Origin of the sequence: Streptomyces sp. NBC_01352, assembly GCF_036237295.1 — a bacterium.
Classification (GTDB): domain Bacteria; phylum Actinomycetota; class Actinomycetes; order Streptomycetales; family Streptomycetaceae; genus Streptomyces; species Streptomyces plumbiresistens.
In genome coordinates this window covers 9,880,162-9,937,252 of record NZ_CP108354.1, presented here as the reverse complement: position 1 = coordinate 9,937,252, position 57,091 = coordinate 9,880,162, and the positions used below count along the sequence as shown (strand labels likewise).

Below are 57,091 nucleotides of genomic sequence, written 5' to 3'. Positions count from 1 at the left end.
CCGACACCAGCCGGCAGTTCGCCGCCGACTGCCTCGGCATGGCGAGTAGTGCCGAGCGCGCCGTCGTGGTCGGCGCCGAACTCGCACGGTTCGCCACTGCGCCGCCTTGTGGCACAAGACACGAGGGGGTGCTGTTAGGGGCATCTCCGAGTGTGTCGGTGCGATCAGCCTGCTGCTTGTATGGCGGGACGCTGCCTCCACCCCAAGGCGCACGTGCCGCCGCCCTCGGGCGCGACTTGTAGAAAGTCCTTTAGCAAGGTCTGGATCTTGACGAGGGGCCTGCATATGTTCGTCGTCCCTCGCCGGGCTCCCCGCCCAGCGGCAGACGACGCTAGGAGCCAGATGCGGTACGTGCGATCCAGCCGGGTGAGATAGCCCCGAACACAGCGACGGCGTCCAAGGAGCGGTAACTCCCGGACGCCGAACGCCAAATGGTACTCCTGCCCCGGCAAGGGCGGAGATTTACCCACCTACACCGCACCGGTCCTTTCCTACGAGGCACACCGGCGCGGGTTTCACCACGGAGGAGAGTCTTACATGCCGCCTGCCCTGCGCAAAGGGCCGGTGCCCCCGGCTCGCGCGGCAGCCGTACTTGCTTCGCCCGCCGGCTCCCGGACCGCGCACCGGTTGCCCGGCGCCCTCGCGCCGGAGCAGACACCCAGCGCCCGCCCCGTTTGGGTGGTGACCCTATGAGCCGGGACACCCGCGAATGGGCGTGGGAGTACAGCGCCAGCCGCGGAAACGCGCGTCTGGTCCTGCTGTCGATCGCCGACCGGATCCCCGACGAGCAGTGTGTCGCCTGGGCGTCCCTCACCTCGCTGATGAAGCGTACGAACGCCAGCCGCAACGCAGTGCGCGGCGCCCTGGTCGCGCTGGCCGAGAGCGGCGAACTCGAGGTGCTCGACGACCTCGGCGGCCCGCAGCACAGCACGGTCTATCGGCTCCCGCGCGCCGCTGCATGGCTGGCAAAGGTCGCGGCTGCCCGGGAGGACGATCCCGGCGCGTACGTCGAGCCCCTGACCGAAGCCGATCCGGTACCCGAACTGGACTACGAGCGGCTGCGCAAGCACGGCATCTGGCCGAAGACGGGGTCCGAATCCGACCCGCGTCGTCAGGATCTGACCGGGTCAGAATCTGCATCCCCTCGTCAGAACCTGACCCCTCCCCGGGTCAGAATCCGACCCCTCTCCGGGTCTGAACCTGACCCCCAGAACCGTAGTGAACCGAAGGTGAACCGTAGGTACAGCAGCAGTTGTGCTGCTGACCTCACCTCCGCCGCGGACTGGCAGGTCGACGACGCGAGCCTGTCCTGGGCTCAGCAGCAGGGGCATCTCGCCCGCCTCGGCGAGCACGGCGTCCAGGCCGCTGACGCGAAGTGGCGCCACCACCGCGGCGCCTGGAGCCATCGCTCCGCCGACGCCTGGGCTGCCGACTGGCGAGCCTGGATCGCCCGCGAGCACAGCCCCGTCCCTCAGCGCCCGAACCTCTACGCCCTGCCCGGCGGCACCCCTGCGCCACAGGCCGGCATGACCCGCGCCGACGCGCATTTGGCCGCCTTGCTCGCTGCCGTCGATGAACCGACTGGAACGGAGTAACTACCTTGGACCGCCGCGAAGTTGCTGCCGTGCTCACCTATGTCGGCCGCCTGGACCCGCGCACCATCCGCACCGACGCGGGCGAGGCCCGCGACCAGCTCGCCACGTGGCACGAGCTGCTCGGCGACGTGCCGATGGCCACCGGCCAGGGCTGGGACGTGCGCGAGATCGTCCGCAAGCGCATCGTGAGTTCGCCGTACCCGATCCTGCCGGCCGATGTGGCCCGCGAATGGCAGGCGCACCGCCGCGACCGTCTGGCCCGGCACACCGACCCGACCCCCGTGGCCGACCCGGACAACCCGGAAGCCTGGCGGGCGGAGCTGCTGTCGGCGCGAGATGCCGTGGCTGCCGGAGTGGCCGCACCCTCGACTCATCGCAGGATCACCGCGGGGCGACACCGGCCGGGGCTCAAGGACCAGCTGGCCGCCGTCGGCTCCTACATCCCGCCGGCCGTGCGAGCCGAGCTGGCCCCGTACCGCCCAGCCCGCGCCGCCCGCGAAGCCGCCATCGCCGCCGGAGGACCCGATGTCCTGAGCGTCCCGTGCGACTGGTGTCACGCCGACAAGGGCGAGCCCTGCCGCCGCCGTCGCATCAGCCTCGACGGAAGTGCCCGGGGCAACGCACCGCGCGTCACGGCCCACCCCGGCCGGATCGACCGCGCCCTGGCTGCGCAGGCTCAGCAGGCATCCGCCGCCTGACCGCAGCCCCTTTCTCCACCAAAACGTTCCGACTCCGGTACGGCCCCACGCCGTACCCCGAGCCCGCCTCGCAGCGCCCGCCGCACCCCGTCCCGCCACCGGTGCAGAGCGCCCCGCACCCACCGAGGCGACTTCCGGAGACCGTCATGCGCCACATCACCACCAACGACACCCCGCCCCCGACGATCCGGGGCATCGCCGACCACAGCTGGCAGGAACGGGGCTTGTGCCACGGCCTGCCGGTCAAGGAGATCGACGAGCTGTTCTTCCATGCGGGTCGCGACCGCGCGGCCATCGACGCGGCCAAGGCGATCTGCGGCAACTGCCCGGTGAAGAAGGCGTGCTTCGACTACGCCCTCGATAACGAGATCCGCCAGGGCATCTGGGGTGGGTTCACCGAGGACGAGCGGCGCCCCTGGCACGCCCGGGTCAACAAGCGCCTGGACTACAGCCGCGTCAAGGCCGCGTTCGAAGGCCGTGACGTCCACCTCAGTAACGCCGAGCGCGACGCCGTCACCCGCCACGCCTACGTACGCGGCTGGAGCCCCGAGCGCCTCGCCTACGCACTGCGGCTCGACCTCGACTGGGCGCGCGACCTGATGCGCAATGCCGCACACGCCGTCGCCGACCGCGACCGCTATTGGGGGCAAGTCGACCCGGCCGAGGCAGCCGACGACGAGTACGTCGAGGACGAAGCCGCTGAGGACGCCGCCTCACCGGTGCAGGTGCCCCGCCAGGCGCAGACCCACGCCCTGATCGCCGCTCTCCGAAAGGCCGCATGACTCACCCCATCGCCATGCCTTCCCTCCTCTCCGGCATCGAGCCTGTCCACCTCGTCGCAGCCGTCGGCGTGCTCGCCCTGGTGCTCGGGGTATGGTCGATCCGGCGTAACCGGACCCGGGCGAGCGGCCCGCGCGTCGGCACCCCCGCGGTGTGGGTCGCGGCCCTCGCCGCCCTCAACTGCACCGCCTACAGCGCCGACACCAGCTGGCGGTTCGCCGCCGATTACCTCGACATGGCCGGCGCCGTGGAACGGGCCATGATGTTCAGTGCGGCCGAGCTGGCGCTGTTCGCGACGGCGCTGATGGCCCGGCAGAACCTGAAGACCCAAGGAGCACCCGGCCTGCCGGGTGGCCTGGTCTGGGTGATTACCGGGGTGCAGGTCATCCCGGCGTACGCCGAGTCAGGCACGGTGGGCGGCACCGTGCGGGCCTTCGTCGGCCCGGTCATGGCGGCCGTGCTCTGGCACCTGGCCATGGGCATCGAGCTGCGACTTCACAAGCCGGACGCCGCCTCCCAAGGGCTCCTGGCCACGCTCGGACGTGAAGTGCGGGAGCGTCTCCTCTCGCGCCTCGGCGTCGCCACCCGCAACCGTGATGCCGCACAGATCACCAAGGACCGCGCGACCCGGCGGGCCGTGGCCCTGGCCTCCCGGCTGGCCGGGATACCAGAGAAGGAGCGTGAGAACGGCCGCGGCTGCCGGATCACGCGGCGGCTCCAGTCGGCTCTCGCACGATCCGGTGTCGGCAGCGACCCGCAGCAGCGTCGCGCGCTTCTGGAGCAGCTGGCCGCCCGTCGGCACGCCACGGCGCTCGCCACCGTGGTCCTGCCGTCGCCCTGGGTTCATCCCGCGCGGGACCAGGACGCCGATCGGGGGGACCGGTCCCCTCTCCCTACGTCGATCGCGACTCCGTCGGCAAACGGGACACAGGCGAGTGCATGGGTGAGCGCGGTCCCCGGCGACGCTCCCCGAAGCACCGCGTCGATCGGGGACCGTACAAAGGGGGACCGTCCGGAGCCGGGGACGGGACGTGAGCCCGACGGGGACCGTCCCCACCCGGACTCCGTCGGCAACGGGGACCGAGCCGCCGAGTCCGGCTCAAGCCTGCTGCGCGAGGGCCAGGAGGCGGCAGTTGGGGACCAAGACACCGTGCCTGCCGGGACCGAAGAGCCCGACGACGGCGCGAGCGGCAGCGCTGAAAATGTGCACGACACCGCTGCTCAGGAGGGCACAGGCCCGTCCCCGGCGGCCATCACCATCGGGGACGAGGGCCGGCAGCACCCGTACGCCGAAACGGGGACCGAACCCAACGGGGACCGTCCCCACAGCGTCCCCAACGACAACGGGGACCGCCAACACCCCGACACCGAAACGGGGACCGAACCCAACGGGGACCGCCCCCACACCGCCCCCGTACAGCCGAAGGCGAGGGCGTCCCGGAACCGGCCGCGCGGTGGTCAATCCCAACGGTCCCGGCAGCCGAAGCTGAGCGTGGAGGAGATGGTCGAGCGGGTCCGTCCCCATGTGCCCGCGCTGCTGGAGCGGGACGGCAACGAGTCGCTGACTCGGGTTCAGCTGCGGGAGATCCTCCGCTCCCAGCAGATCCGAGGAGGGCGGAACGAGCGTCTGACGCCGGTTCTGCAGCGGCTCCGCGACGAGGCGGGCACCACCACAGCACGGAGTACGGCCCGATGAAGACCTGCCAGCGTTTCGAACACATCCAGGCCGGCTTCGAGCAGGACATCCGCCGCCTTTCCGTCCGGTGGCCCGGCCTCGTCCGGGCCACCACCCCCCATTGAAGGGACCCGCTATTCCTGCCCGTCACCACCCGCGTATGCACCCACCGTCCACCGCCGAGGCCGCCGCCTGGGCGGAGGTGCTCGTAGGCCACCAGCTCCTGTACGCAGCCGTGCTGACCCCGGGCGGCCAGTGGCTCGTCCAGCACCACGCCGAATCCCTTGTCCACGTCCTCCACGGCCCGAGAGCCATGGTCGATCTGGCCGCCGAAATCCAGCACCGCATCCGCACCACGAGGAACTGCACCCGATGACGAACCCGACGACAACCCCCACTCCCGCGCCAGGTGAGCCGGAAACCAACTCGACCTCGTCGCGAGCAAGTTGGTGCAAGAGCATTGCTCCCGGTGGGAGCAATGCTCTTGCGCCTCCCGCCCCGGGGGTGGCGGGAGCGGATCGGCACCAGGAGGCGCCGATCCGTCAGGATGCGACCGAGGGCGGCTCGCATCCTGAAGAAGGGGAAAGCCACTCCTGCCACACCACCGACTGCACCCACGCCATACCGCCCAAGCCCCACGTCCAGCAGCGTGAGCGCCTGCGCGACGAGAAAAAGCGCATGCACCAGCCGAGCTGCCGCATGAACGACGACGAGTACCAGCTCCTCGTCCGTGCTGCTGCCGCCTGCAACATGAGCGTCGCCAACTACCTCGCCCGCGCCGCGCTCAAAGCCGCCCGCAACCTCGACCTCACCGCCGCAGAGATCGCCGGCGAACGCGACATGCTGAAGGGACTGTTCGCCATGCGAACAGCACTGAACCGGATCGGCAACAACCTCAACCAGGTTGCGGCAGCCCTCAATTCGGACGAGCCCGCGCCGCAGGCCAGGGCAGTCCTCGCTCGTGTCGACCGGGTCTCCTTGGATGTGGACGCACTCGTCCAGCGCTACTTGGACGGCGGGCGTCCGGCTGCATGATCCCCAAAGTCCACGACATGGGCACGGACACCCGCGGCCTGGTGGCCTACCTGTACGGCCCCGGCAAGGCCGAGGAGCACATCGACCCGCACCTCGTTGCGGCGTGGGACCGCCTGGCCCCCGACCCCGGCCGCGACCCCAAGGCGACATACGGCGACCTGCAGCGTCTGCTCGACCAGCCCGTCATGGCCCTGCCCGACAGCGCCAGGCCCGCCGAGCACGTCTGGCACCTGTCCGTACGCGCCGCCCCCGAAGACCCGATCCTCACCGATGAGCAGTGGGCGGACATCGCCCGCCGCATGGTCGCCGCCACCGGCATCGCCCCTGAAGGCGACGATGCCGCCTGCCGATGGGCGGCTGTCCGCCACGCCGACGACCACATCCACATCATCGCCACCGTCGTCCGCCATGACGGCCGCCAAGCCCGCATCCGTCACGATGGCGCCCGCTCCCAGGCGGAAGCCCGGAAGATCGAAGTGGACTACGGGCTACGCCGATTGAACGCCGGCGACGGAACCGCCGCCAAGCGCCCCACCAGCGCCGAACACCACAAGGCGAACCGCCAGGGCAAGGAACGAACGCCACGCGAGGAACTGCGAGAGACGGTGCGCCGCGCCGCCGCCGGCAGCGCCAGCGAGCAGGAGTTCTTCGACCGCCTGGCCGCCGCCGGCCTCCTGGTCAGCCAGCGCGTCGCACCCTCCGGCGATCTGCTCGGCTACAAGGTCGCGCTGCCCGACGACCGCAACGAGGCCCAGGAGCCGATCTACTATTCGGGCTCCACCCTCGCACCCGACCTCTCCCTACCGCGCATCCGCGAGCGGTGGGCCGGCAGCGGCTCCGAACCCGACCCTGAACCCGCCGCGGACCGCTCCTCCGGCTCGGCGCGCGTCAACCCGTCGACCGCGCGGCGCCAGGCGACGACGGCGGTCTGGCAGGCCGTACTCGTCGTCGACCAGAGCGACGACGGGCAGATCGCCGCGCAGATCGCCGCGGCCGGCGAGGTCCTCGACGCGCTCGCCAAGACCTCGGCCGCGCACACCCGGCGCGAACTGCGAGATGCTGCCTGGGCGTTCGAGCGGGCCTCCCGCTCCCACATCCGGACCGAACGGGGCCACGACCGTGGTCTGCGGCAGGCTGCCCGTGACCTCGTCTACGGCGGGCCGGCGCTCGGCCGTGGGGAGGACGGCGCCACCACCGCCACGTTGATCGACATGGTGTTCTTCCTGGTTACAGCCGCCGCCCACTGGCATGGGAAGAAGGAGCACGCCCAGCAGGCCGCTGCTGCCCGCCAGGCCGCCGAGCACCTACGCGCCGCTTACCAGGCCGCCGCGCCGATGTACCTGTCCGTCATGCACCAGCGGGGCCGGCGTCTGCCCCAGCCCCTGCAGCGCAAGCAGGCCGCCTACCTGCGCCAGGCCGTGCCCGAGCTGGCCGAGCAGGTCCTCACCGAGCAGGGCTGGTACGCCCTTGCCGCCACGCTCGCCGATGTCGAGCACGCTGGGCACCACCCGGCCGCGCTCCTGTCCGAGGCCGCCGAGCGACGGGAGTTGGACACCGCCGACTCGATTAGCGACGTGCTCGTGTGGCGGCTGCGGCGCATGGCCGATCTGCCCGCCGACCCTTCCGCCATGCCCGAGCATACGGCCACCGCACCCACCGCAACCCCCGGTGCTGCGCAGCGCCCGACGCACCGCACCGACCGTCCCGCCAAGTCCCTCTGAATTCAACATTCTTAGAGTTGCAGCAGGTCAGGGGCTTGCGGCACTCTCCTCGTGCAGGCGAGACGATAGAGATGGAGACGGCATGTTCCGACGCAACCGTGCGGACCGAGAGTTCCGTGAAGCCCAGCGTGCCGGCCAGGCGGTGCTGGCGATGCACACCGAGCTGCCGCTGCCTGACGCACCCCTCCCGGTCCCTGCCTCGGCTGCGCCGGCGGCCGAGGTGATGCCCGACTTCCTGCCGCCGGACTTTCGGGCGCCGTCCCGCCAGGACGTCTCGGGGTTCATGATGCGCTGGGACCTGCCGCTCGTCATCGACGGCGAGGTCCACGCGTGCCACTGCGGTGCGTACCGGAACTGGATCGTCTTCAACATGCGCGATGACTCGGTGTGGCTGCGCTGCCCGGCTGGCCACGAGACGGAGGAGACCCGACTGGACACCGCCTGGTACAACCGCAACTCCGGTCCGGTCGACCACTTCCACCCCACCCTCGAAGACGGACTGCACCACCTCGGCCACTGAAGCCACGAAACCCCTTCCCTCACCCCTGCGTTCGTCGGCGCCCGGAGGGCCGACCCGGTCAGACCATCCCTCTCGCATCACCAAGGGGTTTCCCCATGCGCCGTTCCACTACGACCGCCCTCAGCCTCGGCACCGCCTTCACCGTCCTTGCCCTGACCGGCTGCTCCAGCCACACCGAGCCCTCCGACGCCTCGGCCGCATCTTCCGCACCCGCGCACCGGGGCGGCAGCTCGGCATCCGCGCCGCTGTCCTCGATCCAGCTGAACCAGCGGCTGCTGAACGAGAGCGACCTGGGCGAGGGCTACACCCGCAAGCCCGAGCCCGCTCGCGGCAACGACGACGTCACCGTCATCGGCTGCCCGGCGCTGGAGAAGCTCGGCAGCGACGCGGCCACCGGCTCCGGCCTCGACTTCAGCCGCAAGGCGAAGGCGTCCTTCACTTATTCCGGCAGCAGCAGCTCCGAGGTCAGCGAGGAGCTGTACAGCGACAGCGCCGCGAAGCTGTCCAAGGGCATCAGGAAGATCTTCGACGCGATGCTCTCCTGCCCCTCCTACCAGGTGACGTCGGGCAGCACCGTCGTCGCCATGGGCACCGAGAAGACGTCCGCGCCAGACCTCGGCGACGAGCAGTGGAGCCAGCTGCTCACCTACTCCGCCAGCGGGCAGCGCAGCGTCGTCAAGCAGACGGCGATCCGCACCGGCAACATCCTGGTCATCGTCTCCGGCTCGCCGGGCCTCGTGGACGCCCACCTGGACAAGGCGCTCGCCAAGGCGCGCACCGCACACTGACCCGCTCCTCCACCTGCCCCGGTGTCCGGGCTTGTCCTCCCGACAGCCCCGGGCACCGGGGTGTCGTCGTATCGGGCGATCAGCCGTCGAGGCGGAGTTCGCCTGGCTCGTAGCGGAGTTGGAAGGTCTGCGCGTGCTCCCCGTCCATCCAGTACAGGGTCATGGTCGACAGCATGCTGCGCTTGATATAGCGGGTGCGCGAGGGCATTCCTTCATCCTGCTCGACGATCCAGGCTTCCACCCGCTCCGGCAGGCCGAACCTCAACGCGTATGCCTCTGGGTGCTCCGCGGAGCGCAGTTCCCAAACCGGATGTGACGCTGCCTGATTAATGCGGCGCAGGCGCACCGAATGTGTGGGGTGCGCTCTCGCAAAGTCCACGAAGCCGTACAGATCATCCGAGGCCAGTCCCAGGACGAACGGCGCGGCAGGAAAGGCCAGGACAAGGCCCAGTTGCGAACGGCTGTGCAGGGCCTGCGCCAGGTAATCGAGCGGGCCGCGAATCGCATCGGGTAGGTCCACATCGCCCGCGTCCATGTCCAACAGCGGGCCACGAAGGTACGTCCGTATCTCGTGTACCTTCGGCCGCTCGGCCGCGGGGGTCACTTCGAGGACTGCGTGAATGGTGTCGGCCGTGGTCTTGACGAGATTCCGCAGGACGGCGAAGTCCGGTGCGGAGAGGTCGATCAGGGATATCTGGTGGGCCAGCGCGTAATCCTGCGCCTCCGGGCTGAAGCCGGACGTGGAGAAGATCGCGTAGTTGTAGCGGTATCGCGTCCGCGGCCGGCCGGTCCCCGGAGCAGTGAGCGTGGTGGTCTCGCCCTCGTTCACGTCGTGGATCACGCCGTGGCCGTTGCGGACGGTGGGCAGGCCAACGGGGGCTGTGGTCAGGTACTTTGCCTCCACGAACAGGCGGACAGGCAGTGAGAACGGCGGGACGTACCGGAACTGTCCGAGCGCGTCGACCTGGTGCCATGCCCCGCGTCCACGGACCAGCAGACCGTTCTTGTCCTTCTTCAGCACCCTCCACGGCTCTTTGTCCTTGTCGTCGTCGGCCGTGAGGACTTCGAAGCCACTGGACCGCAACAACCAGGCAAGCACCTCCTCCAGGAGGTAGCCGCGCAAGGGTCCTTTGCCGATCACATTGCCTGCCACGACGGGAATCCTATGCACTGCCTTGATCTTGGTTCCAGGGTCCCCTCATGCGCGCGGGTACGGGGATACGGCGAAGGCCCGGCGGTTCGCCTCCCGTGAAGAGAGTGGAACCGCCGGGCCTGGAAAAGGGGCATCACCCCGCCGATCCCCCGCCTCGGTCACCTGCTCTGAGCAGCCCGTCAACCGCGGCGTACGACGGTGAGACGGTCCTTTGCGCCTTCAGGGAGCGTGCGGCGCGGTACCGGGCCGGGTGCGGCGAGCGAGAAGGCGAAGGCCGCGACCAGCTCGTGCGGGGCGCTCGCGCTGAAGCTCGCACACCACAGATACGGCGCCCCCAGCACGGGCTCCGCCCACGCCTGCCAGCCCAACAGGTCATCGCGGGGGTCAGCGTCGTGGATGAGCGGCGGCAGCATCTCCAGCGAGACGTTCGTGGAGAAGCCCGGATCGGTGGCGGTCGTACGCGGGCGGTCCATGTCGCGCAGCCAGCCCCGGGTGCCGAGTGCGGTGAGGACCGACTCGGCGTTCTCGAGCCCGGCGTCGGGGGTCTCGCTGGCGTCGAGCGCGAGCAGGAAATCGGTGAGCGCCTCGTGCGGTACGCCGGCGGTGAAGTACGCGTTCCACTCGGTCAGGGCGGAGGCGCAGTGCGGGCGTGCCGATAGCTGCCAGGCCACCGGGAGGCCGCCCAGCTCGAACGGGTAGGCAGCGAGGATCCACTCGGCGCCGCGCAGTCCGTCGGGGCTCGTATAGAGCAGGGTGTTGCGGGAGGTCGGCCACATGCGCCAGCCGAGGTCGGTCAGGGTGTCGCCAATCCGCTCGGCGAGGACGCCGTCGTCACCGGCCAGGTGGCGCGGGGCGACCCAGTACATCGGGTCCGGCGAGGTGGGGCGGAAGGGATCGATGGGGTGGTGCGGGTGCAGGGGCGCCTCCGTCAGTTCGGGGTGAATCACTGACCGTCGTTCGGCCTGGCCGCGCCGCGTCGGCGGCGCGCGGGTGCCTCGACCGAACCCTGCCAGGTCAGAGCGATGGCCACGGCGGACGGCAGGGGGCCGAACTGCTCGGCCTCCGGGGACTCGGCGATGTAGACCATCGGCCAGCCCTGCTCGTCCAGCACCTTCTCCACACCGCCAAGGCGGTGGGCCATGGGGAAGAAGGGGTTGACGGCGAGACGGACGGACGCGTCACGGTCGCAGGCGGACAGCAGGTCGAGCAGATCTCCGACGGTCATCTCGGGCGAGTGCGGGTCCAAGGCGTTCTCCAAGCAGTAGCGGACGGGGCCGCGAGAGCAGGGGCAGGGTGTGCTGCACGTACGAGGGGAAGCGGACGCGCCGGTCACAGGGGCCGGGAGGTTGACAGGATCCGGGCCACGACAGCAGCGACGATCTCCGCCGGGGTCTCCGTACCGAAGGCCATCCGGTAGCCGGGAACGTTCGCGGTGCCGGTGACCGCGATCACCCAGCCCTCGCCCGTCACCCAGTCCTCGTCCGCGCCGCCGGGCCGGCCGTTCGGGAAGTAGCCGAGGTAGAACCGGCCGTCGCGCGAGCTGACGTGCACGTCGGCGCGGTCGTCGACGATGTGGGTGAAATCGGCCTCCGAGAACTGGTCGACCACCTCCATCGCCTGACCGGCACCGAGCTTCCAGGAGCGGAGCCGCAGGGCCGCGACCGGGGCGGCGAATCCAGGTTGCGTCGCATCCAATGCCACAGCATCACCTCTCTGAACTGGCGTTTTAGGAAAGGTCGTTTAGGTTGACATGGTGTCGCGGCGATCACCAGTCCCTGCCGGCTCTTTCCTGTCTGCCACAGGCGAACTGTCCTTGAACGGCAAAGCCCGGCGCCCGCTGCACACTGACCGACATGGTGCTTTGGCCCAGTCGGCGTCAGGAGCGGCGGAGCTCACTCTTGTCGAGGACGAGGAGATCCAGCCCGGCGTCGGAGCAAAGCTTGGCTGTCTGCTCGCGAATCGTCTGGGGGACGGTGTCGACCGCAGCAAGTAGGTGGATGTCGACGCCCAAGCTGGTGCTCAAGGCGATGTCGTGGGTGAGCTGTTCGTTCGTGAACTGGGACGCGGACATCTTGACCTCGCCGGACAGCACGCGCCCACCGTAGAGGCCGAAGACATCGGCTTCGCCGCGCGTCTGGTCGGTGAACCACACGTCGATGCCGGGCAGGAAGTAGGAGTTCGGCTCCTTCTTCGTCAGCGCGGCGATCACGAGCAGGTGGGGAAGAAGGCCCTGGTCGCTGGCACGGTCTACGAAGCTGTCGAGCCGGTAGAAGACGGACAGGCCGTCCGCGGTGGTCTCGTACCGGGATGGCGAGGAGCAGCCCGGGCACACTGGTCGGCGCTGCGTCTGCTCGAACGGATGGAAGGTGCGGACCCCGCACTGAGCGCAATTGGTCTCCACCCCGCGTTCGGCCCAGCCGAGTTCGCACAGGCGTTCAGCCGCTTCGGAGGCCCGCTGCGGCGGCAGCTCCAGCTTCGTGGTGGGGCGGTAGCGGCGCTCGGCGCGGCCGCCCAGGTGGAGGCCAGCTCGACCAGCTGTGCGGCGTCGTCCGTCCCTTCGGCCTTGATCTTCCGCAGTTCCCTGAGGAGTTCCTTGGACCGGGGCGTCGTGAGGGCGATGACGGCTTCGTAGACGCCCGGATCGAGGAGCGCGGCGATGTCGGCCTGAGCCTGCAACGCGACCCTGAGCTTGCCCTTGTCCGACAGAGCGTGGCGGGCGCTCGCCTGCTCCAGCACGGTCTCGGTCGCCTGGGCGAGAGTGGGCACGGTGAGCCCAAAGATGTAGTCGTTCTGTGCACGAGTGCGCAGCTGGATGCTGTCCCCGCGCCATTGCGCGTTCGCCTCGACGAGCGAGGCGACGCAGTCGCGTCGGGGCAGGCCGTCGAGCGGGCTGCCCCACAGCCGGACCAGCGCCCAGCTGCCCTGGGTGTGAAAGTGGACGGGCGAGGTGAACCGGAGTGTGCTCGTGTCCCCAGCGAACACGTGCAGGTCGAACGAGGTCGACAACCCGTACTCACGGTCCCGCAGGAGCCACGAGCGCGGATCAAGGCCAGTTCGGTAGGTGAAGGGGGGCTGCCGCAGCCCCGGGGTGGGGAATTTCTCGCTGATCTTCACCTCCGCATCCGTGCGCTGCAGCTCCAGGATCTCGGCGATCTCGTGCAGGTGCTCCTGGGGGACGTTTCTGCTGAGCAGCATCAAGTCGGGGGGAGAACTCCGCGGGTCGGGCGAGCATGCCGACGAGCTGCTGGGCAAGGCCCAGCCAGTGCTGAACCTCTCCGGTGGGCAGGAGCAGCATGGGCATCCCAGCGTGGCTGACCGGCCGTAGCGCGCGGGAATTCCAGAAGGCGATGCAGTCCTCGATGTCGTCGGGATCGGTGACCCACACCGCCGCGGGCAGTGACCCGATGGCGTTGCTGCGGTACTCGCCGAACTGCGCGATCGTGCTCTGCAGGTGGGTGGCTCCGTATCTGGTTCCGGCCGTACTCGTCGGGCAGGCCCGGGCGGACGGCGAGTGCGGTGGGCCGCAGTTCTTCGGCCTGGTCCTCGCTGAGGAAGCCGGCGGCGGCCACTTGCCACAGCGGGGCGCCGTCCACGGCGACGACCGGCAGGGTGGACGGCTGCACGGGAGGGTTGACGTGCAGTGGGTGGCAGTTGAACCTCGCGGCGCCGACATGGTCGATCTTGGCGATCCGGACGTAGGGCAGGCCGAGGGCGTCAGCCGCGCGCTGGGCGAGGGCGTCGTCGACGTCGACGTTGACTGCGGCTTCGACCTTCGCCGCGGCTACGGTCTCGCGCAGTTCGTCGGGGATCTCGCCGTCGTCCGGCACGGGGAGGATGGGTTCGGTCATCCCGCCCCACCGGGTGCTCGCTTCCTGTACGGCCCGGCGGAAGCCGGTGCGGCTGCCCGTGCGGATGAAATAGGCGGCACGCGCCGGTAGTACGGCGACCTGCATCATCGACTGGCCGAGATAGTCCCTACGATCCATGCGGGCCATCCTCGCAGCACCAGGAAGGCGCTCACGCTGTTTCAGCCCACTCGAACCATCACAGAAATCTCAGACAGAAGACCACATCCTTGACGCGAAGGCCGTGACCGCCTCGGTGAACGCGTGTCACACTCGGGGCTTTTTCGTCTATTTGACGATTAGGTATCGGAGCTGCGAAGCTCAAGCTCATGCGCGCGTTCATCTCGCACAACCACCGCGACAAGCCCGCAGTAAAGCCGCTCGCCGCCCGACTGCGGCTGCTTGGTGTCGACGTATGGTTTGACTCCTGGGAGATCCGCCCCGGAGACACCATCCCTGGCAAGGTCAACCAGGCTCTGAGCGTGGTCGACACCGTGATGGTCTTCTGGTCCGAGAACGCCTCGAAGTCTCGATGGGTGAACACGGAGTGGGAGACAGCCCTGACACGCAGCCTGGACGATGACTCGGTCCGGGTCATTCCGGTACGCCTCGACGAGACCCCACTGCCAGCTCTTCTGCGGCGGATCATGTGGGTCTCCATGACGGACGACGATGTAGATCGCGCCGCGCGGGAGCTCGTAGGTATCGAATCCCAGGCCGACCTAGTCAAGACCATGCAGCAGACCGTCGAGGAATCGGGCCTCGACTACCAGTACTTCCACGGATACGGCGTAGCCGTGGGCTGCCTCAAGTGTGGGGCACCAAGCTCAAAACTGGAGGGGTGGAGCGAGGTGGACCACTCTCGTGATGACTTGTACGCGGGGGTGCGGTGCACACAGTGCGGCTGGAACGAGGGTGGCGAGATCTTCTGGTGACGCCGAGCCGCGAGCCCATGCTCACGCAGGGTGGACCCCTCTCTCATTCCTGGGACCGTGCGACCGTCGCATTCCGCCAGGACGCGCCGAGTTCCGCGAGATGCCCACGAAGTACGCCGCGCTGCTCCTCCAGGTCCTGGGAGGCCGGCGACAGGAGATAGATGTTGTCGCGGTACAGGCGGAACCCGATGCGCTCCCACCCTCGGGCGATCTTGACGTTCACGCGGTCCCACTCGGATCGGTCCGCCAGACGCTGACTGCTGAGGTCGGTGATACCGGGTGAGCAGGCTATGGCCCGGCAGCCGGGCATGAGCCGGTGGATCGCCTCGATGCCGAGTACGGGTTAGCGCCGTCCAGCCCAGAGCGCGTCGCGCGGCGGGCACATTTCCGACCTCCTCATCCTCAGGCTGTCCTTGGCGCCGACGGTACGGACCTTGTCCGCGCTCATCTCCAGGTGGCCGCAGAGGTACAGGAGCATGTCGGGGTTCCCGTTGCGCATCTCCAGGAGGTACACCGGGTTCTTCGAGACCAGCACCGCCTTGGCGAGCCGCTCCACGGCAACACCGCCATGGAGAGCGAACTCGTCGTACTCGCCGCGCCCATGGTCGTCCATGGCTCTGTCCATCAAGCGGCTCCGCACGTTGGGGCTGCTTCCACCTGAACCGGATCTGGGCGATGGATCAGGTGACGCTGGATTCGCAGTGGCGCGGGCACGGCCTGACGGCAAGCAGCAAGAGGACCTCCTAGCGGGGTGTGCCCAGGAAGACCCGGTGCGTTTCGGGGCACGCGTGTAACCCCGGCTCACTGAGCCGGGGTTACACGGCGCCTAGCTTTCCTGTGTCCCGTTGTCCGAGTCGGGCAGCTCGTCGTAGGCGGCGAGTCCCGCCAATTCCACGAGTGACGCCAAGTTGGTGCCTGCTGCCTGGATTTCCTCCGCGCTGTTCAGCTGGAGCTGGCACCACGGACAACTCATATTCACGGCTGTGAAGGCCGTCTTCGGTGAGGCCGGATCGGGCTCAGCCTTCACGATCGCCTGACGCTCACAGGCGGGACAACCATGGGTGCCGGTCACGGTCACGACGACTTGGTCAATGTCAGGGTTTGCATCCTGGAAGAAGACGCTGAAGCCGGACTGCTCAGGCACTCGGAGCTTGTACGGCAGGGGCAGTCCCTTGAGGCGATCATCGAGACCATGTCGAGCTTGCCTGATGCGGAGCTGGACGTCCCGCTCGATGTCGCCCCGCCGCTTGTCCACGGCTACGTTCATCGCGCTCGTCCAGCGAGCCCAGAAATTCTCCTCAGGAAGGTCGATGTCTTTGAGCATGGCCGCGATGTTCTTGGCGAGCGCTGGGAGCAGGGTCTTCGCCTGAGCGGCCTTCTTGGCTCCTTCAAGGAAACTCTCGAAGGAAAGGGCAGGGACGGTACCCGTCCCTGCACTACAGGCTCGATCGATTTAAGAGACCCGGTCGTTTCGCTGACGCCTCACCCTGACTCACAGTCGTGGAAACGGCCGCTTTACCTCGCTGAGGGGGTCGGCGAAGGCGTCGAACTCGCTGATCCTCTTCATGGCAAGCGGAGGCCAGGAGTATGTCTCCCGTACGGGCCACAGCGGCTGAACGTAGGGAGAGAAGTCTCCGTGCCCGATTTCGTATCGCAGCCCCTTGGGACCGGCGGCCAAGAGTTGGAGCACCGCGTAGCCGATCCGGATGGTCACCACGGTGGCCCACCGTTCGAACTCCTGCCCGTCGTCTGTGTGGTCTCGGTTCCTGCTCGGCATGGAGCGGTGCTCGATGGGGCTCGGGCCGTTGAGGTACTGGGGCTGCATCATGTAAGCGCAGAAAACCTTCATCTCGTCGGCAGGTGCCCGATCCCGGTACAGATCCGTGAAGAGTTCGGCGGGCACGAGGGGCGGCTCCTGGGCGTGAAAGACCTGGCACATCAGAGCGGTCTTGACGGTCCAGGTCGCCAATACCTGTTGCGCCTCGGGCGACAGCTCCGTGATCTCGCCCCTGATCATGGGGAGCAGGTACGGTTGGACTCGTCCTTCGAGCGCACTCATCCAGCCGCTGTTGCAGGGCTCGCACACGGCCTTGACCTGCGTCGTCAGCAAGCGGCCAGAGTGACGTCGCGGACCGGCGTGACCCGAGTGGGAGACCATGATCGCGCGCTCAGAGGGCGGGACCTCAGGGAATCCCTGGGCCAGCCAGCGGGGATAGACATGCTCGTTGGTAACGGGCGTACCGCCGCAGAACACACAGGAACGGGCCATGTGGCGACGATATCCACTGTGCGACGCCTCCGTTGTGGGTAACGATGGCAGCATGTTTATCGACGCACGCTACGGTGAGCCGTGCGGCAACTGATAGCACGATGCCACCGAGGAGCACATGAACGAGCCCGTTGGGTCGGACGCTGCCGCTCGGTCCGAAGGTGAGCCAGTATCTGGACCGGGGGCCGCTTCCCAGGATGCGGCCGTCGGGGTCACGACCGCCGCGGCCGGTGAAGCTGAGCGAGGATCGAGTACCTACGCGACCGGCGGTGGCGGCGTTTCGTTCGCGCACCGCGTCGCGGCTGTCTATCTCGCTGGCATGTTGACTGGCGAACGACGGGCGGAGGTCTCTGAGCTACCGGTCCGGACGGTGTCGTTCCAGACCGGTCCGGCGCACCCGGTGGATGATCTTCTGATCGAATGCGGCGATGAGGCAGCCGAGGTCATCCTTGCCGTGGCATGTCGAGCAACGCCGAACTTCGTCCAGAGCCATGGCGACACGGTGAAGCTCGTCGGGTCGCTGCTCGCTGAGGTCGAGAAGTTCGACACCGACACTCACCAGGTCGCCGTCGCGACCGCCGGTCGGTCCGATCAGTGGGACCAGCTTGCAACGCTCTGCGGCATCGCGCGTGCTCATGCCGACCCAGAGTCGTTCCAAGCGTCCATGGACGTCGATGGCCGCTGGTCGAGGCCGGTGCGTAAGCGCCAGGAGCATTTCCTGGAGATGGTTGAGAAGGCCGTCGGAGACGACACAGAGTTGGAAGAGGTCCGGCGGCTGACGTGGCGGCTGCTTGGCCGGCTTCACATCCTCGGTTTCGCGGTTCAGAGCCCGGGCGAAGGTGACCGCGCGGCGGTCGCGACATCGCTGGACGGCGTGGCCTCGGCTGCCGCCGACGGGGTGGCGGTCCGGGACCGGCTCGAGATCGAGGCGACCCGCTACGACGCGACCGGCGCCGTGGTGGACCTCAAGGTGCTCCGCCGGGACATGCAGGTGGTCTTGGACTCGGCTGCGACTCGAAGCCGGCACGCATGGTCGGTGCTTGCTGAGCAACGCAAGTTGGCCGTTGCCGGTGTGCGGGCCACTATCGGTGATGAGTCATCCGGCGGGCCGGTCGAGATCTCGTTCGCCGACCGCCGCGAACAACTCGCTGAAGCCCTGCGCGAGGCCGGTACCTGTGCTTCGGCTCTGCTGGTATCCGGCGAGTCGGGCATCGGTAAGAGCGCATTGACGCTGTCGGCCGTTGCCGAGTTGGAAGCCGCAGACCCCGCAGGGTTCCAAGGGGTGGTGGTCAACTTCCGTAGCCTGCCACAGTCGAGCCTGGAGTTGCGTGCTGCGCTCGGGATGTCGATGGAGGACGTGCTCGCGGAATTGTCGGCACCTGCTCGGGTCTTGGTCATCGACGCGGCTGATGCTGCTCTAGAGCGGTCTGCCAGCCTGTTGAGTGACCTGGTGCTGGCAGCGGCTGCGGCGGGCGTTGGGCTCGTGGCGGTGACATCCGACATGGCATCGGATTTCGTGCGGGAGCAGGTAGAGCTGGGGTTCACGAAGCCCATTTCATCTTTCGCGATGAGACCACTGGGCGACGAGGACATCTCGATCGTCTCAGACCACTTTCCGCTCCTACGCGCGGTCCTGCGAGACCTGCCCGCGAACTCGCTGCTGCGCAGGCCCGTTGTGCTGGACCTTTTGGCTCGGACAGGGTCGGAGCCAGACAGCTCACTGGGTGAGTGGGAGTGCCTTGAGCTGGTGTGGAGCAGGCTTGTTCGGGGAGATGGGCGCCCCGGTGTCGGTTCGGCGGAGGCACGCGAACGGACATTGCTCGCGGTGGCTGCGACGACGATGAAACTGCCCGAGGGCCGTCGACCTGACGCAGGCGTCGATGCTGCAGCGGTCGACATGCTGCGTCGGGATCATCTGCTCGCGCCAGCGAGCCCCTACCGGGGCCAGCCGGAATTTGCACACGACGAAGTCCGACGGTACGCGACCGCCATCCTTCTCGTCCGTGGCCAGAGCGCGACCGAGTTGCTGCAGGCAGCTGGGGCACCCCGGTGGGCGCTGTCGGCTACCACTCTTGCGTGCAAGGGGCTACTGAAAGCACCCGACGCTCGGCCCGTTCTGAAGTTTGCCAAACTGCACTCGCAACTGCGGACTTTCGCGGCAGCACACGGACCCCGGTGGACTGACGTCCCGGTGGAGGCGGTTCTGGACACGCCGTTCGCGTATCAATGTCTGAAGTCAGCGTGCACGGATCAGTCGATCGACCTGGCGCTCGGCGACGTGGTTCGAGTCGTTCAGCAAAGGCACAAGGCTAACGGGCTGGTCGACCGTCTGATCACAAACCCCGTTGTGCGGATTCTCCTCGATGACGAAAAGCCGTGGGACGTCTCGAAGGAGTCGTTCGAGCTGCTTGCGGACTGGCTGCAAGCCCTGTCCCTGGCGGACGTTCCGGCTGGTAACGAACTGCGAATCCGGCTGCGGGACCGTCTCCTTGCCTACTGGAACTCGCTCCCTCTACGCGAAACCAGTGGGGACGAACTGTCCGGGGCGAAGTCACAGCATCGCCGACGCCGACGCCGACGTGCGCTGGATCACCACCTGACCAAGGAAGAGTTCGTCGAAGCGTTGGCGCTGCTCGGACCGGACATCGACGATGCCATCGAAGCATGCCTTCGGGCCATCGCCGGCGACGCACCAGCGTTCCTGGCTCCGGCTGTGGACTCGCCGTTGAGCGCCCGAGCCTTGGCCCAGAAGGACCCGGAACTATTGGCAGCGTTGATAGAGGCCTACTACATCGACGACGAGGCAAGCTGGCACCGAGATGAGGGTGTCCGGAGGCATCAGGGCCGGTGGAGCGGTATCGGACCACCGTTCTTCCAGTACTACTTCGGCGGGTTCTGGCAGCTGTTTCAGACAGCGTCGTTGTCGACCTCTGTGCGGGTGTTGAACAACATCCTGAACAGCGGTGCGCGGGCACGCGTAGCAACGCTGTCGCGACGCAGTTCGCCTGACGCCTTCGCTGGGCCCGCCGACGCTCGGAACGAAGACGCTGATGGCGAGACACAGAACGGAGAGGGTGAAAACCGCGGTGCGATTCTGAACCTTGACGGCACTGCCCGCCTGTACGTCGGCGACAGCCATGTGTGGAGCTGGTACCGGGGCACGTCGGTCGGTCCGTACTCGGCGATGAGTGCGCTCCAGGCAATGGAACGCCTTGCCGACATGTGGTTGAGCCAGAGTGTGTCACCGAGAAGGGTCGTCGAAGTTCTCCTGAATGGCTGCGAGAACCTCGCAACCCCGGGGATGCTGTTCGGTCTGCTCGTGCGCCATATGGAGAACGTCGACACCGACCTAGACCCGTTCCTTACCGAACCGGTCGTATGGAAGTTGGAGTTCGGTCGTACGACGAGGGAGTACTCAGGGCTGCGTGCAGCAACCGAAGGGCTCGCTAACCTCGAACGCCGCCAGTGGACACCGCGTGAGGTAGCCATGCGGTTGATGATGCGCGGTGGGCAGGAGCGTGCCGAGGCTTTGAAGAAGGTCGCCGACAAGCTTGTCGAGAACGGCGACCGTCTCGGCATTAGCCAGGAGGCAACGAAGAACTGGGCCGCCAGCCTGGACTGGGACCGGTACCGAATCAAGCAGCACGGCGATGAGATGTACATCGAGGTCGAACCGCCGCCTGAGCTGCGAGCCACACAAGATGCGCACGAGGCTCACCAGGAGGTCGTGCAGACCAGCTTGCGGCTGCAGAATCGGTACTGGGGCTCGGCCAAGCACGATGCCGAGTACGTGCCGCCCTCGTCGGAGGAGATCGCTGCGGACCTGGCGGCAGGCCGCGCCTTGCTCGAGTCCGATGAGAACCTGATGCCGAACCGGCCTGTGGACGCCGTTGCCCACGTCGTCCGAGCAGCCGTCGAACGAGCCGCCGCCGGCGATACAGACGCGCTGGGCAACGAAGCGCAGTTCGCAACTGAGCTCGTCATCGGTATCGCAGCATCTTTCCAGGACGCCGAGGATCAACGTCACGAGGGCCAGTACTTCGACCTTGGTGCCGACCGAGCCGTGGCTCAAACCGTGCCCGCGTTCCTCACACCCGCACTGGCAGCGCCGCTGGAAGCCGCCGGCGGTTCGAGCGAAGATGTTGGCGCAGCCGGTCTTGCGATGGCAGGCAAGGCGTCCTTGGAGACACGGCTGCACCTGGCGCGTGGATGCGATGTCGTCTGGGCGGCTCCATGCCACTTCGACCCTTGCATCCACCGGACTGCGTTGACCTGGTTGCTCGAGACCGCCCGTGGCGCAGAAATCGGTCCGTGGGACCAGGACGGCCAGCGACGGCCGAACGTTCAGATTGCGGGCGACGTTACCGAACGACTCCAAGAACTACCGGGTACATCCCTCGACATCGCGGTTCTCGACGCAGCCATTCGCGGACTCGGTGCAGCCGCGTCGAGAGACCACTGTTGCACCGACGACGCAACCACGCTCCTCGTCGCGTTCCTAGACGTCGAGCGACGCGCCATGGTCGCGCAGGAGAATGAGGGCTGGACCGCGGACGACCGCGGGACGCACACCCTCGTCGCAGCACGGGCCCTGCTCGAAGGCTTTGCGAAGAACAGTGACGCCGGACCGGTGCTCGAGCACCTCGACGCCCTTCGCGCAGATGCGGGACTGATGTCCAATTTCCTCCACGGTCTTGCCGCAGCAGGTGCAGAGAACGAACGGCTGGCCGAAGCTGCCCGAGGTGTCTGGCCACCTCTGCTGCGCCACGCGGTTGGCTACCTGAGTGACGACCCGAGCCCCTACCGCGACCATCACTGGGGCGACTGGGCTGCTGCTGCCCTGCTACCGGACCCTCTTCCGTGGGCGCAAGGCCTGTACAACGAGGTTGTCGGTGGACCCATCGACTGGGTCCGCGCTGAAGACCTCGTGGAGTTGATCGACGATTGGCTGCCGGTCGCTCGTGGGGAGGCCAAGTCCGTCGACGCGCTCATCGGCGTTCTGCGGAAGCTCCCGAAGGAAGCGCAGGCTACCCGAGGCGTGCGCTGGGTCTCCGACCTATGCATTCAAGATGAACGTGTCACGGTCAATCGCTCGTGGTCTTCTAACAGCTGGCTCAAGGAAATCCGCAGAACGGCGGAGGAACTCGGCACGTTGGACGAGTGGCAGATGCTCGTCGACTCCTTGGTCGTCGCCGGAAACGAGGGACTGGCGCCGTACAGCAGGTGATGGCTAAGGGGTCCTGCCCGATTCTTGGTGAGACTTCCGGACTTGTGACCAAGGCTGCTGAATTAAGCGGCGGTACCTCGTCGTCGTAGGTGTGGCGGGGGTGGGGTAGGCCAAGGCGCGTGCGGGTGAGCGGCTGTCGGACCGAATCGCGACGGGGGCGCTGACGCAGGCGTATAATCGACGCCTTCGACGCAAAGGGAACCCCGGCGACCCGGACGGTGCCGCACTGGGCTGGCGTTCACTCCCCGAAACCGGACCTGCATGTCCTTCGACGTGGAACCCCGCCTGATCCAAGGCCCCCTCAGCGACGCCCCCGGCAAGGCGTGGGACGACGTGAACCCCTTCGCCCTCTAACGCCACCGTTGGGACCACCTATCCGCGGTGGTCCCAACGCGTAAGGGATCAGGAACCGCGAGTTCGTTTTCATGGTGCTGGCCGTGCTGCTGAGTCAGTCGGGCTGAACCACGGTTCGACCGTGACCCTCAGCCAAGTCGGTCCGCGCCAGTTCTAAGCCGCGGTCAGCTGTGTACCCAGGTACCGCTTCTAGCGGCCTTCTTGGTTGCGATGCCGCACTTCCCCGTTGACGATCAAGATCGTGTGGTGCGACCACCTGGCGTAGCAGTCGTCTCAGACGGCCTTGATCCAACCTGCTGGGGCATCGTTGCGTCGCCTACGACGCCGGGGTTCCCCGCAGAACTCACAGATGGTCTCGGACTGCTTCTCGGCTTCAGTGAGAACGCCGCTCATCTCCGCGTGCGCAATAACGGAGGCAGCCGTGACATGGATCCGGACCCCGCCGAGCTTCTCCTTCATGTCCTCGATCCGGTAGCCCGGCTCAAGAGTGAGGAGCCGCTCGTGTAGCCGCAGAAGCAGCGGGTGCCAGCCCAGCCCGACCGCGCGGAGTCGATCCGGCAGCTGCCGACGCGGCGGCCCGCTTCTGACATGGAGTTCTTGCATGTCTCCATTAGTGCTTTCCCTCCGAGCTCACCGCTCGCCGTCGGATGGCCGAGCTGCATGAGGAGGCAGACCGCTGCGGGACGACGGGTACCTGGGAGAACGGTGGCCGTACTCCAGGTAAGGCCTTTCCTCAGGATGCCTGTCCACTCGTGTACGCCGCCAAGCAGTATCGAAGGAGAGGGTGCCATCGCTGGCCTGTACAAGGCGCCACGCATGCCAACTGGTCCGGGGCGACAGCAGCCACCGCAGTACAAGTGTGCTCACCGGCATCCCGCCGTCTGGTAGGCAGAGCGCGGAGCAGCCGGGCTGGTCATGCGTCACCCGCCAGGACGGACGACGCGTGCCCGTTGAGCAACGCCTGTGCTTTCAAGGCACATTGAGGGCGCTGGGCGCTCTCCATGCCCGCGGCCAGCGGCGTATAGAGCGGCGTTTCTGACTGGGCTCGGGGAAGCTGGCCAGGAATTCGCGTAGCACCTCAAGGGCCTGATGCTCGACCGTCCGTTCGTGCTCGGGCCGGTACCGGGCGACGCTGCTCGCCCAGCTGGCCGCCAACCGTGGAGTACCCGGCGCGATCCGCACCATCCCCGACACCCCTCAGGACATCGTCACCTTCCTCGCGGGCCTTCCGACAGCCGCCCTGCCAGGAGTGGGGCCGGCGACCGTACGCACCTTGGCCTCCCATGGCCTGACCACCCTCGACACGATCGCGGGCACCCCGCTGGACACACTCCAACGCATCCTGGGTACGGCCGCCGGGCGGCAGCTGCATCAGCGGGCGGCCGGTATCGACCCCACCCGTGTCGCCCGGGCGCCCCGCCTCGCTCCCTTTGCGCGGAGCACCGTTTTTCGGGCGGGACGAACTCAACTCCGACCAGCAGCGCCGCGTCCTGTCCCACCTGGGTCGAACGCCTTGGCATCCAACTCCGTGGTGAACAACAGGTCTGCCGATCCCTGACCTTGACCGTCCGATACGCCGATCACTCGACGACCACACGCAACTGCGCCTTGCCGGAGCCCACCGCGCACAGCCCACAACTGCGCCCTTGCCGCCTACGCGTTGTACGCCACCCTCGGCCTACAGCGAGCCAGGGTCCGAGGCATCACCCTGCGGGCGGATGGTCTGTTCGACGCGAACTCGGCCACCCGACAGCTCGCCTTCGGTACCAGCGACGACAAGACACGCCGGATCGAGGCCGCAGCCGTCAGAGCTCGGGCCCGCTTCGGGCCCAATGCGATGCGACCTACCAGCACAGCCGGACTGACCTGACCCTTTTGGGACTTCGGCAGCACCGGACATAAACCGAGAGCTATCGCGAGATCCTCACCCAGAGCCGCGTCACTGACTTGCCCACTCGTCGGTCTTCCTGTCGATGTCGATCGCTCCGGCCTCGACCAAGGAGTCCAGGAGATCCAGAGTGCGCTCACGCTCCGAGCTTCCTGGTCGAGTACTGGCATAGACGGAGAAAGCGACGTCGGCTACTTCAAAGGCGATCGCGGAGTCGCGTGTGCTGATGTCTCCCACAGTCCGCTTCCCGGCGCCCAGCCAGGTCTCGCACAGGGACAGAGTTGCAGCAACTGGCAACTCCGCACCCGCCTGGTCGAGTGCGTGAAAGACCTCCTGCGGGAAATCTGCGAACGCCAATGTCGGCACCAGAGCCGCCAGGAGCCGCTCGCGCCTGACCAACGATCCGCCTATATGGCGCACGAACCCGATCGCTGCTTTGCGTACAGTCTGATCTTCATCGTCGAGCAGGCGTACGAGCAGCCCCTCATCTGCGCTCTCCTCGACATCTGGGGCATGGGATACCTGAGGCAGATCCTCGACGCGCGCAGCCAGCGCTTCGGCCACTCCACTGCGTGAAGCCGCGTCCCGAAGACTCTGCTCGAACAGAGCCTGCGGGCGCCGTCTCCGTTCAGGCTCCAGCGACCCGATGCCCAGGAAGACGGCCATCGCGGCGAGCGCCCCGCCACGGCGGTGGGCATCAACTGAGTCGGTCTCCAGCATCCGTTGGACGAGGGTAAGTCCCAGATCTGCATCGCTGTGGAGGAGTTGCCAGGCGAGCCGGTCAAGGTACGGGGCGAGGAACTGGGCGTCATCGGCCAGGCCGAGCCAGTTTCGGCTCAGTTCAGAGGCAACGGTCTGATCTGCCAAGTGGACGCGGATCAGGATCACCGGGCACCAGATGCGGACCTGGCCTGCGTCATCAACTGCGAGACTGCGGATGGCCGGCAGGAGTGCCTCCAATCGCTCCGCTCTGTGCTCCCCGGGGCCGAGCAGCTGCGCAATGCAGAAGGCTGCTGCCCCTCGGTCGGAATTCAGACCCGCGTTGACGTGTTCCTCGCCGGGATCGGACACCACCATGGGGCTCGGGTCGACCGCAGTCGTAGCGACGGTGACGAGCCAGGCGAGTACCCGCTCAGGCAAGTGAGCACCTGCAAGCTTGTCCAGCAGGGAGCACAGCTGCCGATTGAAGACTTCGACTTCCCAGCTCGATACAGATGCAACCATGTCGACGACCGCTCCGAGTTCCTCATCGGAATGCAGATCGAGAGCGCTGACAATCCCACGGAGGATGGCGAGGGTGCACCGGTGATCGTGCTGCGGGCCGATACGAGCCATCACGAATCGCGCAAACCGCACCGGCTCAGAACGCGCTGCCGACTCCAAAGTCCCCAGTTGGACAGGGGACTGGTCGTAGTCGTCGATTGCCTCGATCCATTGATCATCGGTAAGCGGTCCCGGTTCAGATTCGGAGTCTCCATCACGGAAGAGATGCACCCAGGCGTCAGAGGTCGTCGGTGCGGTCCCGAACGACTCCGTCAGCCGAGTGAGTCGTTCACGTGCTGATTGGTCAAGCCGGGTATCGATCCGCCGTTCAATGAGGGAGAGCGCCACGAGCTGCTCATGGGCCAGTTGCTTATCTCTGTCGGCGGCAGTGGCGCCTGACCCGGAGCTACTGGCCGAGGCGGAGACGGCATCGAGGTCCAGTGACGCATACGGTTCTATGGCGAGAGCCACTGCTCTTTCTCTGACCGAATCTGTCCCCGCGTCCGCGAGATGGGCCAGAACCTCTCCCCACGCCCAGGCAACCGTGGAGTTCAGCGGAAGACCACGCACATCATCTCGTGAAGCCCAGGCCAGAGCAGCCGGGTACAGCTCCGGCGCGCACTGGCTGAAGGCCGAGGCCGCGAGCTGATGAGCCAAAAGGAGATCGGTCGAGGTGCACTGCTCAAGGTAGAGCGCTCCCTCGGCCGGATGCTCAACGGCAGCCAGACACAGCGCCGTCCGCAACCCCTCGACCACTTCCCCTTCCAGATCAGGAGGCAAACCGACGGCCGTACCGATGCCCCTGTCCCGTAGCCCTGCGCCGTTTTCATCGGGAGTTCTTGTAGGACGCCACCGCACCTCGAATTCGATCTCGGTGAATTCTTCGAGCAGCGGTTGGATCAGCTTCTCCAGGAACGCGACTGGGGCACGCTCAGCGGCACGCTCGAAGATCCGCAGTCCTGTTCCCTCTCGGGATGGAAAGATTGAATGATCGAAAGCGTTCCGAGCCCCAGAAGCCCTCGCGATCTGTGCTCGGGTTGCAAGCCAGGCGCGCAGCGCGGTCGCGACTGGCGCGGAGGGACGTCCAGCAAGGGTGCTGAGAGCATGAAATCCATCCGAGCCGAACAGCGCGGCGACAGCGGCGCCAAGTGCTGTCTGTTCAGAGGTGTTTTCGTCCATTGCGGTATCCGGCATAGCTGCGTAAGCGTTCCCGATCGTCGTCGCGGTCGCGCAGTAGAGGTCTACGGTGGCTTGACCTGCGGCTGAACCGGCGAGAAAAACCGTCCACAGGAGCATGCGTGCCCACGGCACGGCAATGCCCGGGTCACGCGCCACAGGTACCAAGCCCGCGGAGATCTCTTCGGGTGAGACCCTTGCTGATTCCGTGAGCATCCATCGGGCTTGGTCCGGAGTAAATCCGATCAATCCACTGGTTGAGGCCCCGGATCTGTCGGTATCAGATTCGAAGCTGGCGCTGATGCTGTCCATCAGTCCATGACTCAGCAGGTACGGGACGAAGCCAGAACTCACCAGAACGGGCATGGCATTTCGAGTGAGAGGGTCGGTGGAACTGAGAGCAAGGTTGGTGACGTTTTCGAACTCGTAACGCTTTACTGAGGTATGAGACTTCAGCCAAGTCAGTACGGCTGCTCGAATGTGCGATCGATAATCCGTTGCATGCTTGAGTATGGCTTCGAGGTCGTCTCTGTATTGGTCCAGGTCGAGCTCGCGCTCCAGAGAAAGGACGGCGCGGGCCAGGCGTCGGCACAACAAGTCCTGAGACTTTCCCTGGATCAGACTGACGGCTGAGTCGCTGGCCTGGATGTGCTGCCTCGCGAATGCGTAGTCGAAGTATTCTTCGTGGAAGAAGCGCACTCGGCCGCGGTCCTCGACCAGTACTCCTTCCCCGATGAGTGCGTCCAGTGTATCCGGGCCGGGTTCACCGATGACACTGCGAGGGGCGGAGAGAGATCCTGTACTGCTCAGCCGGCGCGCGAACTCTGCGATACCCCGAGCGTAATTGTCGACTCCAAGACGCTGATTTAGCCGTCTACGCATCTCACCGTCGAATGCATGAAGCAATTGCGTCAGTGTTGTGGCACGGGTGATGTCGAACTCCGTTAGCCCATCGCTGTCAGAATCGGAGACTATTTCCGTGAGGAGGCGCAGCGCGAATGGACTGCTCAGCAACTTCCGCTGTCTGACGGACAGCGCAGCGGGATCGACTCCTAAATCCATCAGGGCTTGGCGGACGTGCTCATCGGTGAGCGGACCGAGATCGATAACCGGGAAGTCACCCAACAGTCCCTTGAGCTGACGGTCGTTGGACAGGTCGTAGCGACGGCAAGCAACGAGCAGCCGCATGTTTCCATTGGCCCGTGCTGTCTCGAGTACTTCCCGGACTCCGCCAAGGGCTGGCTCGCCTTGGCCGCTGGAGCGGGACAGCGCGTCCATTTGATCAATCACCAGGACACTCGGCTCACCAGCAGCTGCTCGCTCCAAGACCGTGGATGGAGAGGCGCCGAAGCCAACGGCATCCTGTGCTCCCAACTGACGTGCCGTATGGGATGCATCCGTCACATCGAGGCGTAGCGCCCCGACGACCACGCCGTCTGCTGCCAGTCGCGCACACACCTCGGCCAGAGCAGTGGACTTTCCGGCGCCGGGAGCGCCGGCCACGACCACACCAGGTCCTCCGGCCGGGTCCTTCAAAACGTTGACAAGCTGCTCAACCTCGGGTCGGACGATCAGAGGAAGGGCCTGTGGCCTTCGCCTGCGCACACCTTCGATGTAGCGCTCATTAACCTGCCGCACGGTTACCGCAGAAGAGTGGTCGTAGCCATCGCGAGGTGCATATCCCCCATCGCGCAAGGCCGACCACAGGAACTGAGCCGTCAGCCGAGTTGAGAGGTGGTCCAGGAGTAGATCGCCGATGAATAGCAAGGCATCTTTTGGATCCCCGGTTACCTGCGTCTCCAAAGAACCTAGCGCTGCGTCCTTGAGTGGATGATCGTTGATCAAGTGAAAGGTGAATCGTCGCAGCAGACTATGCACACCGGTATGGTCGGATTCCCATGCGTCAAGGAGCGTTTCTACGTCTCGTTGTTCGGGGGCCGTGAAAGATGCCATCCAATCTTCCACAGAGAGGCGACGGGCTTTGTCTGACAAGTTCTCCAAAGCGCATGACGCGCCTGAGACGAACACCACCTCGGCTTCCTGCCTCAAATGGCGCCCGAAGGGATCCAATAGGCCCTCCGTCCTAAGGGCATTCAGTGTCCAAGAAGAGGCGCGGCTGCGCTTGCACTGATGAACCTGGTCCGCCCCTGACGGCTGGTGACCGTAGAGGCGAAATTCCATTGCTTCGCCAGGGAGCCCCAGAACCTCGACCTGGATGGCGTCGTATTGGCCACGAAGGACCGGAACCACGCCTCGCCAGACCGTCCACCAGCCTTCGTAGCGGTTGCCTAGCTTGTCGGCAACTCCACCACCCATGGCCGACATCTGTTCATCTGTCACGGACCTGATTCCTCCCCGGGACCCCTGTAGAGCGCATGGTAATACGAGTGTCAGCGTGATGCCCGCCGGGCGTCACTTGCGGCGCTGCGGGTCGGGCGCGAGCGTGACAACTCCGTATCGGGATACGGGGTTCCCGATGGACGATGCATGCCACGTCCTAGAGAAGCAGCAGCACAGTCTGTGGCGCGAATCCTGCAGTGATCTGCTGGCCAGGATCTGTGACAAACCGACTCCGGATAGCCCTGACTGATCATTCTCATCCCGGCGGAAACCGCTACTGCCATTTCTGCGCATGCCCGACCGACGGGACGAGTGCGCGCCAAGTCCGGGTTCCGGCGCTTCCGCTGGAATCGGTGCGCACGAGGCCGTGGACGCTACATCCACGTAAGCGCCCACGACGAAGCCCCCGGAATCGAACGATCCGATTCCGGGGGCTTTGGGGAGTGAGGCGGGTGAGGTCAGCTCGTGGTGGAGCCGTCGTCGGTAGAGTTGTCCGTGGGTCGGCGGCGGGCCACGAAGAGGGCGCCTCCGCCGGCAGCGATCAGGACTCCGGCGCCACCGATCAGCCACGGGGTGGCGTCGGCGCCGGTGTGCGCGAGCGAGCCCGTGAGGGCGGGGGCCACGGTGCTCGACGCGGTCTCGTCGGAGGTCGGTGTGCCCGAGGCAGACGGCGTCGAGGTGTCCTCTTCCTGGCCGGGCTTGTCCGGGATGGGCCGGTCGCTCGGTTTGTCGGTGGGCTTGTCGGTCGGCTTCTCCATGGGCGGCGGGGTGGTGGCGCTCTTGGCGTTGGTTACGGTCACGGTCGCGGGGGCGCCCGGCTTGGCCTTGAACGCCTTCGAGGGCTTGTAGATCTCGTAGCCCTCGGGAGCCTTCACCTGCTTGACCCAGAAGTCGCTGCCGGTGCGGGAGTTGATGGGCAGCTTGCCGCTGGCCGTTCCGTCGGAGCTGGTCGTCAGCGTCAGGATGGTCTTGTCGCCGCCGCCGATGTTGACCGTGGATCCGGCCAACAGCTTGCCGGTCTTGTCGTCTTTGGCCTTCAGCAGAACTGAGGCGGGCTTGAACGGGTCGATGATGGTCAGCGGGGTGTCGGCACCGGGGGTGACAATGACGTCCTGGTCGTCGACAACCTCGTGCAGCGGGCTACCGCTGGAGACTTCCTTGAGCCGGTAGACACCGGGCGCGAGGTCCTGGAAGATCAGCCGGCCCTCGGCGTCGGTGGTGCCGCTGGCGGCCTGCATGCCGATGGAGTCGAGCAGGGTGAACGTGGCGCCGGCGAGAACATCGCCTCCCGAGTCCTTCTTCAGGATGGTGACGCCGCCGTTCCCGGCCGCGCTCAGCGGAGTGATGGACGTGGACGGGGTCGGCTCGGGGGTGTTCGCGGAGGCGGCTGGGGCCAAGGCCACCGCGCCGGTCACTGTGGCAGCGGTGACGGCCACGGCGGACAGGCGGCGGGCGGAACGGGTAGGCAAGAAGGAACTCTCCTGGAGGGGACGCGGGCAGGGCTGCCCGTCGGTGCAAGCGGGACAACGTCGGTCAGCGGGTGCGGGCCGGCGACGGCTGGGGCGGCGGGGCCGGACGGGTTAGCCCTGGAAGGTGCGCGGGGGCGTCGATCGTGCTTCCGCGGGCGGCGGCCCGGACGAGGTGGTGTTGGTCCTCGATGGGCAACGTCGCGATGTGCGATAGGCCCTGCGCGACGGAGGCACCGCGCAGTGTGTCCGCCGGTAGGCCGGCGGCATGCACGATCCGGGCCGCGGCCTCGGCTTCGATCAGGAGGCCGAACGCCGGTGGAATGTCGAGCAGTTGGGCGGCGTGCTCGCGGCTGCCGGTCAGTGCTTGAGTGAGGGGAAGTCCGTCGTCGAGGACGCTGTCGACGATGTCCAGCCAGAGGGGCGTGGCCTGGTGGAGGCGGGTGAGGAAGTCGGCGTCTGTGAGCCAGCATCCCCGGGACGGCTCAGGATCCGTATCGAGCTGAGCCGGTCGCCGCCCTGCGCTGTCGGCGCTGCTGGGCGGGAACGGTTCGGGCGTCCAGACCTTCAGGTAGTCCTGGATGGCATGGCTCAGGGTTATGACGGCGGCGCCGATCCAGGGTGAGGTGTCGTCATGGTGCCAGTCCCGTACGACGCCGTAACCGTCATGTCCGGGCTGTTTGCCCAGGCGGGCGTCCCGGACGGCGAACGTGCCGTGGTCGGCGAAGGACAGGTACGCGTGGTCGAGGGCGCCGCGGTCCGGGTGGAGGATGCTCAGGCGCAGTCCGCCGTACTCACCTTCTCGGATGGTCTGGGCGAACTCGATGCGCAGCCGCAGCGGGGAGTCGGGCGAGACGATGGCGTAGCAGGCGTCGCCGATCACTCGTCGTTCGTGGACGGGCAGGTCGAGCAGGTCGGTGAAGAAGTGCTGGGCGTGCAGGGACAACGGTGGTGGTGCTCCTCGGCGCGGACGGTTCTGCGGGGCGGTTACCTGGGTCGGCCGGCCGTCGGGGCGGGACGGACGGTCGGCGCGGGCCGGTGCCCAGTGCGCTGACGCCGGCGTGTGCGGACGGCAGAGTCGGCGACGAGGGTGCCGACTCTCGGCTCTGTGCCGGGGCGCCCTGGCGCGCGGCGGCATCGGTCAGAGCGGCTGGGAGGGTGAGATGGAGGCGGGTGTCGGCCGGAATGTTCCACACGACGCGGGCGAGCGGCACGGGTGAGGCCAGGGAGGCGGCGAACGCCGCGACCAGGGAGGCGGGCACGGCGGAGGAGAACGTGGCCTTCCACAGCGGGTGGTCCGGTGGCCCGCCCCACGCGGACCAGACGGGTGCGGCCACGTTCTTGTGCACGTAGGCGTGTTGCAGCACGCCGTAGCCGTCCGGGCTGCGGAAGTACTGGACTCCGTCCGTCTTGACCGTGTGTTGCCAGCCGGCGGTGAGCAACGGCAGGTATACGTCTTGGGGGCGGACGTCGTCTGGGCGCAGCAGGTTGCGTTCGCCCCGTCTGTCCGCCTCGCACAGCGCGAGCACTTCGGCATACAGGTCGCGAACGAGTTCGACGGGAGTACTGGCGTCGAGCGTGGCCGTCCAGGTGGCTGGCTGGAAGGGGTCCTTGTGTGCGGCGATCAGCCACTCGCCACCGCGCACGTGGTCCTCGGACGGTACGTGCCCGGCGAGCAGCTGCATGCCGGGACTGATCACGATGGCCGGGCCGTCTCCGGAATGGTGGAGGGTCCAGCCCTGATCAAAAGAGAAGGGCCATGCGTCGACGAGGTCGTGGATGCCGGGGCCGGCGAGGTGGCGGGGCAGGACCTCGACCACGTCGTGGTCGTCGAGATCGTCCAGAGGGCTGAGTGACACAAGGTCCCTTCGACGGGCGGAGTTGCTGGTCGTGGGTGGCGGCGGATCAGCGGCGCGCTGCCGTGCGTGGGGCGGCGGGCGCCGGAGGAAGGGTGGCCGTGCTCCAGCGTGGGACGCTGCGGGTGCCGAGTGCCGGCGGGCGGCGGGTGAGGGCGCGCTGAACGTCGAGCGGGGTCGGGACCGGGGGCGCGGGCGGTGTGACGGGAGTGAGCTGTGCGGCCTCGCGCAGCCCAGGGAGCATCGCGTCCCTCCAGCGTGGCAGGGGCGCCGGGTCGGACACACTGTGGGTGATGGCCTTCACTAGAGCGGTGGGGGTGTTGGTGGTGGCGGTGGCGTACCAGCGGGCGTAACCGTTCTTCGGTCCGCCCCACAGGTGCCAGCGGGCCTCCAGGGTGGTCAACTCCTTCTCCGGATCGAGGCGGCCGGTGGTGTACTCGCAGGTGGCCATCCCGTCCGGGGACTGCAGTTCCAGCACGCCCCAGCGCGGCTGCTGGAACTGCCAGCCGTTCTTGATCAGCGGGACGACGGCGCCGAAGGCGCCGAGCTCGGGGTCCTGCAGATCGGGCTCAGCAAGGTAGATGTCGGGGCCGGCGGTGTACGCCTCAGCGAGGGCAGTGGTGAATGCGGTGACGAACTCGAAGGGCGCCGCGTCGTTGAAGGAGACGCCCCATGCGGGCGGGCCGAAGCGGTCGCGATGGGCGTTGATCCGCCATAGTCCGTCGTCGTCTCCCTCAGGCAGGAAGCCGAGTCGGACACGGTGGTCGGGCGCGGTGACGTAGGCGTTTCCGAGATCATCGTGACGCAGGTCGAAGCCGAGCGTGAGGAGCGGCTCCAGCGCAGGGTCGCCGACGGCGGTGCTGCCGGCGAAGTGGCGGGGGGAGACGTAGACGTCGCCGTCGATCTCTTCTGTGTCGGGCACGAAAGTCCAGAGGGTCGGGGATGAGTGAGCAGCGTGGTGCGCGGTCAGGAACCGGTGCTGTCCGCGAGGGCAAGCAGCATCTGCTGTTTCAGGTCTGTGGGTTGGCCGGTGTAGCGCAGGGTGCGCATGCCCAGCTCGGCGGCGGCCCGGAGGTTATCCTCGTGACCGTCGACGCAGCACGCGGGCCGGGTCGGCGACGCCGGTGGCGGCCAGGGCGTGTTCGTACGCAACCGGATCGGGCTTGCACAGGCCCAGGCGGGCGGAGTGCAACGCGTCGGTCATCAGCCCGCGCCGCCAGTCAGTTGCATCCAGGACGCTGCTGAGGTGGGGCAGGATGTCGAGGACGCGCGCGTCGGTGCGGGTCCACATGGCAATATCGGCGGCCCGCAGCGTGCGCAGCCAGCGCGGGCCGGGGTGGTGGCCGAGCTCTTTCGCCCAGTAGGCGAGATCGCTCAGTTCACCTGCGCCGTGCCGGACGGTTATCGGGCGATGGACGGTCCACATCACTTTCTGAGCGCGGGGGCTGGCGACACGGGTGTGGTTGCTCCCGTGCCGAGCGGCGCCCTCGTGATGTCAGGCGGCGCGCTTCACGTCCCGGTCGACCGCCTCGGGGGTGTGCAGCCACTCCTCGCAGCCGAGGGGACGGGTGGCGATCAGCGAACGGTGACGCAGCAGGTTCGTACGGGAGTGGTCCGTCGGATAGCCGCGCGGCGGTCGTTTCATCACGTCCCCGGAGATGTCGTAGCCCTTCTTCCGCACGTCCTCGACGATGGCGGACAGTTCGCGGCCGCTCCTCTCGGAGGCCACGGCTTTACGGAACGTGTCCACCTGGCCGGGATCGGGGTACCACCAGGCGCCCTGGATCCGCAGGCCGTCCAGGGAGAACCGAAGACCAATCTCGATCTTGCGGCCGAGCCGGATCACGGCGCCCTGGTGCTGCCACCACCAGGAGTCGGTGCGGTAACGCCAGACGGAGAAGTCCTCGTACCGGGGGTCGGTGTCCGCGACCTCGTTGAGCAGAGCGATCATCGGTTGCCGTACCAGGCGTTCGCGGTCCGCGCGGCAGCGCTCGCGGGTCGCGTGGGTCGGTTCGCCCTGGAGCTGCCACAACACGTCCATGGCCTGCTCCGGCCAGCCGGTGAACTGTCCGCGCATGCGCGGAGGATAGCTCACCCGTGATCCGCGCGCGGAGAGTGAGGCGGGCAGGGAGGCGTAACCCCACACAGGGTGGGAGCTGCTGCGGCGGGGCTCGCCGGCCAGGTCGATGTGCCGTGCGCGGTGGGCAAGTTCGTCGAGAAGCACGGAGAGTGCAGTCGATATGAAGCGGGCGGTGAGGCAGGCCGCGAGCGCGATGGCGCCGCCGGTGAGCAGCGTGGGAAGGCGGGCCGCGTGGGCGAGGTGTCCGCCTGTCTGGAGTCCTCATGCTGTGGGCGGCGGTCAGCAGGACCAGGGCGAGCCCGGCGGTGCTCACCTCGGCGGTGTTCTGAACGGCGGGCATGCGTGCGCCCCGTACGGCCATCACCACACCCAAGCTGGCAAAGTACCCGGTCAGCAGACGGCGGCTGCGCGCCAGCTCGGGCCCCGCTGTCTGGTTCACGCGGCGTGCTCCCGGGTGACCGGGGCCGCCTGCGCGACCGCAGCCACCTGGACGTCGAGGTTGCGGTACGCCTCCTGGGCGCGGGCTTGGGCGATGGTGGCGGTGGGCCCGGTAGTGATCAGGTAGCCGATGCGAGCGGTGAACAGATCACCCCCGTCCTGCGGCAGCACGAGCTGGTCGCCGGCCTGTCGCTGGAAGCGCACGCGCTCCACTCCCCCGGTGGGTTCCGTGACACGGCGAGCGGTGAGGGTGCCGGAGTAGGCCGGGTAGATGAAGCGGATCGCCGCGGCCTGGTGGCGAGTCGGCGTCAGGTCGGGAGTATGTCCGCAGGCGATGTCTGCGGCGGCACGGGCGAGGTCGACGCCGGTGGCCAGGTGGACGAGGTGGCTGATCATGTCGCCGGCGATCCGGGCGTTGACCTCGATGAGGCGGGGGCGGCCGTCGACCACGCGGATCTCGACGTGGCTGACGCCGTCGGTAACACCGAGGGCGTCGAGTGCCGCGACGGCGGCCGGAGCCACGGTGGCAAGGAGCGGGTCGTCCGCGTCGACCATGTGCGCCAGTTCCTCGAAGTGGGGCGGCATGCCGACGGTCTTGCGGGTGACAGCGACGACAGTGGTCTGTCCCTGGTGGGTGACGCACTCGACGCTCACCTCCGGGCCGTCGAGGTATTCCTCGACCAGGACCTGGGTGCTCTCCACTCCGTGGCTGGCGGTGTTGGCGGCGAAGGCGTACGCGGCCTGCAGCTGGTCGGCGGTGTCGACGCGGATGACGCCTATGCTCGCGGCGTACGCGGCGGGTTTGAGGACGACGGGGAAGCCGATGCGCCGGGCTACATCGGTCGCCTCATGCTCGGTGCGCACGCTGACGGAGGCAGCTGAGGGCACCCCGTGGCGGGCGAACAGGCTGCGGCTCGTGTGCTTGTTGCGGCAGCCCTGGAGGGCCTCCGGAGCTGTGGTGGGCAGGCCGAGCCGACGGGCCAGGCGGGCGACGGGGACGAGGTACCACTCGGTCCACGTCATCACCCCGGCCAGCGCGTGCCGCTCGGCGAGCGCGTGCCCGGCGGCGGTCAGCGCCGCCTGATCGGCGGGGTCGGCGACCTCGTAGTCGAGGAGGAACTGCTTCTCCCAGGTCGGCGCAGCGCCGGAGATCAGGACGACGTCGTAGTGGGCGGCGACGCTCTGAAGGCAGGTGCCGCGATACGCCTGGGCCTCCATGTCTGAGGAGGCAACTACCAGGACTACGGGGCGAGAGGACAACGAGGCTCCAAACAGTGCGGGCAACGGAGAGCTGAGGCAGGGCGCCTGGGTCAGGGGGGTGCGGCGGCGCAGCTCGAAAGCAGACGCCCACTGGGGGTGGTCCTCGAACAACTTGCGGGCGTACAGAGCGGTGAAGGAGTTGTTCAGTCCGCGCACGCCCGCGGGCAGCTGCCAGCGCAGGTCCTCGAACAACGCCTTGAGCCCGACCCGGGTGGCGCCGGCGGCGAGTCGGTCGGCCGTCAGGCGCTCCAGGGCGCTGTAGACGTACGGATGCTCAGCATCGAAGGCCAAGAGCCGGTCGGTCAGCGTCGGGCGCGAGCCCGCTCGAAACGACGCTCGGGCTACCGGCAGGACGTAGGAGTCGACAAGGGTGTGGGACGTGGGCATGGCGACGGTCTCCGGTGGTGAGCGGGAGGGTGACCGGGCGGGTCAGGCGCAGGGGGTGCGCAGTGCGGGGGTGGTGCGCAGCCGGGCGAAGGCGGCGACAAGGCCCAGGGCCTGCAGCGCGGCGCAGATGGTGATCACGTGGCCGAGCTGAGCGGGCAGCACGGTGGCGACGAGGACACCGGCGAGGGGGAACGGCAGCAGGAGCAGCAGGATGGTCAGCGACAGGGTGGCGCCGAACACCGGTTCGGGGATGAGGCGAGAGCGCAGGGTGCGCAGCACGACGGTCATGCCGCCCTCGCCGGCCATGAGGACGGCGATCAGGGTGAGATAGCTGCCGTAGGTGTCGGCGAAGGAGACGGCCAGGCACGCCAAGGCGGCGATCGTGGCGGACACGGCGCCGATGGGCCACAGGCCGAAGCGGTCGATCGCCCGGCGGCACAGGGCGACCGCGAGGAGCGAGGCGACGGCGGCTGCCGACCAGATGAGGCCGACGTCGGCCATGGAGTGTCCGAGCTGTTTGATGATGATCACTGGGGTGGCGGCCTGCAGCAGGCCGACGGTCAGGTTGGAGACGGTCAGTCCGGTCACCAGCCAGCCGAGGGCCGGTAGCGCGCGGAGGGTCGACCAGCCGGTGTGCAGCCCCTTAAAGACGGGCTGCGGCGCGGCGGGCTTGCTCGGGTGGCGCTGGCGCGGGGCCAAGACGCTGGTGAGCAGTGAGAAGGCCGCGATCACGATCAGCATTCCGGTGGCGCCAGCCCGCTGCAGGAGCAGCCCGGCGAGTGCGGGGCCGACCAGCGTGGCGAACTGGTCGATGCCGAGCAGCACCGACTGAACGCGGTGGGCGCGGGCGCCGGCCTCGCGGCCGGCGACTCCGCCCGCGGTCTCGGCCGCGATGTAGGAGCATTCAGTGAGGATCCCGGTGGACGCGGCGAGCAGCATGACGGTGACCGTGGCGCTGAGGCCCGCCTGCGTTGGCAAGATGAACGCGGTGGCCAGGACAACCACGGCCCGGCCCGCAGAGGCGAAACGGAGCACGGCGGTGGTCCCGTGGCGGTCGACCAGAACTCCTGCGAAGGCGAACGAACCCAGTCTCGGCACCCATTCCAGCGCGAACGCGAGGCCGGTCAGGGTGGCCGAGTTGGTGGTGGCCAGTACCAACAGCGGGATGCCGTAGGTGGCCATGGCGAACGCGGCAGCGTCCGTGCTGCGCGGCAGATAGATGCCGCGCAGCAGAGTGGAGACCGGGCGACGGGCATGCCAGGGTCCGACACGGGATCTCACGCAGCGCGCCCCGATTCCTCCGCCGCACAGGAGGAACGGGCAATGTCCTGGTGCAGGACGCGGGGGTACGCCGTAAGCCACTCGGACAGCGCCGCGCGCGGAACCGACGGTTTGGTCGCTGCGCCGGTGTGCTTTGGGCCGCCCTCATGTATCTGGAGGGTGTGCTGGACGCGCGCGACGAAGTCGCTGGTACGGCTGGGGAGTTGGTGGCCGCGGGCCCAGCGTGCTGCCGTGTCGTACACCTCGGCGAGGTCCTTGCCACTCGCGGTGAGCTGGTAACGGGCCAAGGCGTGTCCGCGGGCGTGGATGAGGCCGAGGTCGCGTGCGGCGTCGATGGCGTGGCGCAGTTGTCCGGTGGTGAGGTCGCCGAGGGCGCCCTGCAGGCTGCCGCGTTGGCGACTGATGGGGCCGTTGTCGTCGATCTCGGTGATCAGCCGTATCAGGCCGGGCAGGGACAGGGTCCGGATCGCGCGGCGTTCGCGCAGGGCACTGGTGGGCAGGGCGGCTGTCATCGGCGCGGGCCTCCTGCCGGGGTGATGGGGCGGGCGGGTATCTGGTGGGAGAAGAGGTCGCTGGACTTCCACGCCGGGCCGTTGGGCGGCGGGGTGGTGGCCAGGGCAGGGCCGGCAGACGGTGCGGCCGGAATGGCGGGTGCCGGAAGGCGCGTCGGGGTGGTCGCCCACGTGCCGGAGCGGGTCTGGGACGGGGCGGTCCCCGGTCGGCGAAGTGGGTCGGCCCCGCTGGACGGGAGGGCAGCCCACGTAGTGATGGCCTGGAAGACGGGGGTGAGTGCCTGGCCGCTGGCGGACAGCTGGAAGTCGCCGCTCCCTGTGGCCGTGACGAGGCCGTCAGCCACCAGTCCGTCCAGGGGCTTGTAGACAGCAGTCAGCCCGTATCCAGGCATAGCCTCGGTGGCCAGGGCCTTGGCGCTCGCACGGCCCCGGGCCTGCAGGGTCATAAGGATCGGGGTGGCATGCCGCGGGGCGATCAGAGTGATCGTGTCATCGATGTTCTGGGCCGGGGGGATCCGCTCGGGCTCCAGCTCACCGGTGGCCTTGCTAGTGACGAGCTGCTTCTCCAGGTAGGTGTCGCCCCAAGAGGCGATCACGGCCAGGACGGGCAACAGCTCGGCACCTCGGCCAGTGAGGCCGTACGTGACGTGGCGCGGGGCGTACTCCGTGCGTTCGACCACGCCGGCGTTGGTGAGGTGGCGCAGCCGGGGGTGGAGCTGGCCGTCGGCGAGCCACGGCAGCCGGGGTTTGATCTCGGCGTAGCGCAGCGGCTGGGAGGAGAGAGTCATCAGCACCCACACGCTCCAGCGCGGGGCGAGCAGATCCAGCGTCTTGGTGACGCTGGAGTAGTCGTTCGGGGTGGTAGGGGGCTGAGCGGTGGTGGCCAAGGATGGGGCTCCTCAAGCAGTGCGGGCAGATCAGCGGGTGCGGGAGGCGGCGGTCGCCGGGGCGGCGGGTACGGGCACAGCCGGCGGCGGGGTGTCGGGGGCCGGTGCGCGGCGCAGTCCTGCCAGGACCGCGCCGGTGTTCTTGGCGTAGGCGTCGCGGGCGGCGACGGACTCGGCGATACGGCGGGCGCAGTCGACGATGTGACCGGCGGCAAAACGGCCGATCTCCCGCTCAGGGGCGATGAGTTCGCGCAGCCTCTCCAGCTGGAAGGCGATGTTGCGCTCAGCGAGCGCCAGTTCGCTGTGACTGCCGGTGAGCGCGGCGAGCAGGGTGGCATCGGGGGTGCTGTCGGCGAGCGCTTCGAGCTCACCGAGCGACTGTCCGAACAGCGCCTCGATGCGCTGGGCGATGATCTCGGAGATGGCGTGGGCGGTGGCGTCGGGCTGGGGCAATCGGCGGGCTTTCAGGGACGGTGGGTTCGCACCGCCCCGGCACGGCCGGTTGCCGGGGCGGGCGGAGCAGTGACGGTGATCTTCGGTTGGGCGAACTGCACCAGCTGCGCGGGGCGTTGATCGGGAGCGGGCATTGTCCGCAGGAGGTCGTCGAGGGCGGCGACGTAGCCGTCCCGGCCGGCCAGCGCCGCCTCCAGCCACTGGGCGTCCCAGCGCAGGTCCTCGGCGGACAGCTCGCCCAGGTCGCGGTCGCAGGACATCGAGGCGTGGACGCGATCACGTACGCGGACGACCTGTTCCTCGGCGACCGCGAGAAAACTGCGCAGTTCCAGCGCACGGTGGAGGGCGGCGCAGACCTCAAGATGGGCTGCCTGCGCATACAGCTCGGCGACGGAGGCACCGAACGCCTCCTCCAGCGCGGTGTCCCGGCTGGAGGACTTGTCGATGACGCTCATCGCGTCACCCCGCGCGTCCGGATACCCCGCTCGCCGGGCAGTGCGGGCACCGCGGTGGGCAGCGCCGGAGCGCGGCGCGCGGCGGGGCCGGCACCACGCCAGGCACCAGGCCCGCGCTTGCCAGGGGCGAGGGGGTCGAGGAGGTAGTTCACGACCATCACGCGACCGTCACGTGCAGTGACAGCGGCGTTGACCTGGTGTGCCAACTCCATGACAGCGTCGTCGAGTTCGCCCGGGTGCGTGCCGAGCGCCTCGACGAGCGCATCCTCCGCGGTGTCGAGTGCGTCCTGGGATTCGGCGAGCAGGCCGTACCAGTGCACGACACTGGTGGCATCGGGGTTGGCCTGTGGTGCCGCCTGAACCGCCCGGCGCAGATCGGCGAGAGGCATCTGGAAGCGGTCCTCGATCCGCTCAGTGACGACGCCCATCACGTCCTCGCTGAACTCGGGCACGGAGAGGCTCCTTTCATTCGCTGTTCGGGGGCGGGAAATGCACTGCAAATCCGGTCCGTGCGGGAGCGGTCCGCGAACCCGGATACCGACGAGGGGAATTGCGGGCCGGTCTGCTAGTCCAGGCACATGGCGGTGTCGCGATAGACGTACGTTCCGGACACCCACCCCTTTACGCCGGTGGTCTTGTCCGTGATGTAGCGCCAGTTCCCGCTGCTCTTGTGGACGGTGAACTTGTGGCTGCGGTAGAGCACGCCGAGCGCCGTGGACTTGGAGGACGCCTTGGAGCGGATCGTCACAGCCTTCGTGTGCACCTTGTACGGGAGCGGCTTTGCCGAGCAGCTGCTGACGGTGGTTGCGGCACTGGCGGTGGGGATGGAGACGAGCGGGAGAGCGAGCGCGCCGAGAACGGCGGCAGAGACGGCTATGCGGCTGGTGCGCATGGGGAATTGACCTCCACGAAAATGGGGAAGGGATTGCGGAAGCGGGCCCGGGCTGATGCCGTGCGGGCCGAGAACAAGAGTCCGGAGAATCCCCGGTTTCGGTAACCGGGGATTGCTTGCTATGTTCCGCGCCGCCTAGCTCAGGGCAGTCGGCATTTCAGTGGGCGGGGAAGGGGAAAGGAGGTGGGTAGCCACGAATTCATCGGCTGGGACCGCGCGGTGGAGCGGGGTGGGCTGGCAGAGTGGGCATGCCCGGAGCGGCGGTGTGGCAGGCTGGCGGTGACGTGGCCGGCAGCGGGATCGTCTCGCCGTTCCAGTGCGCTTCCCACCACTGGGTGGCTGCCTCGAAGGTGGCGAAGGCGCCCTCGCGCAGGGTGTGCGTCCACGCATCGGTGTCGACCTCTTCGAGCAGTACCCGGAATGGCAGTGGCGCCTTCTCGTCGATGGCGCGCAGCAGCACGGTGGTCTCGATCGGCTCGGCGTCGTGCGTGTAGCTGGTCAGCAGGGCGAAATGGTCGCCGTCGCTGCGCAGTCGCTTCTCCAGGGCGCGGGTGGTCTGGTTGGCGGGTGTGGTGCCCGTGCCGTCGGGCAGGAGGATCTTGTCCTCGGGGCAGCCGCGGGCGATCAGCCAGGACTGGGCTATGGACGGCAGCGGCAGTTCCTTGTGTGTGAAGCGGAAGGTGCGAGCCGCCGAGTCGCGTTTGAGGTGCAGGGCGATCAGCTGTGGTTCCCCGGGGATGCCCCAGGTCACGGCGCGGTTGTGCATCACGTAGAAGCTGTGCGCGCTGTCCTCGGTGTGGTGCTCGGCCAGCAGGGTGAGCATGTCCTGCTCGATTTCGATGTGCTGCCAGAACTGGTCGGCGAGGTGGTCGTTGACGGCCTCATATCCGTCGAGGCGGAAATCCGGTTCGTGGGTGGGCATCGGTGCCTTCGGTGCGACGACGCCATGGGCGCCGTGGGCGGGGCGTGTTGAGCTGTTCAGCGACGCAGGGGTGCGGGAGCGCGTGATGCCGCTGGCCCGGGCGACGGCGTGGTGCCGGGCGGGCCTGCGGGGCGCGGGGCGGCAAGGACGGCCCGGCCGGCGTCGGTGAGGGTGACGGGCTGGCCGGCGTGCACTGGGTGGGAGGTGTCGCGGTCTACGAGGCCGCTCATCTGTAGGCGCTGCAGCTGGGCGTAGGAGATGCGGGTGCGGGAGGGGGTGGCCACGGCGAGCCGGTGGGTGATGAGGTTCTCGTGGAGCTTGGCGCCCTGGGCGATGGCGAGCAGGGCCGCGAAGTCTTTTGTCGACACCTGCTGGTGTGCCTGCGGCGGGGCGGCGGCTTCGATCGGCTCCAGCGCGGCGGCGGCCTTGGCCTGCTCGGTGTCGCGCTCGTCGATGGTGTGCGCGAGCTGGTCGACCGTGCGCTCGATCCGGGCCAACAGCGCCTGATCGACGGGGAGCTCTCCGGACACCAGGCGGGCGAGACGGGCACGGTGGAAGGTGACGTCCCGCTCGGCCCTCACGAGGTCGCGGTGGGCGTCCGCCAGGGCCGAGTGGGGTGCATCGACGAGACCGGCCTCGCGGTGCCGCCACAGCGTCTCGATGCTGCACTCTGCGGCCGTCTCGATCCTGTGGTCGAGCACGGTGCGCGGGTGGCGTTTGGGCGAGGGTGCGGGGGGTGAGCTCATGTCGGAGCGGTTCTTGTGTGCGGGAGGGCGTCCGAGGCGCACGCGTCCAGGGCGATGCGGACCTCGACGTAGGGGCCGTCACGGGTGCGCCGGGTGGGCCCCAGACGCTCCAGGAGCCGGAGCATCGGCGCGTTGGACGCCAGCGTGAACGCGATGAGGGTGTGTGCCCCGCGCGTGCGTGCCATCCGGGCCGCCTGCCGGGCCAGGGCCGTTCCGATGCCGCGGCGGTGGTGGTCGTCGGCGACTTGCAGTCCGAGGTCGACGACGCCCGGCTCCCGGCTGACGGGCCCGAGGCAGACGAGGGCCAGTGGCCGCTCGTCCACGTCGAGTCCGATCCAGCACTGCGCCTGGGCGAGCAGCCGTGTCAGGTCGCGGGGCGTGAGGCGGGTTCGGCCCCAGCGGCGCAGCAGGTTCTGTTCGGAACACCGCGCGTGGAAGGCGGCGACCAGGTCCCAGTCCGCCGCCGTCACCGGGCGCGTACGCGCGAGGGCGGGGTGGGTCAGCAGGAGCAGTCCGGGCGGGCGGCCTGCAGGTCGCCGCGCCGGTAGGCCCGGTAGCGACTGCCGTCGACGTTGCGCGGCTTGCGGGATTGGACGCCGTAGGGGCGCAGGAGCAGAGCGAGGCGGACCGGGGTGAGGTCGGCGTAGCGCCAGCGTCCATCGGCCTCGCCGGGCAGCTCGCGCAGGCGCGTGACCAGCTCCGCGGTGCTTACATACTCCGCTGCACCCAGGACGTCGACGATGTCAAGGCGGGCATGGACAATCGTCCTCGGCCGACACGGGCAGGTCAGGAACCCCTCGCACGTGGCCTCGTGGAGGTCATCGAAGCCGTCGAGGTCGTCGGGACCCTCCAGATCCGCGAAGTCGTCGAAGCCCTCGAAGTCGGGATCGAGGTCCGGATAGACGTCGGGCTCTTCGTCCTCCACCGGCTCGTACTCGCTGGGCGGTTCGGGCTCGTACGCAGCCGCGCAGCAGCAGGAGGTGGACAGCAGCGCGCTCAACTCGGCTCCGCCTGCCATGCGTTCGATCAGCAGGTCGGTGAGCGTGTCGAACTGCTCGGTGGCACTGACGCCGGCGGGACGTTCGGCGCCGGACAGGGCGGCGAGCTGCCGGTCGAGGTCCTGGATCTCGACGAACACATCGACGATGGCGCGGTGGTGCGGGTTCTCGGTGACCTCGGCCGGCGCCAGTACCGCAGCGGCGACCTGGTCGATCAGGGTGGGGAACTGCGTCAACGAATGGGGCCCTTCAGGGTCGGGGGCAGTGCGGGTCGGGGAAGGCCGGGCATCGCGTAGGGCGGTGGTCCTGGCTTGGGGATGGGCTGGCGCGCGCCCAACTGCGGCGAGCGGGTGCGGGCCGCGTGGGTGCGCTCGCCCAGGGGCCGTCGGGTGATGCCGAGGCGGGCGCGGGCGGTGTCGTACACGTCGTGCGCCTCCCGCGGGCGTACGGCCACGACATGTATCTCGGTGGTGTGGGTGGAGTTGGCAGGCGCCGGCCGCTGGGCGTAAACGATGCGCCACGCATTGCGGTGATCGACGTAGACCTTGCGGCATCCGGCGAGATCGCGGGTGAGTCTGGCGCCGAACAGGCGGGCGTTGACGACGTCCTGGAGCTGGGCGAGCGCCAGGTCTCAGATGTCGCTGGGGGCCTGGAGAAGGTCGGTCAAGGCGCGCGGGTCGAAGGAGAGACCGAAGGCGGGCTGGTCGTGGCCGCTCATCCGGCCCCCTGGCCGGGCGCGCCGTTCTCCTCTGACTCTGCGGTTTCGGCAGTGGTCCGGCTTGAGGGCGGCGGGCCGGGCAGCAGGCGGTGGGCGGGTCGGTCCGGATCGGTCATGCACGCCGACAGCGGACCGCCGGCAGCCCTGACCGTGGCCATGGCGTGGGTGAGGAAGTCCCGGTGCCAGACGAACAGGCCGGACAAACCGGCCTCGGGATCCTTGTGCTGCTGGTAGGCCAGCCACAGGGCGTGGAGCCAGGCGACGACATCGGCGTGTTCCTGCCAATGCTCGCACCACGGGGCGGCGGTGGTGACCTCCGCCCCGTAGACCCGGACGAGGAAGTCATCCACCCAGTCCGACAGCGCGTCGAGTTCGTCTTCGTACTCCTCGCCCTCCAGCTCCAGGATCGGGCGAGGCTCCGGCGGGGCGGGCTGCGGCGACAGGCCCGCGAACCCCGGCAGGCCGAAGGCGCCGAACGGTGAGTCCGTGGCCGGCGGTGCGGAGGCGAGGCTGTCGAGCTGGCGGGCCTGCTCGGCAGATTGGTCCAGCAGTTTGCGGACGCTCGCCTCAATGCTCTCCAGATCGGACTCCGGCAGCCGGACCGGTTCCGTCTCCCCGTCCTCCGGGGGGTCTATGGATTCAGGCACGAAAAGGGCCTCCTTGAGCCGCGGCCGTTGGGCGTGAATTGCGGCTCAAACCATCCGGAGAAACCCCGGTTTCGGTAACCGGGACTGTGCTGCTATAATGCCCCGCGCGGCACGGCCATGGTGTGACGAGCCAGTCACCACAGGCCGTGCCCGCGCTGCACGACAGGGCTCAGGATGTGAGGGTCAAGTCGTCCTGGGACAAAGTCTGTTGCAGCGTTTCGGTGAGCCGGTCGGCGGCTATCTCGGCGTAGTGCTTGGTCTTCTCGACGCCGATGAAATCACGGCCCTCCAGCAGGGCCGCGACTCCCGTTGAGCCGGATCCGCAGGTGAAGTCGAGCACCGTGCCGCCGGGCGGGGAGATCTGCACCAGCTCACGCATGACGGAGACGGGCTTCTGCGTGATGTGCTGTCGACTCTTGCCTGATGGCTGCGAGGCGCTGTACAGGCCGGGCAGGTAGACCGGGTTCCTGGAGGCGTCGATCGGTCCGTTGCTGGCCCAGACGACGAATTCGCAGTTCTGGGTGAAACGTCCCTTCTGGGGCCTGGCCTGCGGCTTGTGCCAGGCGAGCACGCCCCGCCAGAGCCAGCCGGCGGCCTGGATGGCATCCGTGGTGATCGGCAGCTGCCGCCAGTCGGTGAACAGCAGCGCCGTGCCGCCGACCTTGGTGAGCCGGTGTGCCTCGGTCATGATCTGGGTCAGCCAGAAGCCGTAGCTCCGCTGATCCATGTTCTCTCCGGTGAAGTCCGGCAGTTCGTGACCTGCGTCGGCGGAGGTGTACTTCTGCTTCGCGCTGCGGGAGGTGCGCTCCTTGGCCGTTCGCCCGCCGCTGTTGTACGGCGGGTCGGTGATGACGGAGTCGACGCAGTCGTCCGGCAGTTCAGCGAGGACGCCGAGCGCGTCGCCCTGGTGCAGGGAAAAAGGCAAAGAGATACCCCAATTCGGGTCGGGTGAGGTGAGGGAGACGCTCCGGCCCGCCTGGATAACCCGCGGGACCGCATGCGGGCAGGAAGGCACTGCGGGCCGCGCAGCGGCGGGGGCGAGGGGAGGAGACAAAACTGTAGGGCACGATCCCCGGTTGAGCGCTATCGCCGCCGAAAACCCCGAAATAGCGCCTTGATCGGACACGATTTCGGCAACCGGGGATCCGCCCTTAGTGTTTTGGAACTGCCCGGCGGACCACGCCGATGGCGCATCCCCGCCCCTGCGTTCGTGGAGGTATCCCCATGTCCTGGCACACCTGACCCGACGCCCCGTGCCGGTGCGAGCGGCAACTCGCGCACGTGCACCTAGGCTCCGATTTACCCACCACCCGGCCGTCGCGCCCTTTCCTCAACGACGCACGCGCAGCCGGGACTTCACCAAGGACCTCGTTGTGACATCGCTCTACCCTCCCCCGCCCGCGCACCGGTCTCCGGCCCGTGACGGCCGCCCGGGAGGCGTCCCCGATTGAAGGGCGTGGCCGCCGGCATCGGCGTCTTCGTCCTCTCTCCTCTCCTCCTCTCCGGCACGGCCATGCTGATGGCCACCAGCAGCGAGGCCGCCCAGACCACCTACTCGTCCTTCAGCTGCGTGGGCGACGTCGACACCGACACGGTCGTCGAGCAGGTCACCAAGATCCTCAACGGTGCGACCGCCAAGGACGTGCACGTCGAGGGCCTGTCCCTGCCCGAGGAACAGATCCCCCACGCCCGCACGATCGTGGCCACCGGGATCGGCCTCCACGTGCCTAAAAAGGGCCAGATCATCGCGCTCGCCACCGCGATGCAGGAATCACGGCTGCGCAACCTGAACTCTGGCGACCGCGACTCGCTGGGTCTGTTCCAGCAGCGGCCGAGCCAGGGCTGGGGCACCGCTACGGAGATCCACGACCCCATCTACGCGAGCGAGCAGTTCTACAAGCACCTGCTCGCGGTGGACGGTTGGCAGCAGCTGACCGTCGCCCAGGCCGCGCAGAAGGTCCAGCGCTCCGACTACCCCAACGCATACGCCGACTGGGAGGAGCTGGCGACCGCGCTGCAGAAGGCGATCGCCGCGACGTTCCCCGACGCCGACCAGGACACCAGCGAGACGAACACCGCCTCCAGTACCGCGCCCTGTGCGGCGGCCGAGGACGGCTCCGGGTACGGCACCATCCCGGAAGGGTCGGTACCGAAGGGCTACTCGATCCCGAAGGACGCCGATCCGAAGGCGCGCAAGGCGATCGCCTGGGCAATGGCGCAGCTCGGCACGATGTACCAGTGGGGCGGCACCTGCACGGCGCCGCACGGCCCCGACCCAATGGGCCGCTGCGACTGCAGCTCGCTGACCCAGCAGGCGTACAAGCACGCCGGCATCCAGCTCACCCGCACCACGTATACGCAGGTCAACGAGGGCAAGACCGTGTCCCCCAAGGCACTCAAGCCCGGTGACGTGATCTTCTCCCGCGGCAGCGCCTCCCGCCCCGAACACGTCGGCATGTACATCGGCTCGGGACTCGCGATCGAGGCCCCCCGTACCGGGAAGCCTGTGCGGATCACGCCGCTCGCGGACTGGGACATCCTCGCCGCCCGCCGCGTCACCTGACCGCCGGTCGGGGCACGGCAACCCCGCCATACCCCCTGACCGGGATACCCCCTGAGCCTCTTCCGCACTCACCTCGGACGGGCCCCGCAGGACCCGCCGTCCTGCCCACCCTCATTCCCCTGACAGCACGGAGCACCTACAACTTACGGAGCCTCATTGCACCTGCTCGAAACCCTGCAGTATCTGGCCTACGACCCCGGCATCACGCCCTCGGGCGGTGGCCTGCCCGGCCTCGCCGTGCTCAGGAACGTCGTCAACTCGATCAACCTGTTCGCGATCGTCGCCGTGGTAGGCGCGCTCGCCGTCTCCCTCGGCGTGTGGGCGTGGGGCCACCACACCGGAGGTCACCAGGCCGAGGCGAACGGCAAGAAGGGCGCGGTCGTCGCGGCGGGCGCCGCCCTTGGCCTCGGCGCCGCGAACGGGGTCGTGGCGTTCTTCTCCGCCCTGGGGTCGCAGGTCCACTGATGCCGAAACGATTCCCCTCCCTGTCCGGCTACGGCCTCGGCTGGTCGACCCGCCAACGCATCACGGTCCTCGCCACCGGCCTCGCCGTCCTACTGGCTCTCGCCGTCGTCGTCGCCCTGGTCACCGGCCGCACCACAGCCGGCGACAGCCAGGCCGCCGCTCCGTCCTCCGGGCCGAGCAGCAGTACCTCCGCGTCCGCCGGTCCGACGGCGTCGGCCGGGGCCGGTTCGGTGGCCAAGCCCCCGCAGCTGGCGGACCCGGTCGCCTTCGCCGAGGCCGCCGCGGCAATGCTGTGGGCGTACGATTCCCGCACCACCAGCCGTGACCAGCAGCTCGCCGGGATGAGGGCGTGGCTGACGGCGGAGACGAAGTACGCCGACTGGTCCTCGATCGCCGCGCAGGTGCCGGATCCGGTGCTGTGGTCGCGGATGGCCGACCAGGACCAGTACGCCACCGCCACCGTCACGGGGGCCCACTACCCCTCGGCGTTCAAGCAGGCCCTGGCGGACGATCCGTCGGCGATCACCCAGGCGTACATCTACGCCGTCACCGTCACCGGCAAGCAGCAGATCGCCTGGAAGAAGGGCGGGGCCGGCGCCGAGGACCGCTCCATCACCCTCGCCGTGCAGTGCCGCCCCAACGCGAACTGCTCGCTGGTCTCCATCGCCCCCCGCGTCGTGCCCTGACCTGCCCCCAGCCCACCTGAGAAAGGAGGGGATTCCCCCTTGGGCTTCTGCGACCTCCCCCTCGCGGACAAACTCTGCGCCGTCGGCGACGCCGTGGACTTCGCCTCCGACCCGGGCACGGCCATCGGCAACTGGATGGCCAAGAGCGCGGGCGAACTCGCCGCAGCCGCAGCTGACTTGGCCGCCGAGGCGGTCAACACCACCACCAAGGTCGACTTGAACGCCGGGTGGTTCCGAGACAACTACGAGATGATCCTGCCGATCGGCCTGGTCGTCCTCGTCGCCACGTTCTGCGCCCAGCTCGTGCGCGCCGCGATCCGCCGCGACGGCCAGGCGCTCACCCAGGCATTCACCGGCACCGCCACCGGCGTGCTGTTCGCGTTCACCGCGATCGCCTTGACCACCGTCGCCATCGAAGTCGTCGACGCATTGAGCGACGGACTCTTCAAGGCCGCCAACCTGGACATCGCCACGGCAGTGCGGCGGATCGTCAAGGTGGGGCAGATCGCCTCCCTGTCCGGCCTGGGCTGGCTCGTCACGGTCTTCGTCGGTGTCGGCGCCGCGATCGGCGCCTTCCTCTACTGGGGCGTGATGATGGTCCGCAAGGTCGGCATCCTCGTCATGGTCACCCTCGCCGTCTTCGCCGGAGCCGGCGGCGGCTGGGAGGTCGCCCGGCGCTGGCGCAAGGGCTGGATCGAAGCCACCGCCACCCTCGTGGTCAGCAAGTTGCTCATGACTGTGATCTTCGTCCTGGGCATCGCCGCGATGGGCAAGACCGAGGCGAAGGACGGCATCGCCGCCCTTGCCGACGTGATGGCTGGCATCGTCATCCTGGCGCTGGTCCTGCTGTGCCCGCATGCCACGTTCAAGTTCGTGCACTGGGCCGCCTCCGAGGGCTCCGACGCCGAGACCCTGCACCGCTCCGGCGGAGCCGGTGCGCAGATGGCCCGTCAGCACGCCGAACGCGCCGGGCGCAAGGCCGCCGCCGCGGTCGCCACTGCAGGAAGTGGCGGTGCCGCAGCCGGAGCGGGCGCCGCTCCCCAGGGCCCGGACTCCGTGCCGGGTGGCTTCCCCGGCGACATCGCCGCCAACCCCACGCCGGACACCGGCAAGGAAGGCGGCAGCTCAAGCACGCCGTCGTCCGGGGACGAGGGAATCAAGACGGGTCTGGAGAAGGCCGTCCAGCCCCCGCCGACCAGCCCCGGTGACGACACCAGCGGTCAGGTCGGCGGTGCATCCGGGCAGGGTGGCGGTTCCGGATCGCACCCCAGCGGCGGCAGCGGCTTCATGTCGCAGCCCGGCGCAGGCACCTCAACACCACCGCCGCAGGGCGCCCCGCCGGCACCGAACTCGGCCGGCACCTCCAGCGGAACCGGGGCACCGCCTCCCGCGCCCAACGGCCTGTGACCTTGCCCGACTCCGGGGCGGCACGCGCTGCGCATTCCTCGCCGCGTGCGCCCCCCGCGCACCATCGGAACGGCCCTTGTCTGATCTCACCGTCCAACCGCTCACCGTCAAATTCCCCCACCGGTCCAGGCGCGGCATACTGCTCGGCCTCTCCCTGCCCCAACTCATTCTCGTGTCAAGCGCATTGGCGCTGCTGCTGGTCACGGTGGTATCCACCGGGCTACTCGGCGCCCTCGCCCTGACCCCGCTGTGGGCCGCGGTCGCCGCCCTGGTCGTCGTCCGCAGGCACGGCTACTCGCTGATCGACTGGGCGCCGATCGTCCTGCGCTTCGCCCGGCGGCGGCATACCGGCCAGAGCCTGTGGCTCGCCCGGCCCGTCACCCGTCCCCGCCAGGACGGCATCCTGCACCTGCCCGGCACCGCCGCCTCACTGCGCGTCGTCACGCCCGGCGATTCCGCCAACCAGGCCGCCGCCGTGCACGACCCGCACGGCCAGACCCTGACCGCCATCGCCCGCGTCTCCTCACGCGCCTTCGCGCTCCTCGACCCGGCGAGTCAGAACCACAACGTCAGCAGCTGGGGGCGGGCCCTGGCGGGCATCGCCCGCACCGGACACGTCGCCACTGTGCAGGTCCTGGAACGCACCGTGCCCGACAGCGGCAACACCCTCACCCGCTACTGGGCCCAGCAGGGCCACCCCGAAACCCCGGTCGCCGGACAGGTCTACAGCGAACTTGTCGCCTCCGCCGGCCCGGCCGCTGCCCCGCACGAGGCGTACCTGGCGATCTCCCTCGACCTCAAGGCCGCCAAGCGCCTCATCAGTCAGGCCGGCGGCGGACTGCCCGGCGCCTTCACTGTGATGGAACAGACCACGTCCTCCATCGCCCAGGCCGCGCGCAGCGCCGGACTGATGGTGACCGGCTGGCTCAGCGCCCGCGAGATCGCCGCCGTCATCCGCACCGCCTACGACCCCAGGGCGCTGTCCGCGCTGCAGCAGTGGTCCAACTCCGGCCGGGCCGAAGCCGACCCGGCAGCCGCCGGGCCCGTGGTCCAGGTCGAGGAGTACGACCGGCTCGCCACCGACTCCGCCCGGCACGCCACCTACTGGGTCGAGGACTGGCCCCGCACCGAAACGAGCGCGGGCTTCCTGCACGGCCTGATGTTCACCGCCGGGGTCCGGCGCACCCTCTCCCTTATCTATGTGCCGCAGGGGCTCGAGTCCGCGATGCGCGACGTGCAGCGCAAGAAGGCGGCGATCATCGCCGACGCCAACGAACGCTCGCGTCGCGGGCAGGTCGACTCCGAAGCCGACTCCGTGGAGTACGCGGACGTCAAGGTCCGCGAGCGCCAGTTGATCGCCGGACACGCCGACGTGTCGCTGACCGGGTTGCTCACCGTCTCCGCGGAGTCCGACGCCCTGCTCGACGCCGCGTGCGCGCAGATCGAGACCGCCGCCGTCACCGCCCAGGTCGATCTGCGACGGCTCAACTTCCAGCAGCCCGACGCCTTCACGCTCGGCGCCCTCCCCCTCGCCCGCACGGCCCTGTAACCCCCGCCCCGGCCGACGTCCTGCCACCACGGCAGGAAGGAACCCTTCCTCTTTGACCTCTGCCATCCCCGTCGGCGACGCGTACCCGTACCTGCGGGCCGCCAGCGCCGGTATCCGCCACCACGCCCGCGCCCTCACCCCACGCACCCAGCACACCGCTTCACCCGCGGATCGCGTGCACCTCGACGTGCTGCACGCCCATCTGACCGCACTGCACCACCTGCTCGACCAGCTCGCCGAATCCACCCGTCCGCCGCATCCCGCCGCCGGCCGCCATCTCGCCACCGCGCACACCCGGCTGTGGCAGTCCGCCGCCGCGGTGCACGACGCCTTCCACCTCCTGCCCGTCGCGGACGAGACCCCGACGGACACGGAATGCCGCCCCGAGCGGCTGCCCGAGGGGCCACCCGTCCTGACCATCTGCCAGCGCCACCTCGCTGCAGGTCACGTCGTCCGCCGCAAGACCACCCCCAGCGACCTGAACACCCCGCTGCACGGCCACACCACCACCTGCAGCCAGTAACCCCCGCACCCCCGAAAGGCCCTGAATGCGCAACCTGAAGCGCTCCACCTCCGCCGCCGTCGCCCTCGCCGCGCTCGCCGGCACCGCCACCCTGGCCACCGCCACTCCGGCATCCGCCGCCAGCTACCACTGCAAGACCAGCAGCCACAGCGTCGACGACCCGAGCTATAACGGCCCCGACTCCGACAACTGGGACTTCGACGTGACGCTGTGCGCCATGCGATCCGGCGGCTACATCTACACCACCGCCACCGTGTACTGGGACGGCCCGTACACGGCCAAGAACCGCAGCACCCTGACCTTCAACAAGGCCAAGTTCCAGCTCCAGACCAAGCGGAGCGTCAGCGGCGCGGACCCGGTCGTGAAGTCCGGCGCCTACACCGGCCTGGAGCACGCGCTCGAACACAGCAGCGGCAACGGCAACGGCTCCTACTCGACCGGAACCCTCAAGTCCAAGGCGGGCTCCGGCCGCTACCTCGCCGACGGCTACATCCAGCTGGACTGGTCGGGCGACGGCAAGAGCTATCGCAGCCCGATTCTGTTCACCGCTTCGCCGGTCGTCTGACCCCGAGCCGCGTCCAGACCGCCGTCACGTGAAAGCCGCCCCGTCATGAGCCACCGGCCTGCGCGCCGAGCCCGCCGCGCCAGCGCCAGCCCCCTGTTCACCCCGCACGGCACCGATCGCGCGTCCCGCACGGCTGCCCGCCGGCAGCTCACCGAGGCCGCCGCGAAGGCCCGCCTCGAAGCAGCCGCCCACACCAGCGGCGCTGGCGTAGCAGAACAGGAGATGCCGGCGCCCCTCTTCCCACCCGCCGGGCGACCCGGCCCCGCATCCTCCCGCAACAACAGGCTCAAGCTGCCCGCCCACCGCATGACCACCGCCACCGCGAGCGGGGCGTACCCGTTTCTCGCCGAAGGCGGCCTCGGCGCCGAGGGCATCTACATAGGCCGCGACGTCCACGCCGAAGCCTCCTTCTGCTTCGACCCGTTCGCGCTGTACGGCAAGGTCGAGGGCTTCACCAACCCCAACGTGCTCCTTGCCGGGGTGATCGGGCAGGGCAAGTCGGCGCTGGCCAAGTCCTTCGCGTTGAGGTCGATCGCCTTCGGGTACCGGGTCTACGTCCCATGTGATCCGAAGGGGGAATGGACGCCCGTGGCGCAGGCGCTGGGCGGTACCTCCATCGCGCTCGGGCCGGGCCTGCCCGGAAAGCTGAACCCTCTGGACGCGGCACCGCGGCCCAACAGCGTCTCCGAGGCCGACTGGGCGGGCGAGATCCGCAAGCGCCGCCTGCTGCTGCTCGGCTCGCTGGCCCGCACCGTGCTCGGGCGGGACCTGCTACCGATGGAGCACACCGGCCTCGACGTCGCGCTGGATGCCGTCGTCACCCGCGCCGCCGCCACCGGTCGCACCCCGCTGCTCGGCGACATCGCCGCCACCCTCAACAACCCCGACGAACTCGATGTGGCCGGCGGCATCATGTCCGGCCGCCTCGGCGACGCCTCCCGCGACCTGGCCCACGCCATGCGCAGGCTGGTCCACGGCGACCTCGCCGGGATGTTCGACGCCCCGAGCACGGTGGCCTTCGATCCCAACTCGCCGATGCTCACTATCGACCTGTCCCGCCTGGGCGGATCCGGCGACGACACCGCCTTGGTCTTGGCGATGACCTGCGCGTCCGCGTGGATGGAATCCGCACTGTCCGACCCAAACGGCGGCCGGCGCTGGATCGTCTACGACGAAGCCTGGCGCCTGATGCGCCACCCCGGCCTCCTGCAGCGCATGCAGTCCCAGTGGAAGCTGAGCCGCGGACTCGGCATCGCGAACCTGATGGTGATCCACCGGCTGTCCGACCTGCTCACCGCGGGCGACGCCGGATCCCGCGGCCGAGCCCTGGCCGAAGGTCTGCTCGCCGACTGCTCCACCCGCATCGTCTACCGGCAGGAGACCGACCAACTCCACGCCGCAGCAGCCCTGCTGGGCCTGGCCTCGGTGGAGACCGACGCGATCTCCCACCTCAACCGAGGCCGCGGCTTGTGGAAGGTCGCGGGGCGCAGCTTCATCGTGCAGCACCTCCTGCACCCCCACGAGCTGGCGCTCTTCGACACCGACGCCCGCATGCACTGAAACCCCGCTCACCTCGCGTTTCGACGACCGACAGGAGCCTTCCCATGTCCGCCTTCACCCCACGCCGACGTCACCGGGCGGCGGTTTCCGGCTCCGCCCTCCTGGCAGCCACCGCCCTGGTAGCCGGATGCGGCACCACCACCGAGGCCACTGACACCACCTCCGTCAGCTTCTCCCCGGCACCTCGCACCCCTACGCCGGCCGCCACGCACGCGGTTCACGGGCTAGACGGCACGTGGCGGCCGATCAACTCCGACAGCCCCATCGCCTCGCTGACCATTTCCGGAACCGCCGTCACCACGACCGGCACCCTTGCCTGCCCCGGCACTCTCGCTCAGACCACCACGGAAACACCCGTGCTCACCCTGCACTGCACGACACCGGACTCGGACCGCGCCCGGGGCACACTCAAGCTCAAGCCGGACGGATCCGCGCTGGTCATCAACTGGGACGGCCCCCAGTGGGGCGGCGCACTCGACAGCCTGCGCCGCGTCTGACCACATCCCCGCCGCAGAGAACCTCAGGAGCCCATGCCCCCGACTCGCACCGACCTGTCTGCCTTCGCCGCCGCGCTCGCCGAACGCCTGCCCGGCACCTGGACCAGCGAGTACCACCGTCACCCCACCTACAAGGACCAGTTCCCCACCATCGAACGGCTCTGGGACGCCGGCCACGTGGACTACATCGTCAGCCAGTACGTCCTCGGTCATGACGCCGTCCTGAACGGCCCCGATGGAGAGCAGCTCTACGTCACCGACCGGCCCCTGTACCGCCACCAGTTCGTGGTGGCCGCGCTGGAGCCCGAGGGCTTCAAGACGCACCAGATCTCCCCGGTACGTGAGCCGAACGGCATCGCCGTCCCCAACGATCCGGCCCGCGCCGCTGCCGCAGTCACCCGCCGCGCGCTGCCTCGCTACCGGGCGGCCCTGGACGCGGTCCGGCACAACGCCTTCAGCCAGCCCGAGCCTCCGCACCGCCAGCCCGCCCCCGAGGTCGCCCAGACTCTCACGCTGGTCTGGTACCCGGACGGCGTGGTGGGAGCACCGTACGACTCGGTTCCCGAAGAGGCGCGCATGACGCTGTTCGGCTGCAACTTCCAGTACAGCCCGAATGAGTTCGCCTTCGTGCTGCCGGCTTCCTACAGCTCCAAGGAGCGCGCCCTGCTGGTTCAGCTCGCCGCCCAGCGGCTCACCCTCCAGGGCATCGGGGTCAACTTCCGCCGCGCCGCTCCCCTCTCGCCTCCCCCTGCGGCATCAGCAGCCGCGAGCAAGATGCTGCCAATGGTGTCCTCCTCCCGGAAATCTACTTCCCGCCGGTAGAACCCGCCCTCTGCATCAAGGAGTTGCCGCTGTCCGATCCCGACCAGCGGATGCTGCTGCACGACGTGGCCGACCGGCTCAACACCGTTGCCGACCGCCTTCCGCTCCCCGACCAGATCCGCCCGGATCCGGCGCTGAGCGAGATCCTGGACGACGAAGTCCGTCACCTGGCCCGCCTGCTGGGATTCCTGGCCGGCGAGAGCGCCTTCCGCCATCGCGCCGCCGCCCGCTCCTCGGCCCGGCCCACGACCACGGTGCGCCGCACGACCCTCGCGCTCGCGAGCGCCGCCGAACCCACCGGGCTCGCGCTCGCCGCCCTCAGCGCCGCAGTTCATCGCCTCGGCCAGCTCGCCGACCTCGCTCACCAGGCCCCTGGCGCCGCCCGCGACCGGGCGATCACCACCGAGCACCAACGGCTCGAAGACCACCTCGACGACAGCCGCATCTACCTCGCCCGCGCCGCGAAGCACTTGCGCGCCGCTGCCGACACCCGCACACCACCGGCCGCGCCGGCCGTGCCCTCCCCGTCGACCACCACAACCCGATCCCGCTCCCGCTGATCCCCTCCCCGGAGCGCCCTCATCCCCGCACACTGCCGGCCCACGAATGGAGTCAGGTCCGCGGGCAGCTCGGCCTCGCCGTCCTGCCCGCGATGGAAACGTGGCTCGCCGGCAGCCAAGCGTTCGAGCGCCAGGCCCGCGCCGCCGTACGGGCGGGCCGGCCGCGCTGTCCGCGCCCAGCCCGCGACTGCTCACCGCTCGCCCCGCGCCGCTGCCCACCCCGCGCTCCGCGGCAGCGCACCGCTGACCGCTCACAGAAGGGATTCGCCTCTGTCTGACTGCTTCCGCTTCGGCGCCCATCCTGACCACGGCTTCGTGGCCGCTGCCACCGCGAACATCCCCGCGCACCTGGCCGACTGGTTCCTGGTCCGTGAACAGTTCGAGCCGGTCCCCGAGACCCCGGGCCTGTACCGGCTCACCCACCCCCAGCAGGACGGGGTCCGCCGTACCCGCCAGGCCGTCCTCGACCTTCGCCGACACGGCTACGAGGTGCAGGCCGACTACCCCCTCGACCCCTCCCTCGCCGCCGGCCCACCTCAACCGGCCGTGCGCAACAAGCTGATGGAGCGGCGCAACCCCATTGCGCAGGCAGCGGCCACCCGCTCCCCGCAAAGGCTCACCGCTCCGACAGCCA

The 57,091-nt window shown here is 68.6% G+C and carries 55 protein-coding genes and 5 pseudogenes (2 of these 60 running past the window's edge); 26 read left to right on the top strand and 34 right to left on the bottom strand.

All coding sequences use genetic code 11. From position 1 onward, the window contains the following. Positions 1-122, bottom strand: the 5' end (the start) of a protein-coding gene (locus OG252_RS45565; RefSeq protein ID WP_329343780.1) for a hypothetical protein. The gene continues 136 nt to the left of window position 1, outside the view; 122 of the gene's 258 nt are visible here — the first part of the coding sequence; it begins with the start codon at positions 120-122; its stop codon lies off the left edge, out of view. 567 nt (positions 123-689) lie between these two features. Here OG252_RS45565 and OG252_RS45560 point away from each other — a divergent pair. The 9 genes from OG252_RS45560 to OG252_RS45520 all read left to right on the top strand — a co-directional run bounded on the left by OG252_RS45560 (position 690) and on the right by OG252_RS45520 (position 8,812). Further along, positions 690-1,595 carry a helix-turn-helix domain-containing protein gene (locus OG252_RS45560; protein WP_329343778.1) on the top strand — a complete coding sequence of 302 codons (906 nt, stop codon included), beginning with the start codon at positions 690-692 and terminating at the stop codon, positions 1,593-1,595. Between the two features lie 5 nt (positions 1,596-1,600). After that, positions 1,601-2,293: a zinc finger domain-containing protein gene (locus tag OG252_RS45555; protein WP_329343776.1), complete on the top strand. Its 693-nt coding sequence runs from the start codon at positions 1,601-1,603 to the stop codon at positions 2,291-2,293. A 146-nt stretch (positions 2,294-2,439) separates the two neighbouring features. Beyond that, positions 2,440-3,075, top strand: coding sequence for a WhiB family transcriptional regulator (locus OG252_RS45550; protein ID WP_329343774.1), 636 nt, complete (start codon positions 2,440-2,442; stop codon positions 3,073-3,075). Further along, the gene (locus tag OG252_RS45545; RefSeq protein WP_329343772.1) at positions 3,072-4,769 is read left to right on the top strand and encodes a hypothetical protein; all 1,698 of its coding nucleotides are present in this window, start codon (positions 3,072-3,074) and stop codon (positions 4,767-4,769) included. The genes OG252_RS45550 and OG252_RS45545 overlap by 4 nt, the downstream gene beginning before the upstream one ends. Before the next feature lie 139 nt (positions 4,770-4,908). Continuing rightward, complete coding sequence (locus OG252_RS45540; RefSeq protein ID WP_329343770.1) at positions 4,909-5,124, top strand: hypothetical protein; 216 nt, start codon at positions 4,909-4,911, stop codon at positions 5,122-5,124. Further along, the gene (locus tag OG252_RS45535; protein ID WP_329343768.1) at positions 5,121-5,783 is read left to right on the top strand and encodes a plasmid mobilization protein; all 663 of its coding nucleotides are present in this window, start codon (positions 5,121-5,123) and stop codon (positions 5,781-5,783) included. Before OG252_RS45540 ends, OG252_RS45535 begins: the two co-directional genes overlap by 4 nt. Further along, positions 5,780-7,504 carry a relaxase/mobilization nuclease domain-containing protein gene (locus OG252_RS45530; RefSeq protein WP_329343765.1) on the top strand — a complete coding sequence of 575 codons (1,725 nt, stop codon included), beginning with the start codon at positions 5,780-5,782 and terminating at the stop codon, positions 7,502-7,504. The genes OG252_RS45535 and OG252_RS45530 overlap by 4 nt, the downstream gene beginning before the upstream one ends. A gap of 82 nt (positions 7,505-7,586) precedes the next feature. Then, on the top strand, positions 7,587-8,024 hold the full coding sequence (locus OG252_RS45525) for a hypothetical protein (protein ID WP_329343763.1): 438 nt from the start codon (positions 7,587-7,589) through the stop codon (positions 8,022-8,024). 95 nt (positions 8,025-8,119) lie between these two features. After that, a complete protein-coding gene (locus OG252_RS45520) occupies positions 8,120-8,812 on the top strand; it encodes a hypothetical protein (RefSeq protein ID WP_329343761.1) in 693 nt (230 codons plus the stop codon). A 79-nt stretch (positions 8,813-8,891) separates the two neighbouring features. Here the strand turns inward: OG252_RS45520 and OG252_RS45515 are convergent, their stop codons facing one another. From OG252_RS45515 to OG252_RS45490, 6 genes are all read right to left on the bottom strand, one after another. Further along, positions 8,892-9,965, bottom strand: coding sequence for a hypothetical protein (locus OG252_RS45515; RefSeq protein WP_329343759.1), 1,074 nt, complete (start codon positions 9,963-9,965; stop codon positions 8,892-8,894). Between the two features lie 179 nt (positions 9,966-10,144). Then, positions 10,145-10,831: a DUF317 domain-containing protein gene (locus OG252_RS45510; RefSeq protein WP_329345369.1), complete on the bottom strand. Its 687-nt coding sequence runs from the start codon at positions 10,829-10,831 to the stop codon at positions 10,145-10,147. A 77-nt stretch (positions 10,832-10,908) separates the two neighbouring features. Beyond that, the gene (locus OG252_RS45505) at positions 10,909-11,190 is read right to left on the bottom strand and encodes a hypothetical protein (RefSeq protein WP_329343757.1); all 282 of its coding nucleotides are present in this window, start codon (positions 11,188-11,190) and stop codon (positions 10,909-10,911) included. Between the two features lie 104 nt (positions 11,191-11,294). Further along, positions 11,295-11,666, bottom strand: coding sequence for a DUF317 domain-containing protein (locus OG252_RS45500; protein ID WP_443068460.1), 372 nt, complete (start codon positions 11,664-11,666; stop codon positions 11,295-11,297). Positions 11,667-11,841: 175 nt separating this feature from the next. Continuing rightward, positions 11,842-12,174, bottom strand: coding sequence for a hypothetical protein (locus tag OG252_RS45495; RefSeq protein WP_329343753.1), 333 nt, complete (start codon positions 12,172-12,174; stop codon positions 11,842-11,844). A 38-nt stretch (positions 12,175-12,212) separates the two neighbouring features. Beyond that, a complete protein-coding gene (locus tag OG252_RS45490) occupies positions 12,213-13,160 on the bottom strand; it encodes a hypothetical protein (protein WP_329343751.1) in 948 nt (315 codons plus the stop codon). A 98-nt stretch (positions 13,161-13,258) separates the two neighbouring features. On the opposite strand from OG252_RS45490, the gene OG252_RS45485 reads away from it, so the two are divergent. Further along, on the top strand, positions 13,259-13,903 hold the full coding sequence (locus OG252_RS45485) for a hypothetical protein (RefSeq protein ID WP_329343749.1): 645 nt from the start codon (positions 13,259-13,261) through the stop codon (positions 13,901-13,903). 236 nt (positions 13,904-14,139) lie between these two features. Next, on the top strand, positions 14,140-14,745 hold the full coding sequence (locus tag OG252_RS45480; RefSeq protein ID WP_329343747.1) for a toll/interleukin-1 receptor domain-containing protein: 606 nt from the start codon (positions 14,140-14,142) through the stop codon (positions 14,743-14,745). A 43-nt stretch (positions 14,746-14,788) separates the two neighbouring features. Here the strand turns inward: OG252_RS45480 and OG252_RS45475 are convergent, their stop codons facing one another. The 4 genes from OG252_RS45475 to OG252_RS45460 form a co-directional block, all read right to left on the bottom strand. Next, on the bottom strand, positions 14,789-14,968 hold the full coding sequence (locus OG252_RS45475; RefSeq protein ID WP_329343745.1) for a hypothetical protein: 180 nt from the start codon (positions 14,966-14,968) through the stop codon (positions 14,789-14,791). A gap of 120 nt (positions 14,969-15,088) precedes the next feature. Then, positions 15,089-15,358 (bottom strand): hypothetical protein, encoded by a 270-nt coding sequence (locus OG252_RS45470; protein ID WP_329343743.1) that lies wholly within the window; start codon positions 15,356-15,358, stop codon positions 15,089-15,091. A gap of 213 nt (positions 15,359-15,571) precedes the next feature. Next, positions 15,572-16,069 (bottom strand): hypothetical protein, encoded by a 498-nt coding sequence (locus tag OG252_RS45465; RefSeq protein ID WP_329343741.1) that lies wholly within the window; start codon positions 16,067-16,069, stop codon positions 15,572-15,574. Between the two features lie 168 nt (positions 16,070-16,237). Beyond that, positions 16,238-16,855 (bottom strand): hypothetical protein, encoded by a 618-nt coding sequence (locus tag OG252_RS45460; RefSeq protein WP_329343739.1) that lies wholly within the window; start codon positions 16,853-16,855, stop codon positions 16,238-16,240. Between the two features lie 277 nt (positions 16,856-17,132). Between OG252_RS45460 and OG252_RS45455 the strand changes: the two genes are divergently transcribed. After that, complete coding sequence (locus OG252_RS45455; RefSeq protein ID WP_329343737.1) at positions 17,133-22,241, top strand: hypothetical protein; 5,109 nt, start codon at positions 17,133-17,135, stop codon at positions 22,239-22,241. Between the two features lie 627 nt (positions 22,242-22,868). Here the strand turns inward: OG252_RS45455 and OG252_RS45450 are convergent. Beyond that, positions 22,869-23,198: a hypothetical protein gene (locus OG252_RS45450; RefSeq protein ID WP_329343735.1), complete on the bottom strand. Its 330-nt coding sequence runs from the start codon at positions 23,196-23,198 to the stop codon at positions 22,869-22,871. Between the two features lie 646 nt (positions 23,199-23,844). On the opposite strand from OG252_RS45450, the pseudogene OG252_RS52490 reads away from it, so the two are divergent. Together OG252_RS52490 and OG252_RS52485 are read left to right on the top strand one after the other, a co-directional pair. Next, positions 23,845-23,976: pseudogene (locus OG252_RS52490) on the top strand (hypothetical protein); the annotation flags it as partial. Between the two features lie 53 nt (positions 23,977-24,029). After that, positions 24,030-24,497 (top strand): annotated as a pseudogene (locus tag OG252_RS52485) (DinB/UmuC family translesion DNA polymerase); the annotation flags it as partial. Positions 24,498-24,534: 37 nt separating this feature from the next. Here the strand turns inward: OG252_RS52485 and OG252_RS45445 are convergent. The 22 genes and pseudogenes from OG252_RS45445 to OG252_RS45330 form a co-directional block, all read right to left on the bottom strand. Beyond that, positions 24,535-29,262 carry an ATP-binding protein gene (locus OG252_RS45445; protein ID WP_329343733.1) on the bottom strand — a complete coding sequence of 1,576 codons (4,728 nt, stop codon included), beginning with the start codon at positions 29,260-29,262 and terminating at the stop codon, positions 24,535-24,537. A 458-nt stretch (positions 29,263-29,720) separates the two neighbouring features. Next, entirely contained in the window at positions 29,721-30,731 is a 1,011-nt protein-coding gene (locus tag OG252_RS45440; RefSeq protein ID WP_329343731.1) for a SpaA isopeptide-forming pilin-related protein, read from the bottom strand. A 64-nt stretch (positions 30,732-30,795) separates the two neighbouring features. Next, the gene (locus OG252_RS45435; protein ID WP_329343729.1) at positions 30,796-31,674 is read right to left on the bottom strand and encodes a hypothetical protein; all 879 of its coding nucleotides are present in this window, start codon (positions 31,672-31,674) and stop codon (positions 30,796-30,798) included. A 322-nt stretch (positions 31,675-31,996) separates the two neighbouring features. Further along, a pseudogene (locus OG252_RS52480) lies at positions 31,997-32,413 on the bottom strand (DUF317 domain-containing protein); the annotation flags it as partial. A 220-nt stretch (positions 32,414-32,633) separates the two neighbouring features. Continuing rightward, positions 32,634-33,506: a DUF317 domain-containing protein gene (locus OG252_RS45420; protein WP_329343724.1), complete on the bottom strand. Its 873-nt coding sequence runs from the start codon at positions 33,504-33,506 to the stop codon at positions 32,634-32,636. Positions 33,507-33,550: 44 nt separating this feature from the next. After that, a pseudogene (locus tag OG252_RS45415) lies at positions 33,551-34,019 on the bottom strand (HAD-IA family hydrolase); the annotation flags it as partial. A gap of 60 nt (positions 34,020-34,079) precedes the next feature. Continuing rightward, positions 34,080-34,661: a DUF2461 family protein gene (locus OG252_RS45410; protein ID WP_329345367.1), complete on the bottom strand. Its 582-nt coding sequence runs from the start codon at positions 34,659-34,661 to the stop codon at positions 34,080-34,082. 438 nt (positions 34,662-35,099) lie between these two features. After that, entirely contained in the window at positions 35,100-36,320 is a 1,221-nt protein-coding gene (locus OG252_RS45400) for an ATP-grasp domain-containing protein (RefSeq protein ID WP_329345365.1), read from the bottom strand. A gap of 471 nt (positions 36,321-36,791) precedes the next feature. After that, positions 36,792-38,030: an MFS transporter gene (locus OG252_RS45395; protein WP_329343722.1), complete on the bottom strand. Its 1,239-nt coding sequence runs from the start codon at positions 38,028-38,030 to the stop codon at positions 36,792-36,794. After that, positions 38,027-38,542: a hypothetical protein gene (locus OG252_RS45390; RefSeq protein ID WP_329343720.1), complete on the bottom strand. Its 516-nt coding sequence runs from the start codon at positions 38,540-38,542 to the stop codon at positions 38,027-38,029. The genes OG252_RS45395 and OG252_RS45390 overlap by 4 nt, the downstream gene beginning before the upstream one ends. Then, positions 38,539-39,429 carry a helix-turn-helix domain-containing protein gene (locus tag OG252_RS45385; protein ID WP_329343718.1) on the bottom strand — a complete coding sequence of 297 codons (891 nt, stop codon included), beginning with the start codon at positions 39,427-39,429 and terminating at the stop codon, positions 38,539-38,541. Before OG252_RS45385 ends, OG252_RS45390 begins: the two co-directional genes overlap by 4 nt. 30 nt (positions 39,430-39,459) lie before the next feature. Then, positions 39,460-39,882 carry a hypothetical protein gene (locus OG252_RS45380; protein ID WP_329343716.1) on the bottom strand — a complete coding sequence of 141 codons (423 nt, stop codon included), beginning with the start codon at positions 39,880-39,882 and terminating at the stop codon, positions 39,460-39,462. A gap of 11 nt (positions 39,883-39,893) precedes the next feature. Then, the gene (locus OG252_RS45375) at positions 39,894-40,337 is read right to left on the bottom strand and encodes a hypothetical protein (protein WP_329343714.1); all 444 of its coding nucleotides are present in this window, start codon (positions 40,335-40,337) and stop codon (positions 39,894-39,896) included. Beyond that, positions 40,334-40,789, bottom strand: coding sequence for a hypothetical protein (locus tag OG252_RS45370; RefSeq protein WP_329343712.1), 456 nt, complete (start codon positions 40,787-40,789; stop codon positions 40,334-40,336). The genes OG252_RS45375 and OG252_RS45370 overlap by 4 nt, the downstream gene beginning before the upstream one ends. Positions 40,790-40,902: 113 nt before the next feature. Then, positions 40,903-41,229: an SH3 domain-containing protein gene (locus OG252_RS45365; RefSeq protein ID WP_033530980.1), complete on the bottom strand. Its 327-nt coding sequence runs from the start codon at positions 41,227-41,229 to the stop codon at positions 40,903-40,905. Positions 41,230-41,428: 199 nt separating this feature from the next. After that, a complete protein-coding gene (locus OG252_RS45360) occupies positions 41,429-42,151 on the bottom strand; it encodes a hypothetical protein (protein ID WP_329343709.1) in 723 nt (240 codons plus the stop codon). Between the two features lie 56 nt (positions 42,152-42,207). Continuing rightward, positions 42,208-42,897 carry a hypothetical protein gene (locus OG252_RS45355; RefSeq protein ID WP_329343707.1) on the bottom strand — a complete coding sequence of 230 codons (690 nt, stop codon included), beginning with the start codon at positions 42,895-42,897 and terminating at the stop codon, positions 42,208-42,210. Then, complete coding sequence (locus OG252_RS45350) at positions 42,894-43,367, bottom strand: GNAT family N-acetyltransferase (protein WP_329343705.1); 474 nt, start codon at positions 43,365-43,367, stop codon at positions 42,894-42,896. The genes OG252_RS45355 and OG252_RS45350 overlap by 4 nt, the downstream gene beginning before the upstream one ends. A gap of 29 nt (positions 43,368-43,396) precedes the next feature. Beyond that, positions 43,397-44,131 (bottom strand): DUF3631 domain-containing protein, encoded by a 735-nt coding sequence (locus OG252_RS45345; protein WP_329343703.1) that lies wholly within the window; start codon positions 44,129-44,131, stop codon positions 43,397-43,399. Beyond that, positions 44,128-44,613 (bottom strand): annotated as a pseudogene (locus OG252_RS45340) (hypothetical protein). The gene OG252_RS45345 and the pseudogene OG252_RS45340 overlap by 4 nt, the downstream one beginning before the upstream one ends. Next, a complete protein-coding gene (locus tag OG252_RS45335; protein ID WP_329343701.1) occupies positions 44,610-45,260 on the bottom strand; it encodes a DUF4913 domain-containing protein in 651 nt (216 codons plus the stop codon). The pseudogene OG252_RS45340 and the gene OG252_RS45335 overlap by 4 nt, the downstream one beginning before the upstream one ends. Positions 45,261-45,429: 169 nt before the next feature. After that, positions 45,430-46,185 (bottom strand): DNA-methyltransferase, encoded by a 756-nt coding sequence (locus OG252_RS45330; protein WP_030614312.1) that lies wholly within the window; start codon positions 46,183-46,185, stop codon positions 45,430-45,432. A gap of 522 nt (positions 46,186-46,707) precedes the next feature. Between OG252_RS45330 and OG252_RS45325 the strand changes: the two genes are divergently transcribed. From OG252_RS45325 to OG252_RS45270, 12 genes are all read left to right on the top strand, one after another. After that, a complete protein-coding gene (locus OG252_RS45325; RefSeq protein WP_329343698.1) occupies positions 46,708-47,823 on the top strand; it encodes a C40 family peptidase in 1,116 nt (371 codons plus the stop codon). Positions 47,824-47,979: 156 nt separating this feature from the next. Next, positions 47,980-48,288: a DUF6112 family protein gene (locus tag OG252_RS45320; RefSeq protein ID WP_329343696.1), complete on the top strand. Its 309-nt coding sequence runs from the start codon at positions 47,980-47,982 to the stop codon at positions 48,286-48,288. Beyond that, a complete protein-coding gene (locus tag OG252_RS45315) occupies positions 48,288-48,974 on the top strand; it encodes a hypothetical protein (protein WP_329343695.1) in 687 nt (228 codons plus the stop codon). The genes OG252_RS45320 and OG252_RS45315 overlap by 1 nt, the downstream gene beginning before the upstream one ends. Before the next feature lie 39 nt (positions 48,975-49,013). Beyond that, positions 49,014-50,381: an SCO6881 family protein gene (locus tag OG252_RS45310; protein ID WP_329343693.1), complete on the top strand. Its 1,368-nt coding sequence runs from the start codon at positions 49,014-49,016 to the stop codon at positions 50,379-50,381. Between the two features lie 76 nt (positions 50,382-50,457). Then, entirely contained in the window at positions 50,458-51,930 is a 1,473-nt protein-coding gene (locus OG252_RS45305; RefSeq protein WP_329343691.1) for an SCO6880 family protein, read from the top strand. A 52-nt stretch (positions 51,931-51,982) separates the two neighbouring features. Further along, positions 51,983-52,453 carry a DUF6238 family protein gene (locus OG252_RS45300; RefSeq protein WP_329343689.1) on the top strand — a complete coding sequence of 157 codons (471 nt, stop codon included), beginning with the start codon at positions 51,983-51,985 and terminating at the stop codon, positions 52,451-52,453. A gap of 25 nt (positions 52,454-52,478) precedes the next feature. Beyond that, on the top strand, positions 52,479-53,018 hold the full coding sequence (locus OG252_RS45295; protein WP_329343687.1) for a hypothetical protein: 540 nt from the start codon (positions 52,479-52,481) through the stop codon (positions 53,016-53,018). A gap of 45 nt (positions 53,019-53,063) precedes the next feature. Further along, complete coding sequence (locus OG252_RS45290) at positions 53,064-54,578, top strand: ATP-binding protein (RefSeq protein ID WP_329343685.1); 1,515 nt, start codon at positions 53,064-53,066, stop codon at positions 54,576-54,578. Positions 54,579-54,622: 44 nt separating this feature from the next. Continuing rightward, entirely contained in the window at positions 54,623-55,075 is a 453-nt protein-coding gene (locus OG252_RS45285; RefSeq protein ID WP_329343683.1) for a hypothetical protein, read from the top strand. Positions 55,076-55,108: 33 nt separating this feature from the next. Continuing rightward, positions 55,109-55,897, top strand: coding sequence for a hypothetical protein (locus OG252_RS45280; protein WP_329343681.1), 789 nt, complete (start codon positions 55,109-55,111; stop codon positions 55,895-55,897). Positions 55,898-55,920: 23 nt separating this feature from the next. Beyond that, the gene (locus OG252_RS45275) at positions 55,921-56,457 is read left to right on the top strand and encodes a hypothetical protein (RefSeq protein WP_329343679.1); all 537 of its coding nucleotides are present in this window, start codon (positions 55,921-55,923) and stop codon (positions 56,455-56,457) included. Between the two features lie 315 nt (positions 56,458-56,772). Next, on the top strand, positions 56,773-57,091 hold the 5' portion of the coding sequence (locus OG252_RS45270) for a hypothetical protein (RefSeq protein ID WP_329343677.1). It continues 83 nt past the right edge of the window; only the first 319 of its 402 coding nucleotides appear in the window; its start codon is at positions 56,773-56,775; its stop codon lies off the right edge, out of view.

Coding starts and splice junctions, on each gene's coding strand:
- OG252_RS45315 (WP_329343695.1), top strand. CDS start 48,288: ATGCCGAAACGATTCCCCTCCCTGTCCGGCTACGGCCTCGGCTGGTCG.
- OG252_RS45545 (WP_329343772.1), top strand. CDS start 3,072: ATGACTCACCCCATCGCCATGCCTTCCCTCCTCTCCGGCATCGAGCCT.
- OG252_RS45280 (WP_329343681.1), top strand. CDS start 55,109: ATGCCCCCGACTCGCACCGACCTGTCTGCCTTCGCCGCCGCGCTCGCC.
- OG252_RS45295 (WP_329343687.1), top strand. CDS start 52,479: ATGCGCAACCTGAAGCGCTCCACCTCCGCCGCCGTCGCCCTCGCCGCG.
- OG252_RS45365 (WP_033530980.1), bottom strand. CDS start 41,229: ATGCGCACCAGCCGCATAGCCGTCTCTGCCGCCGTTCTCGGCGCGCTC.
- OG252_RS45290 (WP_329343685.1), top strand. CDS start 53,064: ATGAGCCACCGGCCTGCGCGCCGAGCCCGCCGCGCCAGCGCCAGCCCC.
- OG252_RS45520 (WP_329343761.1), top strand. CDS start 8,120: ATGCGCCGTTCCACTACGACCGCCCTCAGCCTCGGCACCGCCTTCACC.
- OG252_RS45560 (WP_329343778.1), top strand. CDS start 690: ATGAGCCGGGACACCCGCGAATGGGCGTGGGAGTACAGCGCCAGCCGC.
- OG252_RS45550 (WP_329343774.1), top strand. CDS start 2,440: ATGCGCCACATCACCACCAACGACACCCCGCCCCCGACGATCCGGGGC.
- OG252_RS45530 (WP_329343765.1), top strand. CDS start 5,780: ATGATCCCCAAAGTCCACGACATGGGCACGGACACCCGCGGCCTGGTG.
- OG252_RS45485 (WP_329343749.1), top strand. CDS start 13,259: ATGGGCATCCCAGCGTGGCTGACCGGCCGTAGCGCGCGGGAATTCCAG.
- OG252_RS45455 (WP_329343737.1), top strand. CDS start 17,133: ATGAACGAGCCCGTTGGGTCGGACGCTGCCGCTCGGTCCGAAGGTGAG.
- OG252_RS45505 (WP_329343757.1), bottom strand. CDS start 11,190: ATGACCGTCGGAGATCTGCTCGACCTGCTGTCCGCCTGCGACCGTGAC.
- OG252_RS45470 (WP_329343743.1), bottom strand. CDS start 15,358: ATGGACGACCATGGGCGCGGCGAGTACGACGAGTTCGCTCTCCATGGC.
- OG252_RS45355 (WP_329343707.1), bottom strand. CDS start 42,897: ATGAGCTCACCCCCCGCACCCTCGCCCAAACGCCACCCGCGCACCGTG.
- OG252_RS45490 (WP_329343751.1), bottom strand. CDS start 13,160: ATGCTGCTCAGCAGAAACGTCCCCCAGGAGCACCTGCACGAGATCGCC.
- OG252_RS45400 (WP_329345365.1), bottom strand. CDS start 36,320: ATGGAGGCCCAGGCGTATCGCGGCACCTGCCTTCAGAGCGTCGCCGCC.
- OG252_RS45360 (WP_329343709.1), bottom strand. CDS start 42,151: ATGCCCACCCACGAACCGGATTTCCGCCTCGACGGATATGAGGCCGTC.
- OG252_RS45450 (WP_329343735.1), bottom strand. CDS start 23,198: ATGCAAGAACTCCATGTCAGAAGCGGGCCGCCGCGTCGGCAGCTGCCG.
- OG252_RS45285 (WP_329343683.1), top strand. CDS start 54,623: ATGTCCGCCTTCACCCCACGCCGACGTCACCGGGCGGCGGTTTCCGGC.
- OG252_RS45540 (WP_329343770.1), top strand. CDS start 4,909: ATGCACCCACCGTCCACCGCCGAGGCCGCCGCCTGGGCGGAGGTGCTC.
- OG252_RS45525 (WP_329343763.1), top strand. CDS start 7,587: ATGTTCCGACGCAACCGTGCGGACCGAGAGTTCCGTGAAGCCCAGCGT.
- OG252_RS45390 (WP_329343720.1), bottom strand. CDS start 38,542: ATGACAGCCGCCCTGCCCACCAGTGCCCTGCGCGAACGCCGCGCGATC.
- OG252_RS45410 (WP_329345367.1), bottom strand. CDS start 34,661: ATGCGCGGACAGTTCACCGGCTGGCCGGAGCAGGCCATGGACGTGTTG.
- OG252_RS45535 (WP_329343768.1), top strand. CDS start 5,121: ATGACGAACCCGACGACAACCCCCACTCCCGCGCCAGGTGAGCCGGAA.
- OG252_RS45375 (WP_329343714.1), bottom strand. CDS start 40,337: ATGAGCGTCATCGACAAGTCCTCCAGCCGGGACACCGCGCTGGAGGAG.
- OG252_RS45465 (WP_329343741.1), bottom strand. CDS start 16,069: ATGCTCAAAGACATCGACCTTCCTGAGGAGAATTTCTGGGCTCGCTGG.
- OG252_RS45510 (WP_329345369.1), bottom strand. CDS start 10,831: ATGTACTGGGTCGCCCCGCGCCACCTGGCCGGTGACGACGGCGTCCTC.
- OG252_RS45480 (WP_329343747.1), top strand. CDS start 14,140: ATGCGCGCGTTCATCTCGCACAACCACCGCGACAAGCCCGCAGTAAAG.